General features: G+C 66.6%; 56 protein-coding genes and 1 pseudogene (2 of these 57 only partly in view). 36 read left to right on the top strand and 21 right to left on the bottom strand.

What is annotated here, in order from left to right; translation table 11 throughout:
- Positions 1-53: the beginning of a DUF1697 domain-containing protein gene (locus VAR608DRAFT_RS28440; RefSeq protein WP_088957122.1), read on the bottom strand. 463 nt of this gene lie to the left of the window's left edge; the window shows 53 of its 516 coding nt (coding positions 1-53); it begins with the start codon at positions 51-53; its stop codon lies off the left edge, out of view.
- Positions 54-977 (bottom strand): CAF17-like 4Fe-4S cluster assembly/insertion protein YgfZ, encoded by a 924-nt coding sequence (gene ygfZ, locus VAR608DRAFT_RS28435; RefSeq protein ID WP_088957121.1) that lies wholly within the window; start codon positions 975-977, stop codon positions 54-56.
- 85 nt (positions 978-1,062) lie between these two features.
- Here ygfZ and mltG point away from each other — a divergent pair, with 85 nt between their 5' ends.
- The 18 genes from mltG (at position 1,063) to VAR608DRAFT_RS28345 (ending at position 16,460) form a co-directional block, all read left to right on the top strand.
- A complete protein-coding gene (gene mltG / locus VAR608DRAFT_RS28430) occupies positions 1,063-2,088 on the top strand; it encodes an endolytic transglycosylase MltG (protein WP_088959021.1) in 1,026 nt (341 codons plus the stop codon).
- A complete protein-coding gene (tmk, locus tag VAR608DRAFT_RS28425) occupies positions 2,085-2,735 on the top strand; it encodes a dTMP kinase (RefSeq protein ID WP_088957120.1) in 651 nt (216 codons plus the stop codon). The genes mltG and tmk overlap by 4 nt, the downstream gene beginning before the upstream one ends.
- Complete coding sequence (locus VAR608DRAFT_RS28420; RefSeq protein ID WP_088957119.1) at positions 2,732-3,751, top strand: DNA polymerase III subunit delta'; 1,020 nt, start codon at positions 2,732-2,734, stop codon at positions 3,749-3,751. Before tmk ends, VAR608DRAFT_RS28420 begins: the two co-directional genes overlap by 4 nt.
- The gene (locus tag VAR608DRAFT_RS28415; protein ID WP_088957118.1) at positions 3,748-4,122 is read left to right on the top strand and encodes a PilZ domain-containing protein; all 375 of its coding nucleotides are present in this window, start codon (positions 3,748-3,750) and stop codon (positions 4,120-4,122) included. Before VAR608DRAFT_RS28420 ends, VAR608DRAFT_RS28415 begins: the two co-directional genes overlap by 4 nt.
- 69 nt (positions 4,123-4,191) lie before the next feature.
- Positions 4,192-4,998, top strand: a complete 807-nt coding sequence (locus tag VAR608DRAFT_RS28410) for a TatD family hydrolase (RefSeq protein ID WP_088957117.1) — start codon at positions 4,192-4,194, stop codon at positions 4,996-4,998.
- Positions 4,995-5,663 carry an ankyrin repeat domain-containing protein gene (locus VAR608DRAFT_RS28405; RefSeq protein WP_088957116.1) on the top strand — a complete coding sequence of 223 codons (669 nt, stop codon included), beginning with the start codon at positions 4,995-4,997 and terminating at the stop codon, positions 5,661-5,663. The genes VAR608DRAFT_RS28410 and VAR608DRAFT_RS28405 overlap by 4 nt, the downstream gene beginning before the upstream one ends.
- Before the next feature lie 76 nt (positions 5,664-5,739).
- Complete coding sequence (locus tag VAR608DRAFT_RS28400) at positions 5,740-7,197, top strand: NCS1 family nucleobase:cation symporter-1 (RefSeq protein ID WP_088957115.1); 1,458 nt, start codon at positions 5,740-5,742, stop codon at positions 7,195-7,197.
- An 11-nt stretch (positions 7,198-7,208) separates the two neighbouring features.
- Entirely contained in the window at positions 7,209-8,438 is a 1,230-nt protein-coding gene (gene sorA / locus VAR608DRAFT_RS28395; protein WP_088957114.1) for a SorA family sulfite dehydrogenase catalytic subunit, read from the top strand.
- A 13-nt stretch (positions 8,439-8,451) separates the two neighbouring features.
- A complete protein-coding gene (sorB, locus tag VAR608DRAFT_RS28390; RefSeq protein WP_088957113.1) occupies positions 8,452-8,787 on the top strand; it encodes a SorB family sulfite dehydrogenase c-type cytochrome subunit in 336 nt (111 codons plus the stop codon).
- Between the two features lie 77 nt (positions 8,788-8,864).
- Positions 8,865-9,221, top strand: a complete 357-nt coding sequence (locus tag VAR608DRAFT_RS28385) for a hypothetical protein (protein WP_157731145.1) — start codon at positions 8,865-8,867, stop codon at positions 9,219-9,221.
- Between the two features lie 121 nt (positions 9,222-9,342).
- Positions 9,343-10,827, top strand: coding sequence for a hypothetical protein (locus VAR608DRAFT_RS28380; RefSeq protein ID WP_231972993.1), 1,485 nt, complete (start codon positions 9,343-9,345; stop codon positions 10,825-10,827).
- 67 nt (positions 10,828-10,894) lie between these two features.
- Positions 10,895-11,503, top strand: a complete 609-nt coding sequence (locus tag VAR608DRAFT_RS28375; RefSeq protein WP_088957111.1) for an RNA polymerase sigma factor — start codon at positions 10,895-10,897, stop codon at positions 11,501-11,503.
- Positions 11,500-12,168 carry a zf-HC2 domain-containing protein gene (locus tag VAR608DRAFT_RS28370; protein WP_157731144.1) on the top strand — a complete coding sequence of 223 codons (669 nt, stop codon included), beginning with the start codon at positions 11,500-11,502 and terminating at the stop codon, positions 12,166-12,168. The genes VAR608DRAFT_RS28375 and VAR608DRAFT_RS28370 overlap by 4 nt, the downstream gene beginning before the upstream one ends.
- Positions 12,165-13,406: a S8 family serine peptidase gene (locus tag VAR608DRAFT_RS37285; RefSeq protein WP_157731143.1), complete on the top strand. Its 1,242-nt coding sequence runs from the start codon at positions 12,165-12,167 to the stop codon at positions 13,404-13,406. Before VAR608DRAFT_RS28370 ends, VAR608DRAFT_RS37285 begins: the two co-directional genes overlap by 4 nt.
- 1 nt (position 13,407) lies before the next feature.
- The gene (locus VAR608DRAFT_RS28360) at positions 13,408-14,106 is read left to right on the top strand and encodes a TorF family putative porin (protein WP_088957108.1); all 699 of its coding nucleotides are present in this window, start codon (positions 13,408-13,410) and stop codon (positions 14,104-14,106) included.
- Positions 14,107-14,175: 69 nt separating this feature from the next.
- Complete coding sequence (locus tag VAR608DRAFT_RS28355; RefSeq protein WP_088957107.1) at positions 14,176-15,336, top strand: TIGR03118 family protein; 1,161 nt, start codon at positions 14,176-14,178, stop codon at positions 15,334-15,336.
- Between the two features lie 64 nt (positions 15,337-15,400).
- Positions 15,401-15,898: a tetratricopeptide repeat protein gene (locus tag VAR608DRAFT_RS37700; protein ID WP_197700425.1), complete on the top strand. Its 498-nt coding sequence runs from the start codon at positions 15,401-15,403 to the stop codon at positions 15,896-15,898.
- A 4-nt stretch (positions 15,899-15,902) separates the two neighbouring features.
- Entirely contained in the window at positions 15,903-16,460 is a 558-nt protein-coding gene (locus VAR608DRAFT_RS28345) for an SRPBCC family protein (RefSeq protein ID WP_157731142.1), read from the top strand.
- 33 nt (positions 16,461-16,493) lie between these two features.
- Here the strand turns inward: VAR608DRAFT_RS28345 and rbsD are convergent, their stop codons facing one another.
- From rbsD to VAR608DRAFT_RS28315, 6 genes are read right to left on the bottom strand one after another with little or no spacing between them, the layout of a single operon-like run.
- Positions 16,494-16,886 carry a D-ribose pyranase gene (gene rbsD / locus VAR608DRAFT_RS28340; protein ID WP_088957104.1) on the bottom strand — a complete coding sequence of 131 codons (393 nt, stop codon included), beginning with the start codon at positions 16,884-16,886 and terminating at the stop codon, positions 16,494-16,496.
- Positions 16,883-17,845, bottom strand: a complete 963-nt coding sequence (rbsK, locus tag VAR608DRAFT_RS28335) for a ribokinase (RefSeq protein ID WP_269458502.1) — start codon at positions 17,843-17,845, stop codon at positions 16,883-16,885. Before rbsK ends, rbsD begins: the two co-directional genes overlap by 4 nt.
- Positions 17,842-18,942, bottom strand: a complete 1,101-nt coding sequence (locus tag VAR608DRAFT_RS28330) for a LacI family DNA-binding transcriptional regulator (protein ID WP_088957103.1) — start codon at positions 18,940-18,942, stop codon at positions 17,842-17,844. Before VAR608DRAFT_RS28330 ends, rbsK begins: the two co-directional genes overlap by 4 nt.
- Before the next feature lie 9 nt (positions 18,943-18,951).
- Positions 18,952-19,947, bottom strand: coding sequence for an ABC transporter permease (locus tag VAR608DRAFT_RS28325; RefSeq protein ID WP_088957102.1), 996 nt, complete (start codon positions 19,945-19,947; stop codon positions 18,952-18,954).
- Positions 19,944-21,518 carry a sugar ABC transporter ATP-binding protein gene (locus VAR608DRAFT_RS28320; RefSeq protein WP_088957101.1) on the bottom strand — a complete coding sequence of 525 codons (1,575 nt, stop codon included), beginning with the start codon at positions 21,516-21,518 and terminating at the stop codon, positions 19,944-19,946. Before VAR608DRAFT_RS28320 ends, VAR608DRAFT_RS28325 begins: the two co-directional genes overlap by 4 nt.
- 19 nt (positions 21,519-21,537) lie before the next feature.
- A complete protein-coding gene (locus VAR608DRAFT_RS28315; RefSeq protein WP_088957100.1) occupies positions 21,538-22,497 on the bottom strand; it encodes a sugar ABC transporter substrate-binding protein in 960 nt (319 codons plus the stop codon).
- Positions 22,498-23,114: 617 nt separating this feature from the next.
- On the opposite strand from VAR608DRAFT_RS28315, the gene VAR608DRAFT_RS28310 reads away from it, so the two are divergent.
- The 12 genes from VAR608DRAFT_RS28310 to VAR608DRAFT_RS37275 all read left to right on the top strand — a co-directional run bounded on the left by VAR608DRAFT_RS28310 (position 23,115) and on the right by VAR608DRAFT_RS37275 (position 35,017).
- Positions 23,115-24,035, top strand: a complete 921-nt coding sequence (locus VAR608DRAFT_RS28310; RefSeq protein ID WP_088957099.1) for a ParA family protein — start codon at positions 23,115-23,117, stop codon at positions 24,033-24,035.
- Positions 24,036-24,050: 15 nt separating this feature from the next.
- The gene (locus VAR608DRAFT_RS28305; RefSeq protein ID WP_088957098.1) at positions 24,051-25,904 is read left to right on the top strand and encodes a ParB family protein; all 1,854 of its coding nucleotides are present in this window, start codon (positions 24,051-24,053) and stop codon (positions 25,902-25,904) included.
- On the top strand, positions 25,870-26,631 hold the full coding sequence (locus VAR608DRAFT_RS28300) for an STY4526/YPO1902 family pathogenicity island replication protein (RefSeq protein ID WP_157731141.1): 762 nt from the start codon (positions 25,870-25,872) through the stop codon (positions 26,629-26,631). Before VAR608DRAFT_RS28305 ends, VAR608DRAFT_RS28300 begins: the two co-directional genes overlap by 35 nt.
- Positions 26,606-27,160, top strand: a complete 555-nt coding sequence (locus VAR608DRAFT_RS28295) for a hypothetical protein (RefSeq protein ID WP_157731140.1) — start codon at positions 26,606-26,608, stop codon at positions 27,158-27,160. Before VAR608DRAFT_RS28300 ends, VAR608DRAFT_RS28295 begins: the two co-directional genes overlap by 26 nt.
- Positions 27,144-28,910 (top strand): hypothetical protein, encoded by a 1,767-nt coding sequence (locus VAR608DRAFT_RS28290; protein WP_157731139.1) that lies wholly within the window; start codon positions 27,144-27,146, stop codon positions 28,908-28,910. The genes VAR608DRAFT_RS28295 and VAR608DRAFT_RS28290 overlap by 17 nt, the downstream gene beginning before the upstream one ends.
- A gap of 231 nt (positions 28,911-29,141) precedes the next feature.
- Positions 29,142-29,609: a hypothetical protein gene (locus tag VAR608DRAFT_RS28285; RefSeq protein WP_088957094.1), complete on the top strand. Its 468-nt coding sequence runs from the start codon at positions 29,142-29,144 to the stop codon at positions 29,607-29,609.
- A 37-nt stretch (positions 29,610-29,646) separates the two neighbouring features.
- Positions 29,647-30,810, top strand: a complete 1,164-nt coding sequence (locus VAR608DRAFT_RS28280; RefSeq protein ID WP_088957093.1) for a PFL_4669 family integrating conjugative element protein — start codon at positions 29,647-29,649, stop codon at positions 30,808-30,810.
- 41 nt (positions 30,811-30,851) lie between these two features.
- Positions 30,852-31,415 carry a hypothetical protein gene (locus tag VAR608DRAFT_RS28275; RefSeq protein WP_088957092.1) on the top strand — a complete coding sequence of 188 codons (564 nt, stop codon included), beginning with the start codon at positions 30,852-30,854 and terminating at the stop codon, positions 31,413-31,415.
- A gap of 140 nt (positions 31,416-31,555) precedes the next feature.
- Complete coding sequence (locus VAR608DRAFT_RS28270; protein WP_088957091.1) at positions 31,556-31,963, top strand: single-stranded DNA-binding protein; 408 nt, start codon at positions 31,556-31,558, stop codon at positions 31,961-31,963.
- Between the two features lie 71 nt (positions 31,964-32,034).
- Positions 32,035-32,286, top strand: coding sequence for a hypothetical protein (locus VAR608DRAFT_RS28265; RefSeq protein WP_088957090.1), 252 nt, complete (start codon positions 32,035-32,037; stop codon positions 32,284-32,286).
- Between the two features lie 183 nt (positions 32,287-32,469).
- Complete coding sequence (locus VAR608DRAFT_RS28260; protein WP_231972992.1) at positions 32,470-34,245, top strand: DEAD/DEAH box helicase; 1,776 nt, start codon at positions 32,470-32,472, stop codon at positions 34,243-34,245.
- A 382-nt stretch (positions 34,246-34,627) separates the two neighbouring features.
- Entirely contained in the window at positions 34,628-35,017 is a 390-nt protein-coding gene (locus VAR608DRAFT_RS37275; protein ID WP_157731138.1) for a hypothetical protein, read from the top strand.
- A gap of 183 nt (positions 35,018-35,200) precedes the next feature.
- Here the strand turns inward: VAR608DRAFT_RS37275 and VAR608DRAFT_RS28250 are convergent, their stop codons facing one another.
- The 12 genes and pseudogenes from VAR608DRAFT_RS28250 to VAR608DRAFT_RS28200 form a co-directional block, all read right to left on the bottom strand.
- A complete protein-coding gene (locus tag VAR608DRAFT_RS28250; protein WP_088957087.1) occupies positions 35,201-35,503 on the bottom strand; it encodes a hypothetical protein in 303 nt (100 codons plus the stop codon).
- A 7-nt stretch (positions 35,504-35,510) separates the two neighbouring features.
- Entirely contained in the window at positions 35,511-35,831 is a 321-nt protein-coding gene (locus VAR608DRAFT_RS28245) for a hypothetical protein (protein ID WP_088957086.1), read from the bottom strand.
- Position 35,832: 1 nt separating this feature from the next.
- A complete protein-coding gene (locus VAR608DRAFT_RS28240; RefSeq protein ID WP_088957085.1) occupies positions 35,833-37,473 on the bottom strand; it encodes a methyl-accepting chemotaxis protein in 1,641 nt (546 codons plus the stop codon).
- A 201-nt stretch (positions 37,474-37,674) separates the two neighbouring features.
- Positions 37,675-38,388, bottom strand: a complete 714-nt coding sequence (locus VAR608DRAFT_RS28235) for a Crp/Fnr family transcriptional regulator (RefSeq protein WP_172843910.1) — start codon at positions 38,386-38,388, stop codon at positions 37,675-37,677.
- A gap of 10 nt (positions 38,389-38,398) precedes the next feature.
- Positions 38,399-38,983 (bottom strand): acyloxyacyl hydrolase, encoded by a 585-nt coding sequence (locus VAR608DRAFT_RS28230; protein WP_157731137.1) that lies wholly within the window; start codon positions 38,981-38,983, stop codon positions 38,399-38,401.
- 508 nt (positions 38,984-39,491) lie between these two features.
- Positions 39,492-39,848, bottom strand: coding sequence for an MlaA family lipoprotein (locus VAR608DRAFT_RS38315; protein ID WP_269458501.1), 357 nt, complete (start codon positions 39,846-39,848; stop codon positions 39,492-39,494).
- 97 nt (positions 39,849-39,945) lie between these two features.
- Positions 39,946-40,302, bottom strand: a pseudogene (locus tag VAR608DRAFT_RS38310) (MlaA family lipoprotein); the annotation flags it as partial.
- Positions 40,299-42,179, bottom strand: a complete 1,881-nt coding sequence (locus tag VAR608DRAFT_RS28220) for an AI-2E family transporter (RefSeq protein ID WP_088957082.1) — start codon at positions 42,177-42,179, stop codon at positions 40,299-40,301. The pseudogene VAR608DRAFT_RS38310 and the gene VAR608DRAFT_RS28220, both read right to left, overlap by 4 nt.
- 3 nt (positions 42,180-42,182) lie before the next feature.
- Positions 42,183-43,586 (bottom strand): patatin-like phospholipase family protein, encoded by a 1,404-nt coding sequence (locus VAR608DRAFT_RS28215; RefSeq protein WP_088957081.1) that lies wholly within the window; start codon positions 43,584-43,586, stop codon positions 42,183-42,185.
- An 18-nt stretch (positions 43,587-43,604) separates the two neighbouring features.
- Positions 43,605-46,700: an efflux RND transporter permease subunit gene (locus VAR608DRAFT_RS28210; RefSeq protein ID WP_088957080.1), complete on the bottom strand. Its 3,096-nt coding sequence runs from the start codon at positions 46,698-46,700 to the stop codon at positions 43,605-43,607.
- Positions 46,697-47,815: an efflux RND transporter periplasmic adaptor subunit gene (locus tag VAR608DRAFT_RS28205; protein WP_088957079.1), complete on the bottom strand. Its 1,119-nt coding sequence runs from the start codon at positions 47,813-47,815 to the stop codon at positions 46,697-46,699. The genes VAR608DRAFT_RS28210 and VAR608DRAFT_RS28205 overlap by 4 nt, the downstream gene beginning before the upstream one ends.
- 29 nt (positions 47,816-47,844) lie before the next feature.
- Positions 47,845-49,359 carry an efflux transporter outer membrane subunit gene (locus tag VAR608DRAFT_RS28200; protein ID WP_088957078.1) on the bottom strand — a complete coding sequence of 505 codons (1,515 nt, stop codon included), beginning with the start codon at positions 49,357-49,359 and terminating at the stop codon, positions 47,845-47,847.
- 329 nt (positions 49,360-49,688) lie between these two features.
- On the opposite strand from VAR608DRAFT_RS28200, the gene VAR608DRAFT_RS28195 reads away from it, so the two are divergent.
- From VAR608DRAFT_RS28195 to fabI, 6 genes are all read left to right on the top strand, one after another.
- Complete coding sequence (locus VAR608DRAFT_RS28195; RefSeq protein ID WP_443082897.1) at positions 49,689-52,028, top strand: DUF3141 domain-containing protein; 2,340 nt, start codon at positions 49,689-49,691, stop codon at positions 52,026-52,028.
- Positions 52,029-52,093: 65 nt separating this feature from the next.
- Positions 52,094-53,035, top strand: coding sequence for a phosphate acetyltransferase (locus VAR608DRAFT_RS28190; RefSeq protein ID WP_088957076.1), 942 nt, complete (start codon positions 52,094-52,096; stop codon positions 53,033-53,035).
- Position 53,036: 1 nt separating this feature from the next.
- Positions 53,037-54,260 (top strand): acetate/propionate family kinase, encoded by a 1,224-nt coding sequence (locus tag VAR608DRAFT_RS28185; RefSeq protein WP_088957075.1) that lies wholly within the window; start codon positions 53,037-53,039, stop codon positions 54,258-54,260.
- Positions 54,261-54,268: 8 nt separating this feature from the next.
- Complete coding sequence (locus tag VAR608DRAFT_RS28180; protein WP_088957074.1) at positions 54,269-54,916, top strand: CoA transferase subunit A; 648 nt, start codon at positions 54,269-54,271, stop codon at positions 54,914-54,916.
- A gap of 5 nt (positions 54,917-54,921) precedes the next feature.
- Entirely contained in the window at positions 54,922-55,581 is a 660-nt protein-coding gene (locus tag VAR608DRAFT_RS28175; RefSeq protein ID WP_088959019.1) for a 3-oxoacid CoA-transferase subunit B, read from the top strand.
- Positions 55,582-55,584: 3 nt separating this feature from the next.
- Positions 55,585-56,367, top strand: coding sequence for an enoyl-ACP reductase FabI (gene fabI / locus VAR608DRAFT_RS28170; RefSeq protein ID WP_088957073.1), 783 nt, complete (start codon positions 55,585-55,587; stop codon positions 56,365-56,367).
- Here the strand turns inward: fabI and VAR608DRAFT_RS37270 are convergent.
- A protein-coding gene (locus VAR608DRAFT_RS37270) for a hypothetical protein (protein WP_157731136.1) crosses the window boundary here: on the bottom strand, positions 56,334-56,658 show its end. Its footprint extends 392 nt past the window's final position; the window shows 325 of its 717 coding nt (coding positions 393-717); the start codon falls outside the window, past its right edge; the stop codon is at positions 56,334-56,336. The two genes, fabI and VAR608DRAFT_RS37270, sit on opposite strands and share 34 nt — an antisense overlap.

Here is a 56,658-nt window from a genome sequence, read left to right as displayed (position 1 = left end):
ATCTTCGCGTTCATCGGACTCACGCCGCGAAGCAATGCGACGTAGCGCGGCATTCAGATGTCTTCCAGCAGCGCGTAGGGCAGGGGTTCGACCGTGAGCGAAGGCCCGTCCGCAGCACGGGCATGCAGGCCGCCCGCTTCGATCGCCGCGATCTGGATCGAGATCAATCCGGCCCAGCCGCCGCCGGGCGCGGGAGCGGCCTGCGCGACCAGCCCGACCGGCTGTTCCGGATCGCCCGCGGCGAACACTTCCTGCCCGGCCGCGATCTCGTCGCTCGCCTGGACGAGGTAGGTGCGCCGCTTCAGCGTGCCTCGGAACTGGCTGCGCGCCACCACTTCCTGGCCCGGATAGCAGCCCTTCTTGAAGTTCACGCCGCCGACCGATTCGTAGTTGATCATCTGCGGCACGAAAGCCTCGACCACCCGCGAGCTCAGCGTCACGATGCCGCTGCGCACCTCGCTCCACTGCCAGAGCGCAGGATCGAGCGCGGGGCCTTCAGGGGTGCTGCTGCCGGCCGGCGCAATCCAGAGCGCACGCGGCACGCCGTCGGACGGGTAGAGCGTCACGGCATGCGCGTCGCCCACCGCGATGGACCGCCTGGGCAGCGAAGCCGGGTCGACGTCGTTGGCCGCCAGCGCCGTGCCCGCCAGGCCATAGAGCACGAACTCATCGCTCGCATCGCCGAGCTTGGCCTTGGCGCGCAGCACGTACATCGACAGCCGCTTGAGCGTCGCGGCCAGGATGTCACGGCTGCAGACGAGCAGGATCCGGTCCGGCTGCGGCCTGATGCCGATGAAGCTCGCGATCGCCCGCCCCTTGGCGGTGCACAGGGCCGCGAGCCGGGCCTCGGCGGCATCGAGCAACGCGAAATCCTGGGTCAGCTGGCCGTGCAGGAAACTGGCGGCGTCCGGGCCTTCGGCCCGGATGACACCGAGGTGGGAGAGGGCGGTCACGCCATTCAGAACGACTGAGGTCATCGCTGAATTATCATGGCCGGACCCGATCCGTTCGATCGGCGGGGCTTCCGCCGCTTCTCACCCTTTGCTCCCTTCGCCGGATTCCGTGCGCCGCTTCTTCCTCACGATCTTTCTGCTGGCCGCCCTGGCCGTTCTCGGCCTCGGCGCTGCGGGTCTCTGGTGGGTCAACCAGCCGCTGCGGCTCCCGGCGCCCAGCGTCGACCTGTCGATCGAGCCGGGCACCACGCCGCGCGGCATCGCCCAGGCCGTTGCCGACACCGGCGTGGACGTGCCGCCGCAATTGCTCTACTGGTGGTTCCGCTTCTCGGGCCAGGACCGGCAGATGCGCGCCGGCAGCTACGAAATGGAACGCGGGATCACGCCGCGCACGCTGCTCGCCGTGCTGGTGCGCGGCGAGGAGGCCACGCGCAGTGTGGTTCTGGTGGAAGGCTGGAACTTCCGGCAGATGCGTGCCGCGCTCGCGAAGGCCGATCAGCTCAAGCCCGACACCATCGGCCTGAGCGATGAGGAGCTGATGGCCAGGCTCGGCCGGCCGGGCCAGCATCCGGAAGGCCGCTTCTTCCCGGACACCTACACCTACTCGAAAGGCTCGACCGACTTCAAGCTGTTCCAGCGCGCCATGCGGGCGATGGACAAGAAGCTCGAAGCCGCCTGGGCCGCCCGGTCGTCCGACATCGCGCTCAAGACGCCCGACGAGGCGCTGATCCTTGCCAGCATTGTCGAAAAGGAGACAGGCAAGGCCCAGGATCGCGCGGAGATCTCCGCCGTCTTCCACAACCGCCTGCGCATCGGCATGCCCTTGCAGACCGACCCGACCGTGATCTACGGCCTGGGCCAGCGTTACGAGGGCAACCTGCGCAAGAAGGACCTGCAGACCGACACCCCCTGGAACACCTACACGCGCAACGGCCTGCCGCCCACGCCGATCGCGATGCCCGGCAAGGCGGCGCTGCTGGCCGCCGTGCAGCCGGCGCAGAGCAAGTCGCTGTATTTCGTTTCGCGCGGCGACGGCACGAGTCAATTCAGCAGCTCGCTCGACGAGCACAACCGGGCGGTGAACCGCTACCAGCGCGGCGGCACCACCGATCCGAACCAGCGGAGCGGTCAATGAAGGGGCTTTTTCTCACGCTCGAAGGCATCGACGGTGCCGGCAAGTCGAGCCACATCGATGCGCTCGAAGCGCTGTTCAAGGCGCAGGGCCGCCAGGTCACGCGCACGCGCGAACCCGGCGGAACGCCGCTGGCCGAAACCCTGCGCGGCCTGATCCTCGAGCAGCCGATGGATGCGCTGACGGAATCGCTGCTGGTCTTCGCGGCCCGGCGCGACCATGTGGTGCGCGTCATCGAACCGGCGCTGGCGCGCGGCGACATCGTGCTGTGCGACCGCTTCACCGATGCGACCTTCGCCTATCAGGGGGCAGGGCGCGGCTTCGATCCGGCCGTGCTCCGGACGCTCGAAACCTGGGTGCAGGCGAATCCCTCCGGTGGGCTCCTGCAGCCGGACATCACGATCTGGTTCGACCTCGCGCCGGAGATTGCCGCCGAACGGCTCGCCGGTGCGCGCGTGCCGGACAAGTTCGAATCGCAGCCGGTCGAGTTCTTCAGACGCGTCGCCGCGGGTTATGCCGCCCGCGCCAAGGACGCGCCACGCTTTGTCCGAATCGACGCCGACCAGTCGCGCGAAGCCGTGTGGCAGCAGATCGAAGCGGCTCTGGCCGAGCGCGGCCTCGTGGCATCGCAGAGCGGAGGTGCGCCGTGAATGCCGACACGCGCTCGCCGTGGCTGCGCAAGCCGCTCGCCGAGCTGCTGCGCCAGCGTGGCCACGCATGGCTGCTGCAAGGTCCTTCCGGACTGGGCCAGTACGAGCTGGGCCTGGCGCTGGCCGCCGCCTGGCTCTGCGAGCAGCCCGAAGAGGCCAAGAAGGAGGGCGCTTGCGGGCACTGCCCCAGTTGCCACGCCATCCAGGTCCGCACGCATGCGGACCTTTGCGTGCTCATGCCCGAAGTCGCGATGCAGGAACTCGGATGGCCGCTCGACGAGAAAGCACAGGCCGACATCGACGACAAGAAGCGCAAGCCGAGCCGCGAAATCCGCGTCGAGGCGATGCGCGATGCCGTCGGGTTCGCCCAACGCACCAGTGCGCGCGGCTTAGGCAAGGTGGTGCTTGTCTATCCGGCCGAGCGCATGAACACCATCACCGCGAACGCGCTGCTCAAGACGCTGGAAGAACCCGTTGGCGACGTGCGTTTCGTGCTCGCCAGCGAAGCCGCATGGCAGCTGCCGCCCACGATCCGCAGCCGCTGCCTCGGCTTCACCTTGCCATGGCCAGAGCCCGATGAAGCCCGTGACTGGCTGGTCGGGCAGGGCGTTCCGGCCGCCGATGCCGCCGCCCTGCTGCGCGCCGCCGGCGGTCGCCCCAGCGATGCGCTGCGCCTGGCGGCCCAGGGCCAGTCGCCCAAGGCCTGGGGACTGCTGCCCAAGGCGATGGTGCGCGGCGATGTCGGCGCGCTGGCCGATCACGCGCCGGCGCAGGCCATCGATGCGCTGCAGAAGCTTTGCCATGACCTGATGGCCGCCGACAGCGGCGCAAAGCCGCGCTTCTTCGACATCGCCGACCTGCCACCGGCGCCTTCCAGAGGCGCGCTGGCGCGCTGGTCGAGGTCGCTCGCGAATGCGGCAAAAACCGCAGAACATCCGTTCAATGCGGGCCTCATGCTCGAAGCGCTTGTGAGCGAAGCGCGAACCACCCTAAACTCGGCACGCCGCCGCCCATGAACACACCTGCAGCCTCCACCCCGTCCGCCCCCGTCCGGCCCAGCGTGATCCAGCTGGCCATCAAGGAAAAAGGGGCGCTCTATGCAGCCTACATTCCGTTGTTCGCCGAGGGTGGCATCTTCATCCCGACCTCGCGCGAGTACCGTCTCGGCGACGACGTCTACGTGCTGCTGACGCTGCCGGACGATCCGCAGCGCTACCCGATCGCCGGCAAGGTCGCCTGGATCACGCCGTCGCGTGCCGCCGGCAACCGGGCGCCCGGCGTCGGCATCCGCTTTCCGTCCGATGAGAAGTCGCGCCAGCTCAAGGCGCGCATCGAGGAGGCGCTCGGCGGCACCATGGCTTCCGACCGGCCGACCCAGACCATCTGATCCGAATCCCGTCCTCCAGGGACGCGGACCGCAAGCGGCGCCACTGCGCCCAGCTCACTCCATTCCGCGATGTTCACCGACTCCCACTGCCACCTGACCTTTCCCGAGTTCGCGGACCAGATGCGCGAGGTCCGGGCCGCGATGGCCGCTGCCCAGGTCGACCGGGCGCTCTGCATCTGCACGACGCTGGAGGAATTCGACGACGTGCAGGCGCTCGCGGCCGGTTATGACAACTTCTGGGCCTCGGTAGGCGTCCATCCGGACAGTGAAGACGTGCTGGAGCCGACGGTGGAAGACCTGGTGCGCCGTTCGGCCCGGCCGAAGGTCATCGCCATCGGCGAAACCGGGCTCGACTACTACCAGATGGAAGAGCGCAAGGGCGGCCGGAGCGTCGCCGACCTCGAATGGCAGCGCGAGCGCTTTCGCGTGCACATCCGCGCTGCGCAGCAGACGCGCAAGCCGCTCGTCATCCACACCCGCGAAGCCTCGGCCGACACGCTGGCCATTCTCAAGGAGGAGGGCGAAGACGGCGGCCCGATGGCGGCGGGCGGCGTCTTCCACTGCTTCACGGAGACGGCGCAAGTGGCCCGCGCGGCGCTCGATCTGGGCTTCTACATTTCCTTCTCGGGCATCCTGACCTTCAAGAAGGCGCAGGACCTGCGCGATGTGGCGGCCTTCGTGCCGCTCGACCGGATGCTGATCGAGACCGACAGCCCTTATCTCGCCCCGGTGCCGTACCGCGGGAAGACCAACAACCCCTCGTACGTTCCTTTCGTGGCGCAGCAGATCGCGCAGCTTCGAAACCTGCCGGTCGAAGCGATCGGCAAGGCGACCAGCGACAACTTCGATCGACTGTTCAGGCAGGCGAAATCATGAAAAACTACTTTAAAAAACTCGTATATCTCATTGTTTTTGCAGCAAATTTTGCGGCACATGCAGATTCGTTCGACGACTTCTTCCGGGCCGTGCGCGCGGACAATGCCAGCGGCGTCAAGAACCTGCTGAATCGCGGTTTCGACCCCAACACGCGGGACGCGCAGGGTCAGACCGGCCTCTTGATCGCGTTGCGGGAGCCATCGCCGAAGGTGATCCAGGTCCTGCTCGACTCGCCCAAGACCGATGTCGAGGCCCGCAACCCGAAGGATGAAAGCCCGCTGATGCTGGCCGCCATCAAGGGCCAGCAGGACATCGTGACCAAGCTGATCGAACGCGACGCCGACATCAACAAGCCAGGCTGGACGCCGCTGCACTACGCCGCGACCAACGGCCATGTGGCGATCATGAAGCAACTGCTCGACAAGGATGCGTTCATCGACGCGCAGTCGCCCAACGGCACCACGCCGCTGATGATGGCGGCGATGTACGGCTCGGCAGCGGCGGTGAAGCTGCTGCTCGACGAAGGCGCGGATCCGCTGATGAAGAACCAGCTCGGCATGACCGCGGCCGATTTCGCGCAGAAGGCCAACCGGACGGACGCGCTCCAGATGATCGGCGAGGCCGTGCGGCTCAAGGCCAGGAGGCCTGCGGACGGCAAGTGGTGAACCGAGGGAACTAACGGTCTCCCCAAGATGGTGCGGGCGTGCTACTGTGCGCCGAGATAGCCATGAGGAGACCGCCATGGAAATCCGTAATCCTTCCCCTGGCCTCTACAACGAAGATCTGGCGCCGGCGCGGGAGCGCCGATGGGGCCCCTTCAGCATCTTCAACGTCTGGACTTCGGACGTGCACAGCCTCTGGGGCTACTACCTCGCGGCCAGCCTGTTCCTGCTGTGCGGCAGCTTCGTCAATTTCCTGCTGGCCATCGGGCTCGGCTCGCTGGTGATCTTTGCGCTGATGAACCTGATCGGCTATGCCGGCGAGAAGACCGGCGTGCCCTATCCGGTGCTGGCGCGCGCCTCCTTCGGCGTCTGGGGCGCCAACCTCGCTGCCATGGTGCGCGCGATCGTGGCCTGCTTCTGGTACGGCGCACAGACCGCCGCAGCGGCGAGCGCGGTGGTCGCGCTCTTGATCCGCAACGACGGCATGCTGCAGTTCCACCAGGGCGTGCACGTCCTCGGCCACTCGGCGCTGGAGGTGATCTGCTACGTGGTGGTCTGGGCGCTCCAGCTGCTGATCATCCAGAAGGGCATGGAGACGGTCCGCCGGTTCCAGGACTGGGCGGGCCCGGCGGTCTGGATCGCGATGCTGATCCTGGCGGTCGGCCTGTGCGTCAAGGCCGGCGGCTTCTCCTTCGAGCACGGCATCCCGATGGACCAGCTGCTCGAAAAGACCAAGGATGCCGGCGTTTCCGGCGAGCCCGGCTCCTTCTGGGCCTTGATGGCCGTCGGCGCCACCTGGATCACCTACTTCGCGGCGCTCTACCTCAACTTCTGCGACTTCTCGCGCTTTGCGAAGAACAAGCAGGCCGTGCGCACGGGCAACCTGTGGGGCCTGCCGATCAACCTGATCGCCTTTTCGCTGGTCGCCGGCGTCACCACCATCGCGGCCTTCAAGGTGTACGGCGAGGTGCTCCTGCATCCCGAGCAGATCTCGGCCAAGTTCGACAGCTGGGCGCTCGCCCTCATCGCCGCGATCACTTTCGCGGTCGCCACGCTGGGCATCAACGTCGTGGCCAACTTCGTGTCTGCCGCGTTCGACATCTCGAACACCTTTCCGAAGATGATCAGCTTCAAGCGCGGTGGCGTGATCGCCGCGTTGATCGCGCTCGTGCTCTATCCCTTCGCGCCTTGGGAGGGCAATGCGGCCCATTTCGTGAACGCGATCGGCGCCACGATGGGCCCGTTGCTGGGCGTGATCCTGGTGGACTACTACATCGTGGCCAAGAGCAACATCAACGTGGCGGCGCTCTACCAGGAGCATGGCGAGTACCGCTATGAAGGCGGCTGGAATGTCAATGCGCTGGTGGCGACCGGGGTCGGCAGCCTGTTCTCCACCATCCTGCCGAACTTCACGAACCTGCTGCCGGCCTGGTGGAACATCTATGGCTGGTTCATCGGCGTGGCGGTGGGCGGCAGCGTGTACCTCGTGATGGCCACGCTGCGCCCACGCGCGACGGCGACGCCTGCGCACGCTTGAAGGAGGGAAGCATGACCACCCCCATCAGCCGGCTTCGCCGCCGGCTCGTCGCAGGCGGCACGGGCGCCGTCGCCACCCTCGGGCTGGGTCCGCTCGGCCGGGCCGCGCTCGCGCAGGCCGCGACCGTCGAGATGCCGTTCGTCAACGGCAGGCGCACCCTGGTGGCCTACCCCGAAAAGCGGCCGCTGATCGTGCTGACCTCGCGTCCGCCGCAACTGGAAACGCCGTTCGAGGTTTTCAACGACGGGCTCCTGACGCCGAATGACGCGTTCTTCGTGCGCTACCACAACGCCGGCATTCCGACCTCGATCGATGGCGACAGGCACGTGATCAAGATCGGCGGCAATGCGGTCGGCAAGCCCTTCGAGCTCACGGTGGCCGAGTTGCGCGCACAGTTCAAGCCGATCGAGTACGTGGCCGTCAACCAGTGTTCCGGCAACGGCCGCGGGCTGTTCGACCCACGGGTCACCGGCGGTCAGCTGGGCAACGGCGCGATGGGCAATGCGCGCTGGGTCGGCGTCGCCCTCAAGGACGTCCTGGCGCGCGCTGAACCGAAGAACAGCGCCCGGCAGGTCACCTTCGACGGCCTGGACATGGCGCTCTTCGGCGGCGGCGACTTCGTCAAGGCCCTCGACGTCAACCATGCGATGGATGGCGAAGTGATGCTCGCCTGGCAGATGAACGGTGCCGACATCCCGATGCTCAACGGCTACCCGGTGAAGCTCATCGTGCCGGGCTACTACGGCACCTACTGGGTCAAGCACCTGTCCGAGATCCAGGTCATCGACAGCGTCTTCGACGGCTTCTGGATGAAGCCGGCCTACCGCGTGCCCGACAACGACTGCGCCTGCGTGGAGCCCGGCACCACGCCGGCGGCGACCCGGCCGATCGGCCGCTTCAATGTGCGCTCGTTCATCACTTCGCTGGCCGACGGTGCGCGCGTGCGGGCCGGCCAGCCCCTCGTCGTGCGCGGCATCGCGTTCGACGGCGGGCAGGGCATCCGCGAAGTCGCCTGCTCGAACGACGACGGACAAAGCTGGCGCAATGCCAGGCTCGGCAACGACATGGGGCGCTATTCGTTCCGGGAATTCACCTTCGGCTTCACGCCAAGGAAGGGGACCCATGTGCTGCGCGTGAGGGCCTGGAACCGATCCGGCCAAAGCCAGCCCATGGAAGCGCTCTGGCAGCCGGCGGGCTACATGCGCAATGTGGTCGAAAGCGTCAGGGTGCTGGCCGTCTGAGGAGGGGCCCGACATGAATTGCAGACCTTCCATTGCCGCGATCGCTTCCGCGCTGGCCCTGGGCATCGGGGCGGGTGCCTCTGCCGCCGAGAGAACGATCACCTTGCCGCCGGACGGCGTGCAGCTCAAGGCGAGCACGCTGCCCGGCTACGAGAAGGCACAGGCCAACTGCGTGACCTGCCATTCGGCGGAATACATGCTCTACCAGCCCCCCACCGCGCCGCGCCCCTATTGGGAGGCCATGGTCAAGCGCATGAAGCAGGTCTTCAACGCCCCGATCAACGAGGAGGACATGCCGCTGATCGTCGACTACCTCGTGAAGACCTACGGCAACGAGCAGCCGAAGTAGCGAAGCCGCGGCATTGAACCGTTCGCCCGCGTCCGGGAATGAACCGTCATGGGCGGCAAGCGCAAGAGGACGAGACCATGACCCGCGGCGCGGTCGTCGCCGCGGTGCTCGTCGTGCTTGCGACGACGATGCCCGCCCAGGCCCGCACCGAGCCGATGGGCGGCGGTCCGTCCCATCGGGGAGTGACGCGCCAGGCGGTCGGCAGCACCGCGCCGACCGGTGAAGGGGCGCAAGGGGCTGCGACGCAGGCTGCGGCAGCCCCCGGGGCCATCTACTCCCCCTTTTCGGATGCACCCGGGTTCACCAACCCGAGAGCCACCACAGCCCCGCCTCCGGACGCCGGCCGCACGGGCCCGGGCCTCATGGTCGCGGTGGCGCTCGCCGGTGTCACCCTCTGCGGGTGGGTTCTTCTTCGCGCCTTGCGTGGCCGCTGAGTCGGGTCGGCTTCCGCCCGGCCGATGCCATGGGTATTGAACCGATCGCCCGATTCCGGGGATGAACCGTTCCGGCCGGCAAGCGCCGTCCGGGCCAACGTCCGTCTCCCTGGAGGTCACCATGGATGTCTCACCGCGATCGCCCGTTCATGCGCATCGGCGCACCCGCCTTGCCAGCGCCTGCCTCGTCGTCGCCTGCAGCTGCGGCCTGTGGAGTGTCGCGGCGAGGGCGGCGCCCCACGAGCCGTCGAACCAGCCGCCGCCGCCTTGCCATCCGAATCCGCACGCCAGGGCCGACGGCGAAGCCGTCCTGCAGCGCGGCGACGTCCGGCATCTGCCGGGGCCCCTGAAGGAGCGCCTGGAGGTGCTGGCCGAGCGCCCGCATTCGACGCTGCCCACGCAGGCCTACGCCGAGGCCGACCAGCCGAGCCAGCTGTTCCAGTACTACCTGGTGGACAGCACCGGCTTCGAACCGAATCCGTTCACGAAGCGCTTTCCGGGCGTGAACGACCAGGTGATGCTGACCGCCACGGGCTTCGACTGCGGCCTGTCCACGGTCGGCGCGGTGCGGCTGGTGCTCGAGCCCAAGCCGGAGCTGCCGACCGATCCGAACGATGTTCGCGCCTTCATCGACATCTTCACCGACTTGTCCGGGCTGTTCGTCATCAACAACGAAAGCGGCTGGTACGAGGGCTGGATGATCCACGACCTGCGCGTCGCCCCGGTGGCTCCGGCGGCTTCCGGCAGGCCGGTGTTCGGAACGATCACGCCGGAGGACGCCGCGGCGCTGCAGGCGATGGGCAGCGGCCACAACCTGCCGGGCCAGTTCTTCACGATGGATGGCCGCGATGCGCACTTCCCGGGCGCCGACGACCAGTTTCCGTCGCGGCAGACCAACGTCGTGCCGATCCAGCTGAGCATGGGGGCCTACAACTGCCTGCAGCAGTCGGACTGCCATTCCTACTGGGAATTCAACTACACGACGAACTGGATCCATCCGCTGTACGAGCTGCCGTTCACCGGCGGCATTCCGGGCACCTTCGAGGCCGGGCAGATCGGCGCGCTGTCGTCCCTCATTCCGGGGTCCGGGCCCGCCGGCGTGAAGAACGGCCCGGTGACCCACGGCGACAACCCGAACACGATCGGTGCGTTGGCGGGCAGCGGGCCTCGCGACCCCGACAAGTTCGATGGCGACGTCGATGCGCAACGCGAATACCGGATGCGTTTCATTCCGAGCGGCCTGGCGCACGAGATCTATCTGGATGTCTACGAGCGGGTCCGGTCTTTCGAGCCCGGGGTGCCGTTCCCGCAGCGCCTCTTCGACGCTTACGCGATCGAGGTGAAGCGCGTCGACGCCAACGGCGACGGCGTGATTTCGGCCGTGGAAGGCGATGTCGACACCCCCTCCGATGGCTTTGCGGACAACACGCGGCTCTTCCTTCCGGCGACATCCTTCAACCGCTTCGCGGTCACGCGCGAGATCAACGACGGGATGCTGGCGCCACGCTTCGCTCCGAGCCAGCGGGCATGGGTGCTCAGCGGAAGCCTGAAGTCCGTGCAACCCGCAGTGCCCGCGTCCGAAGGCCGCGATGGCGATGACCGGTAGTGAAGCCGCGGTGCCACCCGAACGATGGGAAAAGAGTAATCTCAACGCCCAGTACCCGGAGCCCTCCATGACGAGCTTGCCGCGCGATGCCCTTCGGCCTCCGGCCGAAGGGGCGGCGCTGGCCGAAATCGCCGAGGCACGCCTGGTCGGGCGGACCGCGAACGGCGAGCTGCAGGCATTCGAGCAGCTCTACCGCGCCTACCATCCGCGGCTCACGCGTTTCCTGGACCGGGTGACCAGGCGGCCCGGCCTCGTCGGCGAGTTGCTCAACGACACGATGCTGGTCGTCTGGAACCGGGCCGCCACCTACGACGGCCGAAGCAAGGTCTCGACCTGGATCTTCGCGATCGCCTATCGCAAGGCGCTCAAGGCGCTCAGCCAGCTGGACGAGCCCATGGCCGAGGACGAAGGCCGCGAGGATCAGCCCGCCGCGCCGGAGTCGGGCCCCGAATACCACGCGGCGCAGTCGCAATTGCGCGCGATCCTGGCGCAGGCGATGGACCACCTCTCGTTCGAGCAGCGGGCGGTCGTCCACCTCACCTACTTCCACGGCATCGGCTGCCGCGAGATCAGCGAAATCGTCGGCTGTCCGGTCGACACCGTGAAAACGCGCATGTTCCATGCGCGGCGCAGGCTGAGGACCCTGCTGGAAGGCAAATTGGAGGGATGGCTATGAGCGGGCGTGTGGTCCCCTTCGATACCGGCATCCATCGGAAGGTGCAGTCGATGCTCGCCTGGTATGTCAGCGAGAGTCTCGATGCAGAGGAACGTGCCCGCGTCGAGAACCACCTGGCTGAATGCCCGCGCTGTCGCGCGGAGCTGGCACTCGAGCGCGAGCTGCAGTCGGCGTATTCGGCCGACATCGATACCCCGGGCGATGTCGACCAGGGATTCGCTGCCTTGCGCGCACGCATCGCGGGCAGCGCGCCGCCGCGGCCGAGCGAAGGCTTGCTGGCGCGTCTGCGCGATCGCTGGCTCGAAGGTCCGCGGTGGACGCGCTGGGCCTTGCTGGCCCAGTGCGTCCTGGTCGCGACCCTGGGTGGCCTGCTGATCGCGCAGCAGTCGCCCGAACCGCCGTACCGGGCGCTTGGCGGGCCTGCGGGGCCGCCCGCTTCCGCCAGCGTCGGGCGCCTGATCGTGAGGTTCCGGCCCGAGGCCACCGAGCAGGAGATGCGGCGCGTGCTGCGCACCGCCCAGGCGCGGCTGGTCTATGGACCGACCACCACCGGTGCCTACGTGCTGGCGGTGCCGGTCGACCTCGAGACTGCCGCGGTGGAGCAGCTGCGGCAGGAACAAGCCGTGACGCTCGTCGAAGCGCTCGACGGCCGGATGACGCCATGAAGTGGCTCCGGGTCGCATGCCTGCTCGCGCTGCTCGCGGTGCAGCCGCCGGCGAGCGCCGAGCCGGCCGAACCGACAGGCCCATCGGCAACCGGCGGCCAGCAGGTCCTGCTGTTCCTGCTCCTGCCGCAGGAGCACTACCGGCCCGAGAGCGCCTATTCGGGCGGCTACGGCGACGGCCCCGCGCATGGGGCACGGCGCCGCGTGGCCGCCGCGCTGGCGCGCGAGCATGGGCTGGTGCTGGTCACGGACTGGGCGCTGCCGCTGTTGGGCGTGGACTGCTTCGTCATGAACGTGCCGGGCGACCAGGAACTCGAACGCGTGGCCGAGGCGCTTTCCCGCGACCCGCGCGTCGCCTGGGCCCAGCCCATGAACGTCTTTCGGGCACGCGGCCATGACGATCCGATGTTCACGCTGCAGCCGGCGGCGCAGGCCTGGCACCTGGAGGACCTGCACGAGATCTCGACCGGCCGCAACGTGCGGGTCGCAGTGATCGACAGCCGCGTCGACGTCCACCATCCCGATCTCGAAGGCCAGGTGGCGTTGAACGAGAACTTCGTCAACGGCCGCGGCGAATTGCCCGAAGACCACGGCACGGCGGTCGCGGGTGTCATCGCTGCGCGCGCCGACAACCGGGTCGGCATCGTCGGCGTGGCGCCCGATGCGCGCTTGCTCGCACTGCGCGCCTGCTGGCAGGAAAGCAGCCAGTCCACCTTGTGCACGAGCCTGAGCCTGGCCATGGCCTTGCACTTCGCTATCACGCACGACGCCGACGTCATCAACCTGAGCCTGAGCGGGCCGCGCGATCGTCTGCTCGACAGGCTGCTGGACGCAGCGCTTTCGCGCAACATCAGCGTGATCGGTGCCTTCGATCGACGCGCCCCGGACGGAGGCTTCCCGGCCTCGCATGCCGGTGTCGTGGCAGTCACCGACGAGTCCCGCGAATCGGCGCTGCCCGGCGTCCTGGTCGCGCCGGGACGCGATGTGCTGGCCAGCCTGCCCGGCGGCCGCTGGAACCTCGTCTCGGGCTCGTCGTTCGCCACCGCCCATGTGGCGGGGCTGTTCGCCCTGATGCGCGAGCGGGCGCCGGCGCACGGAGCGCCGCCCGCGCTCGCCAGCGTCGTCTCTTTTCCCGGCGGAAGTGTCGACGCGTGTGCCACACTCGCACGCGTCGCAGGCAGTGAGACCTGCGTCCGCACCATGACGCGTTCCTCGACATCACCCAACGTTCGTCAGTGACATGCCGACCGCCGGCCTGCGGGTCGTCGCGCTCGGCCCAGTGCTGTGCCTCGCCTGCGGCGTTGCGTTCGCGCAGGCCGGTGGGAGCATCGCGTTCCTGTCGGACTACCGTTACCGCGGCGTGTCGCTGAGCGACGATCGGCCGACCCTTCGCCTGGGCCTCGGCTATGACCACCCAAGCGGCTGGTTCGCCGGTGCATCGCTGGCGGGCGTGTCGCTGGGCCCGTACGCACGAGGCCAGGTGCAGGTGCTCGGCTATGCGGGTTACGCAGGGCGGCTGTCGGATCGCATCGGCTGGGAAGCGGGCGCCACCGGCGTCCACTTCGGCGCCGATTCGTACTACGACTACGGCGAAGTGTTCACGGGGCTGAACGGCGAGCGGTGGAGCATGCGGCTGCACTATTCACCCGACTATTTCGGCAGCGGCGCCCGCACGCTCTACGGCGAATTCAACGTCGGGCTGCCCCTGTCGCCGCTCATTCGCGTGACGGCCCATGCGGGTGCCCTGCAGCGGATCGGCGGCGTCCGCACGGAAGGCAATGAGCCGAGCCTCGACGGCAGCCTGGGGCTGGCCATCGCGCGCGACGCGTGGGAAGTGCGGCTCGAGTGGGTCGGCGGCGACCGCAGCGCCGTCTACCCGACGTTGTACGGGCACGGGTCGCGCGGGGGACTCGTCCTCACTGCCGCCATCAGCTTCTGAAGCCCGCGCCAATGAACCTTGCGGACTCGGCCCGGAATACACCGGGTCCGAGTCCGAAAGGAAACGCAAATGAGCGCCTCTTGCCTGAAGTTGTACGGCCTCGCCTGTGCGAGCGCGATTGTCCTGGCCGCCTGCGGCGGCGGTGGTGGCTATGGAGGCGGCGGGGTCGCCGCCACCGGCTACGGCGGCGCCATCATGCCCATGGGTGGCGGCACTCCGACCGGCAGGAGCTACGTCGCCACCAACCTCGTATCCGACCTCGCAGCCGGGAACAGTCTTTACGCCAACTCGAAGACCGATCCGAATCTCGTCAATGCCTGGGGCGTGGCCTTCAACCCGCAGGCCTTCGTCTGGGTGGCGAACGCCGGGACCTCGAGCTCGACGCTTTACGACGGCAGCGGCACGCCGCAATCGCTCGTGGTCGCGATTCCGCCCGGCAATGCCGGCGCCGCCATGCCGACCGGCATCGTCTTCAATGGCCACCAGGACTTCATGGTGACAAAGGCCGGCGTGTCGGGCGCGAGCGCCTTCATCTTCGCGGGGCGGGCGGGAACCTTGTCCGGCTGGTCGCCCGCTGTCGACGCGACCCACGCGGTCACGGTCTTCGACGGTGGTGGCACCGGCAGGCTCTACACGGGCCTGGCCATTGCGAGCCAGGGCGCGTCGGACATGCTCTACGCGGCAGATTTCCACAACGGGAAGGTCGACATGTTCGATTCCAGCTTCACGCAACGCGCGGCCGCGGTCGGCTTCGCGGATCAGGCATTGCCGGCCGGCTACGCCCCTTACGGCATCCAGACGATCGGCGGCCGGATCTACGTCAGCTACGCCAGGCAGGACTCTTCGGGCCAGAACGCGCAGGCGGGGGCCGGGCAGGGCGCCGTCGACGTCTTCGACACGTCCGGCAACCTTGTCAGCCGGCTCATTCCGCCCGGCAGCGCATTGAACGCCCCGTGGGGCATGGCCATGGCGCCGGCCGACTTCGGGCCCTTCAGCGGCGCATTGCTGGTGGCCAATGCCGGCGACGGTAAGGTCAATGCGTTCAATCCCACGAATGGTGCAATGATGGGGACGCTGTCGATGTCGGATGGAAACCCCGTCGCGATCGACGGACTGCACGGGATTGCGTTCGGAAACGGGCTCAACAACCAGCCCGCCAACACGCTGTTCTTCGCCGCGGGGCCCGGCGGAGGCGCGCATGGCGTCTACGGGCGCATCGACAACCGCTAGGGTCCCATCATCCATGCAGGAGCAACTCACCATGAAACGCTCGCTTGTTGTTTGCATTTCTGCCATGTCGCTCGCCTTCAGCCTGTCCGCCCTGGCCGCCGGCGGTGGGGGAGGAGGAGGAGGAGGAGGTGGTGGTGGCGGAGGAGGGGGAGGGGGCGGAGACGGGGGGAGCCAGGCCTACAACCCGGATCCCGATTTCCAGGCCGGCATGACCGCCGTCAAGAAGCAGGACTGGCAGCAGGTCGTCGCGCACATGACCGTCTACCTGCAGCGCAGCCCTGGCGACGCCGATGCCTGGAACGAACTCGGCCACGCGCACAGGAAGGTGGGGCAGGTCGAGGTCGCGCTGACCGATTACGACAAGGCGCTGAAGATCAATCCGAAGCACAAGGGCGCGCACGAATACCTTGGCGAGGCCTACCTGCAGATGGGGGATCTCGCCCGGGCCGAGCAGGAATTGAAGGTGCTGGAGTCGCTCTGCTTCTTCCCCTGCGAAGAAAAAAGCGACCTGAAATCGGCGATCGCGAAGTACCGCAGCCAGCACGCGAAGGCAGGATCCTGACGCCTTGAAACCGCGTGTCCGCACCGTCCTCATGATGCTCTGCGGGGCGTTGTGCGTCCATGCATCGCCGAGCACGCAGCAGATCGAGGCCGACGGCCACGGCGAATCCATCAGCGTGACGGCGAGCGCCGAGATGCTGGTGGACCCGCACACCGCGTGGAAGGTCATCACCGACTACGACCATCTCGCGGAGTTCATTCCTTCCATGCGCAGCTCGCGCGTGGTGCGGCGCGACGCCGACCGCCTCCTCGTCGAGCAGACCGGCGAGTTCAGCTTCCTGTTCTTCAGGCAGCCGGTGGAGGCGAAGCTTGCGGTCGTCGAGTCCCCCGAACGGTGGGTTGCGGCACGCGCTGTCGGCGGCAACCTGCGGGAGATGGACGGCCGCTACACGCTCGAGAGCCTTCCGTCGGGCGCCGTGCGGCTGAGCTACTCGGGCCGGCTGGTGCCCGACTTCGCGATCCCGCCGGTGATCGGCAAGATGGTCGTGCGCAACCTCGTTGCGAATCAATTCGACGCGATGGTCAGGGAGATCGAGCGCCGCGATGCCCAGAAAGGACCCTGAGCGCCGATCGGCTTGCGCTCGGGCGGCCCGGGCCTAGAAGCGCACGCCGGCCACCAGGATGATGTTGGCGTAGGGCGTGCATTCACCGGTGCGCACGATCGCGCGGGCGGCGGCGCTGCGCTGCTTGAACGCCTCGTGCGTCAGCGTCTGCGGCGTGATCCCCAGGCTGCGCGGAAACCAGAAGGGCAGGCCATCGCCCGGGTCGAGCGCCTCCTGCGCGATGACGAGGTGCTCGACCTCCATCTCCGAGAGGACGGCGTCCAGCACGTCGGTGAGCCGGGGGATGCCGCGTGCCACGGCCAGGTCGATGCGCCGCGGCCCCTCCGGGATGGGCAAGCCCGCGTCGCCGAGCACCAGCATGTCGCCATGCCCGAGCGAGGCGATCACGTGCGAGAGGTCCGAATGCAACAGATGCGTGCGTTTCACAAGGGCCTCCAGTCGGGCGGGCGAGGGCCGCGCAGCACCTCATCGCGATGCGGGATGGACGGCTGTGCGCCGGCACGCTGCACGCACAGTGCCGCGGCGCGGATTCCCGTGCTCAGCGCCGCGTCGAGGTCCGCGCCTTCGGCCAGCGCAGCCGCGAGGGCGCCCAGCAGCGTGTCGCCCGCGGCGGTGCTGTCCACCGGCTGGACGGCCGGCGCAGGGTGATGCCGCGCGCCGGCCTCGTCCACCGCCACTGCGCCCAGCGCGCCCATCGTCACCACGACGCGCCGTGCCCCGCGGGCGCGCAACGCGCGGCCCGCCTGCGCGGCCTCTTGCGGTGCGTCGGCGCGCAGGCCGGACAGGGCCTGGGCCTCAAGCTCGTTGACGACCAGGGTGTCGATGCAGGGCCACCAGCTCTGGGCAAAGTCCTGCACCGGCGATGGATTGAGCATGACCTTGCATCCGGCCTCGCGCGCAGCGGCGATCGCGTGGCCGATCTGTTCCAGCGGCGTTTCGAACTGCAGCACCAGGAACGCGGCATCGCGCAACTGCGCGCCCAGCGCGCCCGGGTCGACCTCCAGACGGGCATTGGCGCCCGGGACCATCACGATGCGGTTCTGGCCGCTGTCCTCGACGAGGATCAGCGCGACGCCGGTCGAGGCGTCCGCCACCGTGCGCACCTGGGCCGTGTCGACGCCTTCACGCGCCAGCGCCTCGCGCAGGGCGGCGCCGTTGGCGTCCTCGCCCACGCAGCCGATCATCTGCACGCGGGCGCCCTGGCGCGCGCAGCTCACGGCCTGGTTGGCGCCCTTGCCGCCGGCGATGGTGCCGATCGAATGGCCCAGCAGCGTCTCGCCCGCGGCGGGCGCGTGCGGCACGCGCATGACCAGGTCCATGTTGATGCTTCCCAGCACCACGATGCGTGGCGGCGCGTCGTGCGCCGCGTCCTGGACGGCAGTCACCGGACACCATCCTTTCTCGGCCTGGCCGTGGCTGCCGCGGCCGCCGCCGCAGGGGCGACCGTGCCCCGCCGGGCCTGGCCGGGGTGCCGCGCGGTCGATGCGCGCACCCGCAGCTCCGGTTGCAGCACGACCTTGCGTGCCTCGTGGCGCCGGTCGCCGATGCGCTCGAGCAGCATGTCGACCGCCAGCGCGCCGATGCGCTCCTTGGGCTGCGCCACCGTGGTCAGCGCGGGGCTGGTGTAGGCGGAAAGCTCGATGTCGTCGAAGCCGACGATCGAGATGTCGTCGGGCACGTGCAGCCCGCTCTCGTGCACGGCGCGCAATGCGCCGATGGCCATCAGGTCGTTGCAGACGAACACCGCCGTGGGCTTGTGCTCGGCGCGGAGGAGGGCGTGCATCGCCTCGTAGCCGCCCTGGCTGGTGAAGCCGCCGCGCCACAGCAGCGCACCGGGATTTCCCGCCGCGACGCTGGCGCCGCCTTCGGCCAGGGCCAGGCGCCAGCCCTCGATCCGCTGCTCGCTGGGCAGCACGCCGGCCGGTCCGCCGATGCAGGCGATCTGGCGGTGGCCCAGCGAAAGAAGATGGCGCACCGCCAGCAGGCCGCCTTGCATGTGCGCGGTCTCCACCAGGTCGCAGGCGGGATCGGCGACTTCGCGGTCCACCAGCACCGCCGGCACGCGCAGGCCGTGCAGCTGGCGCGCCAGCGTGGCGTCGTCCCCGGCGCCGGTGGACACCACGATCAGCCCGTCGATGCGGCGCTCGGCCAGCACCTGGAGATAGACGCGCTGGCGCTGCGGCTCGTCGTCGGTGTTGCACAGCACCAGGGTGTAGCCGGCGGCGAAGCAGCGGTCCTCCACGATGCGCACGATCTCGGCGAAGTAGGGGTTGGAGCTGTTGGGTATCAGCATGCCCAGCGTGGAGCTGGTGTTGCTCTTGAGGCTGCGCGCCATGGCGTTCGGCACGTAGCGCAGGTCGCGGATGGCCTGCTCCACCCGCTCGCGCACCTGGGGGCTGACGTGGCGGGTGGCGTTCAGCACATGCGACACGGTGGTCACGGAGACTCCGGCGTGGAGGGCGACGTCCTTGATGTTGGCCATGGAAGCGAATCAGTCCAGGCGGCGTTCGTCGCGGCGCTGGCGCAGCGTGTCGATGATGACGGCGACCACGATGACCGCGCCGGTGATGATGCGCTTGCTCGGCTCGCTCGCGCCCACCTGGGCCAGGCCCGCTTCGAGCACCGCGATGATGAGCACGCCGAAGAAGGTGTTGATGACCGAGCCGCGCCCGCCCATGAGGCTGGTGCCGCCGATGACCACCGCCGCGATCACCTGCAGCTCGATGCCGACGCCCGCGTTGGGGTCGGCCGCCTCCAGCCGCGCCGACTGCATCAGTCCCGCCAGCCCGGCCAGCAGGCCGGTGGCGGCGAACACGATGATCCGGATCGGCCGGGGATCGACGCCCGCCAGGCGCATGGCTTCCTCGTTGGTGCCGACGCCGACCACCTGGCGGCCGAACACGGTGCGGGTGAGCACCAGTTGCCCCGCGGCTACCACCAAGACGGCCAGCACGAAGGCGGCCGAGACGCCGCCGATCCAGGGCGCCGCCAGGCCCGAAATGGCGTCGCCCACGTACTGGGTGCGCGAGTCGGTAGCCAGGTAGGCCCCGCCGCGCACCGCTTCGAGCATGCCCAGCGAGACGATGAAGCTGGGCAGGCGCCAGGCCACCGACACGGCGCCGGTGACCGTTCCGCAGAGCAGCCCGGTGATGAGGCCCATGAAGGCCGCGACCGGCACCGGCAGCTTCCATTGCAGGATGGCGGCCGCCGTGATCGCACCGCTCAGCGCCAGCACGGAGCCGACCGAGAGGTCGATGCCGGCGATGATCAGCACGAAGGTCATGCCCACCGCCATCACCGCCAGCGCGGGGATCTCGTTGGCGATCGAGATGAAGGTCTCGGCCGAGAGGAAGTAGTCGCTCAGCGCCGAGAACAGCGCGATCATGGCCAGCAGCACGACCGTCAGGCCGACGTAGGTGCCCAGCTGGCGCCGGATGGTCCTGGGTGGCGGCGGCGCTGCCGCGCTCGTGGCGGGGGTACTGTTCATGATGTGGAGGCGTTGCTGGGATTCGGGGTGAAGGCGGCGGCCAGCAGGGATTGCTCGCTCCACCGCCCGCGCTCGAAGACGGCCACGAGCCGGCCGGCGCTCATCACGCCGATGCGGTCGCACATCGCCATCAGCTCGCGCAGGTCGCTGGAAACCATCAGCAAGGCCTTGCCGGCATCGGTCATGCGGTCGAGCTCGGCGTACAGGTCGGCGCGCGCCCCGACGTCCACGCCGCGCGTGGGCTCGTCGAGCAGCAATACCTTGCACTCGCGGTGCAGCCAGCGCGCGAACACCACCTTCTGCTGGTTCCCGCCGCTGAGCGTGGCCGCCGGCTGCTCGATGTCGCGCGAGCGGATGCGCAGCAGCTCCACCAGCCGGCGCGCGATGCCGCGCTCGCTGGCGCGCTGCAGCCAGCCGCCGCGCGAGACGGCCTTCAGGTCGCTCAGCGTGGTATTGACGCGGATCGACTGCGGCAGCAGCAGGCCCTGCGACTTGCGGTCTTCCGTCACCAGGCCGACGCCGGCCCGGATCGCCTGCATGGGAGAGTGCCAGCCGCGGCCCCGGTACAGCACCGCCTGCTCCTGCGCCGGCGGGTGCAGCGTGATCTCGCCACGATCGGCCTGGTCGGCGCCGAACAACAGGCGCACCAGCTCCGTGCGGCCGGAGCCCACCAGGCCGGCCAGGCCCATCACTTCGCCGGCACGCAGCTCGAGATCGACGCCATGCACTGCGTTCGCCCGGCCGATGCCATGCGCGCGCATCAGCACCGGGCCCCCGGCGCGCCGCGGCCGTCCTTCATGCTCGTGCACCGCGCGGCCGACCATGCGTTCCACCAGCTCGGACTCGCGCACCCCGGCCATGGGCCTCAGGTCGACCAGGCGGCCGTCGCGCAGCACCGCCACCCGGTCGGCGATGCGCTGCAGTTCCTCCAGCCGGTGCGACACGTAGACGATGGCCACGCCACGCGCCTTCAGCAGCTCGATCTGCTCGAACAGGTGCGCCGTCTCGCGTGGCGTGAGCATCGCGGTGGGCTCGTCGAACAGCAGCACACGCGTGTCGTCCTGCAGGTTGCGCGCGATCTCGACCATCTGCTGCTGGCCGATACCGAGCCGCGCGGTGGGCGTGGCTGGGTCGATGTGCTCGAGGCCGATGCGCTCCAGTTGCCGCTCGGCCAGCGCGTGCAGCTGCCCGCGCCGGATCCAGCCCGCGCGGCTCGGCAGGCGGTCGAGCAGCAGGTTTTCCGCGACCGACAGCGTGCCCACCAGTCCCAGCTCCTGCATCACCATGCGCACGCCCTGGCGCTCGGCCGCACGGCGCGAGAGCGGCCGGAAAGGCTGGCCTTGCAACAGCATCGTGCCGCGTGTGGGCTGCACGAGCCCGCCGATGATCTTGGACAGCGTGCTCTTGCCGGCGCCGTTCTCGCCCGTGAGGGCCAGCACTTCGCCGGCGTGCAGCGCGAGCGAGACGCCGTCCAGCACCGGTCCTGCATAGTCCTTGCCGATGGCGTGCACTTCCAGCACGGCCCGCGCGGGCGCCGGGTCGGCCGGGCTCTGGACGCCGTGCGTGCTCACGATGCTGCGCCGGCCTTCCTCACTTCGACGCCGAGGACTTGGTGACCAGCACCACGTCGGTCTTCACTTCCGCGGGCATCTGGGCCTGCGTCTGCTTCTGCGACAGGGCCTTGAGGGCGGTCTCGATGCCGAACACCGCCTGCTTGGCCGCGAACTGGTCGGCCGTGGCGAGCACGCGCCCGTCGGCCAGCATGGGCCTGATGGCGCTGATGTTGTCGTAGCCCACCACCAGCACCTGGCCGGTCTTGCCCGCGGCCTTGACCGCGGCCACCGCGCCCAGGGCCATGCTGTCGTTGCCGGCGAGCAGCGCCTTGAGGTCGGGGTGCTCGCGCAGCATGCCGGCCGCCACGGTGTTGCCCTTGTCGATTTCCCACTGGCCCGACTGCACGCCCACCACCGTCATGCCGCCGGCCTTCATCGCGTCCTGGAAGCCCAGCGTGCGCTGCTGGGCGTTGAAAGTGGTCGACACGCCCTCGATGATGCCGATCTTGTCGCCCGCCTTGAGCTGCTTGGCCAGCGCATCGCCCACCAGCTTGGCGCCGGCGCGGTTGTCGGGGCCCACGAAGGGGACCTGGATGCCCTTTTCCTTCAGCGCGTCGGCGTCGAGCCGGTTGTCGATGTTGACCACCAGGATGCCCTTGTCGATGGCCGCCTTCACCACCGGCACAAGCGCCTTGGAATCGGCCGGCGCGATGACCAGCGCGTTGATCTTCTGCGCGGCCATCTGCTCCACCATCTTGATCTGGGCGGCGGTGTCGGTTTCGTCCTTGATGCCGCTGGCTACCAGCGTGTACTCGGACGAATGCGCCTTCTGGTGCGCCTTGGCGCCGTCTTCCATGGTGCGGAAGAACTCGTTGGCGAGCGACTTCATGACCAGCGCGACCTTGGGCTTGTCCTGCGCAAGGGCAGGCGAGCCGGCAAGGGCGCCCAGCAGCGTCAGCGCGGCGGCGCTCTGGAAGGTGCGGCGGGTGAGTTTCATCAGCTTGTCTCCTGGATGGTTGGATTCGGACTAAGAGGCAGACGCCCGGGCCCATGGGGCGAGGGAAAGCGCATGCTACGCCACGAAAACGTTTGCGCAAACGTTTTCGTCTCAGGTTTTTCCCTGAGTTGGCAGCGTGGAACTTGCCCGCTGGCGCCCGGTCCTCGAACCACATGTGGTCGCTGCCATCGACTCAAGACCATTCAGGCGCTGGCAAGTACACCGTCCGTGAGCTCATGACGGCCGCGGACCAGCGGAGGCCGCGCAAACAGCGCGCGGCAAAGACCCGCCAACCGCGCAGCCGCCGTGCGCGCCTGGGCGAGTTGATCCAGATCGCGATTCAACTCGCGCATTCGTCAGAGAAAGATCGTCGACGCAGATGTCGCCATGCCTGCGCCTCGCTATGGGGTGCAGACTCTGCGACATTTCTGCTTGGCCAAGACCCGACATTACTAATCAAGACCCAATTTAGACAATGTATATTGCCAGACTCGCTGAATTGGCCTTGGCCGACGCACAATTATACGCACCCGAAATTTAGCTGAAGCTAGTTGGGAGCGGAACAGTTTTGGCGGTAATCCCGTTGAATTGGAATAATCCATTTCAACGGGGTTTTAATGCTTACACTGACAGTTGTTGCCACAAAAGGTGGTGTTGGTAAAACAACCTTGTCCGCCAATCTCGGCGGATTGCTTCGGGATCTCGGGCTTCGCGTGCTTTTGGTCGACGCGGACGTCCAGCCCTCCCTCTCCAAATATTTCGTTCTGAGCCATCTCGCCCCCGCGGGATTGACAAAGCTCGTCACGGATGGGTTTCTGTCCGACGATTGCATTTCATCGGTGCAATTGCCGGCAGACGGGTCTCCCTTCAAGGACGTCGAAAAATATCCATTCGCTCCCGCGCTGCACCTGATCCGCTCCGACACCCGCGAGGGCAATCTGCAGGACTGGCTGTCGCAGCGCCTCGATCGCCTGGTGCGCATCTCGATGGCGCTCAACGACCCAGGCGTCGATGCCTCCTACGACGTCGTCATCATCGATACCCAGGGCGCCCTCGGTCATCTGCAGGACGCTGCCGTCAACGCGGCCGACATCCTCATCACGCCGGCCACGCCCGACGTCGTGTCGGCGCGCGAGTTCATCGAAGGCACGGTCAAGCTGATCGACCGGCACGAAGCTGCCGCGAACATGGGATTCAAGATCCCATCGATGAAGGCGGTGATCAACCGCACCGAAAACACCCGCGATAGCCGGTCGATGTCCGAACTGATTCGCGAGGCATTCCTCACGATGCGTGGACGCGTCTCCGTGATGCAGACCGCGATTCACAGCGCAGTGGCGTTTCGCAAAGCGGCTACGGCCCAGGTGCCAGTTCATTGGATCGATCCGGGTCGTGCCAGTGACGCAATGCACCAGTTGCTGTGGGAACTCATTCCCTCCCTTGAAGGGAGGTACGCCCCCAACCACCGAGACTTCGGCGTCCCTTTGGGGACGTCGGCCACCAGCGCCGAGGACGCGCCGTCGACAAGCCATCAATGACGGAGGTGCGGAGCAATGCGTACCCCTGAAACATTGACGGCAACACAACGCGCGGAACGGCTCAGGTCCGAAGCCGGTGGCATGGGTCAGTCGACACCCCCGCTGGAAGACATGAGCAAAAAGACCCCCCTGGATCGCGAGCGTGCCTCATTGATGTCCGGATTGAATCTGGACAAAAAAAGCGCGAGCGCCAATCTCGATCCTCGTACAGAAGTGGACGGATCATTTTCGATCCTCTCCATTCACGACATTGTTCCGTACAAATACAACCCCAGAAAATCGAGGAATCCGAAGTATTCCGAGATCAAGGAGAGTATTCGTGCGGACGAAATCACCAATGCGCTGACCGTCACCCGTCGACCGGGCGAGGTCAAATATTTTCCCTACGGCGGTGGAAATACCCGCCTCGAGATCGCCAAGGAACTGCATAACGAAGGCGACAGCCGCTTTGCAAGGCTGCGCGTCATCATCAAAGCCTGGAAAAGCGAGGCGGACGTCATTGCCGCCCACCTGGCGGAAAACGAAAACCGCGGCGATACCACTTTTTGGGAAAAAGCGCTGGGCGTGGAGAATTTCAAGCGCGAGTGGGAAAGCGCGCATCCGGGACACGTCGTTATCGGCGCGGAATTGAATCGACATCTGAAAGACGCCGGCATCAATTACGGCGTCAGAATGATTCAGAACTTTGCTTTCGCAGTGGAGCATCTTGGTCCGGTCGGCCCGTGGCTTCGGACGGAGGATCTGAACACGATCCTCAGGCCATCGATAGGCAGCTATCTCGACCTCGCCGAAAAACTGGACAAGCGCGAGCATGCCGCATCGCAACTGCACGCGGTGCTTGTTGAGCATGGCAGTGAGTTGCTGTCGCTCAACGAAAAGAACAAGCAGCGCGACGAGTCCGAACGGGTGCCTGTCGAGCTCGATGCGCGGCAGCTCGTCAGCGACGGGGCTGCCGCGATCGCGCAAGCCATTGCCGTCCCGACGGAGCGCATGGAGGCGATGGCTGCGGCACTTTCAGAGCGACCGCGCATGTCCGTCAAGGATCTGATGAACCTGGAGCAGGAATCGGTGTCTGCGCGGTCCGCGCGAAGCACGCCAGGGCGGCAGGACCAAGGCGGGGAACGGCCGAACGGCGCCGATGACAGCGCGAATTCGTCGCCCCCTGACAACGACGGTGAATCCTCCGCGGGCCGTCGCCCTGACTTCGAGCAACGCCCGCTCGGTGCAATGCCCGGCGTGATCGGCGGGACGGCAATGCCGGGGCACGGTGCTGCGCATCCCGGCCTGGGATCGTTGCCGCACACCACCACCGAAGAGTCTCGTTCACAGCGGCGCACTAGGCTGCATGGCGAGATCCGTCATCTGTTCGAGGAGATCAACAAGATCGCGCCGATCTTCGACGCGGTGCTCGAAGTCGACGAAATGCCCTTCGGCTTCATGGTCGAGATCCCCGACTCGATGGCTCGCATCGGGGACATCGAACTCGACGAGAGAACGACCAGGCTCCGCACGTCGATCTGGTGGCTGCTCACCACGCTGTCGGGGCAAGTGCAGGACAGCGTGTGGGCTCGCGTGAGGGCGCTGCCGCCGGTGCAGGCTACCCGTTGGGCACAGCAGCAGCTCCAAGGCTCGGCGGCGTTTCAGGAGAGCCTGATTGCGCAAGTGGGCGCTGAGCTGGCGATCTATGGCCCGCTCGCACCCGGAGGTACGGACTTCGAGGTTTTCCTGTCCGGTCACGCCATCTGGACGGTCCTTGCAGAGCCTCAACTCGGCCCGCTTGTCACGCGCCTCATCGGCGTCTTCTCGGCGCTTCGGCAGTTGGAGCCCGATCGGCATGAAACGGAAGCCCGCTGTCTCGAATTGGGATAGCCCACGGGTTGGCCCACTGGCTTCATCAGGGAGAAAAAGAATGATTTCAGTCAACGTTAACGACTCTGCCCTCATCGCCGCGATGCTCAGCGAGGTCGTCAAGATCATCGACACGGCCAGTGGGCTCGATCTGCTGCTGGAGCAGGGCTGCGATCCGGTGCTGCTGGACACCCTGCGCAATGCCAAGGCACGTGACATTCGAGAGACAGCCTCGAGGCTCAAGTCCATCCGCCTCACGTTTTCGTCCCGCGAACTCGCCGCCGAGCTCCACAAGCTCCAACTGGTGCGTGAAGACCAGGAGATGTGCGAGTACTTCATACGCCATGGCGCGAATCGCACGATGGTGACCGAGCTGTGGAAGATGTCGATCGAGTCCGTAGCGCAAATGCGCCGGGTGCTTCTTCCGGGCGGAGGCAACGTCGGACGGCCTCCGCTTCCACGCGATCACGCAGTCCGCGAAGCCGTCCATCGCGCCTGGACGGAGATCCTCAAGGCCCACCCCGACGAATCGAGGGAATCCCGTCGACGACGGATCTTCCTGCTCCACAAGCAATATCCGGACATGACGATCGACACGCTGTACAGCGTCGTCACCGAGTTCGATCCGGTGAGAGAACGAGTCGATCGACGCGCCCGGCGCAACAGCACAGCAGCTTGCGTGAGCGTCTTTCCGATGACCGCATTCCACCAGGCCGGCCTGGTTGGAGGAAATCATGCAGCCCAATAGCGCCAGCAGACCTGCTCGCGACGCAAGAGCGCCGCGCGACGGCAACTCGATGTCCGGCGCAAGTGCCGAATTGCCGCCTTCGGATGAAGCACTCTGGGACGAGGCGCGGCTGCTTCACTGGTTCGGTCAGGAGACGATCGCCTTCAACCGCGGCTATGTGGACCTGACCGGCAACGTCCTGAGCGCGCTTTGGCTCTCCTATGTCCTCGACAGGTTGCCAGCGCTGGTTCGTGCAGGCCGGGCTACTGCCGATGCGGATGCATATCGCTTTTGCATGTCTGGCCTGGAGTGCGAGCATGCGACCGGCATCACCCGTGCGCAGCAGGCCACTTGCCGCCGCCAGCTCGTCGACGCCGGTCTTCTGAGCGAGGACGGCACACGCGGGAGGACGGTCAGCTACACGATCCACATGGGCCGGCTTCGCGAAAGGATGACCGCGCAAGCAGCGCCGCTGCACCGAGCTCTCGTGCAGGCGCGTGCCGCCGAGTCCGCGCACCGCGCACCGAGAACGCATGGCCGGGCCCGTTGACGTGGGGCACGCTGCTTCCCTCTCTTCGCACTCGGCGCCAGAGCGATCGGGCCCAGGCGATTCGCCGGGTCCCTCTGATGCCAATGTCTCTCGCGCCAGCGAGCTGGCGCTGCAGCATCTCAACGAACGCGGCTACGTGCCGTTCCATCCAGCGCTCGCGCATCGGTTCGGCCATCGCGCTGCACTGTTCATCGGCATCTGCCTCTACTGGACTCGACACAGTGTGCGGAACAATCCGCAGCGGCAGGGCTGGTTCCATCTGTCCGCTCGTGAGATCACGCAAGCCACGACGCTCAGTCGTCGCGAACAGGAGACCGTTCGCGAGCTGCTGGGGAGGCGCGGCCTGTTGCAGGAGAGGCTCGCCGGACGACCGGCGGTCATCCACTACCTGCTGAACCTCAACGTGCTCGGCCAAGCCCTTGAGGTCGTCGACGCACGGACTTTGACGGTGGACGCCGCGTGGTCCTGGTTCGAACGGAGCGTGAGCTTCTATCGACCATTGGCCGATCTCGCGGGCAACGCAGCCAGCGGGCTCTACCTGTCATTCATCCTGCGCCAGCAACGACTTGCCATCCTGAAAAGGCAACTGCGCGGGGACTGCATTCATGTCCCTCAGGAAGCGGTCAGTGAGGCATTGCGCCTGACGCCGAAGGTTCAGCGGGCAGCACGCGACCGGCTCCGCAAGTCTGGACTGATCATCGAGGCCGGTCCATCGCTGATCCGGCTCAACGTCGATGCGATCCTGGCCTGCATCCGGGGGCAGGCCATCCAGCCGCTGCCGCGAGCCAAAGGAGCGTCGACAGTCAGTCTGTCGAAACCCAGCGACGTATCCCTCGAGCGCAGATTGGCGCACCCCGGGGCGAAGCGCGGCCCGCTGCTCCCCATGATCAACCAACCGCAGTTGCCGATGGGTGCAGCGTTGCCGTCCAACGGCGGAGCAGGTGTGCTGGCGGCGTGCAGCCCGATGCATCTCATCGCCTCGCTGATCGCGCCGCGCGCCGTCGCAGCGAGCGTCCCAGTTGCAGGATTCCAGCAACTTGCGGGGGGCGCCGTGGAATCCAGTGTCGACGTCGCTGCCATCGCGAACGCCTCGCAAACCCGCGCCAGCATTGCCCAAAGCGCCAATCTCGAAGCGCCTCACGTTGCCCAAAGCGCCAAACTGGAAGCGGCTATTTCTGCCCAAAGCGCCAAACTTGGATTGCCCAAAGCGCCAAACTATATAAAGCAAACAAGTATTCCAAACACGACGACAAACACGCACGCGAGCCGGACTGTGGGTGGGTCCGGCGATGCACAGGTCGGATGTCGTCGTCGTTCAGCAGCTTTCTCTGCAGATTCACTCGGCGCCAGCGACCTCGACGATCTGAATCTCCCTCAATGCCTCACGGCGCAGATGCTTCCCGGCGTTCGCCACGTCCTCCAGCAGGTCGAACCGCAATGGCGGCAGCCGATGCTCGATGAACTGGAGGGGCAGGCGAGGATCGCGGGCAAGACGATTCACAACCCTGCCGGTTGGCTACGCGGCCTGGCTCGCGGCGTCAAGGCGGGCACGGTGCTCGCGCTGGCCGAGCAGGTGGCGGCGGAGCGCCGGCAGCGGCAAGCGATCCAGGCGCAGATCCAGGCATCAATCGATGGAAGGTCGCAGCCTCGGGCCACGCGCGAGGCAATCGCGCCTGCCGATCCCGAGGTCGTCCAGCGCCATCTCGCGCAGCTTCAAGGCCTGCGCAAGCACTTCGTGGGGAAGCGGTGATGGCCAGACAACTACTCGAACTCGCCCTTGGACAAATCGGGCTACGTGGCACGTGGGACAAAACGGGGCACACGGCACGGCGTGCCATGTGGGCCAAAACGGGTTACGTGACATTGGAGCGTGTCATGTAACTCGCTTTGAGTCACACGGCACGCCGTGCCACGTAACTCATGTTGAGCCACCTGGACCGATATCCCAGGTCACACAAATCAATTCTCAGGGAGAAACGACATGAAGGGCAATGAACTGTTCATCGAACTCGTGCTTCGACTGAAGCACTTCGCAGACGCCGCCGTGCTCTGGATCTTGATCAAAGAGCGGGCCGATGTAAAGGAGTTCAAGACCTCTGCGGTTCGTATGGCGTACGACCAACTGCCCGGCACCATCGATCGTAATGCGGCGCAGCGCGCTTTCAAGAGCCTACAGGATCGCGGCCTCATTCGCGTGCGCATCCACCGCAAGACCGCCACGATGGTCACAGTCAACCGCGAGGCCGTGTTCGATCTTCTCGACAGCGAGCTCGAAGAGCGCCTGCCGGGCCTCAGCAAGCACGAGTTTCCATTCCTCGAAGCATGGGACACCGAACGCGCTCTTCCGCAGCAGAAGCGCCAAGCAGCTTCGAATCCGCCTTCCAACGCCCAGATCAACGAGGTGATCCTGTCGAACCTGGAGCAATCCAGCGACTACGACGATCACTGACCACGCCCCCACTGTCACATCACAAACAGGAGATGTAATGGCAACAACCAAGGCCAAGGCGGCGACGGCCGCAAAGAAGACTTCGGTGAAGCCGGTCATTCAGACGCCGGATGCAGCGGCGCCATGGCTGGCCACACGGAAGCCCGAGTTCCTCACCGATCCGAACTCCCCGTTCGCGGACAAATACTCGGTCGATAAAGAGCGCGAGTTGCTCGCCGACTTCATCGCGACGAACCCGAACGACGAACGGCATCCGCTCTATGACCGCTACATCGAGCTGGTGGATCGCGAAGACCAGCTCGAGAAGCTCCGCAGCGAGTACGAGTCGACCCTCGGCGCCGACGCGGTTGCAGACAACGCCGAGACCTTCGGGATGCGCTCGCTTGGCCGGCTCGTGGACGACGAAGCAGACCAGTTGGAGATCCATACGCTGGAGGCCTATCGAATGTTCCTCGGCCGCCGGCGCGAACCTGGGACCGAGCACGCGCCCATCATCGGCGGCAAACGCATCGGCTCGGTGCTTCGCAATCTCTGGCTCATGACCGGCAAGGACAACCCGTTCGCCGATTGGGCACTGGTCCGGCATGAGCATTCGATGAAGGAGGTCCAGGCGCGACTGAAGCGCGAGATCGAAGCCGCGCAGTCCGCGCTGCTCGATCAGCAGAAGCGTGGACTGCATCTCTCGATCGTGCGATCTGCCGAGCCGCAGAAGCTGACGCTTGGCTTCAGGTCGCCCTATGGCTACGCGGTGTGCCAGGCCATCAACGACTTCGACTTCTTCATCCGGCTCATGAAGACGCTGGAACGCAAGGACCTGCGGAGCGATGACCAGGTGCGCAAGAGCATCCACGAACTCACGCGCCTGATACGTCGCGTGTGGACGGACACGGCACGGTTCGAGCGCTGGCTCAGCCAGGACGAGGTGAAGGATCTGGCGCGCAGCGATTTCATCGAAGGAGCGGCTGAAGCTGCGGCAAACCGGGTTCGGTTCGCGACGGAAGTCTTCGGCCCGGTGCCGAGCCAGATCTACACCTGCGCCATTCAACCGACGCACTCGCGCCGACACCGTCGCGTGTCGGCGGAAGACCGGTTGCTGCTGACGCGCATCGGTGCGCAATTGGCCCAGGCCGAAGCGGCGGCTGATGCAGAGGGCCAGCAGGAGGCTGCTCGGTGCAGTACGCAAGAGGGTGCCGCAGCGTGAGCGCGGAACTGGTGGCCGCAATCGGGACGGAGCCAATTGGAATGAAGCTGCAGCAGGGCGGTGATGAGAAAGGCCTGGTGATGAAAGGGCTTGTGGTTGAGAAAAGGCACACCGGCGTAGCCAGAGCGTCGAAAGCCGGTTCGAACGCGAAGGCCTGGGCGGTCGACGCTGTGTCGAAGCATGGGTGTCAAGAAGCGGTTGACGCAAAGGCCTTTACGGGTAGGGGCACCCTGCGTGAACTGCGACACCTGCTTGCCACGCTCGATTCCGTAGAGAGCCGCATGGCTGCGCTGAGCGAAGCCTCGAAGCAAGCCGGGTTCGGGATCTACCTCATGGTTCATCGGCGCGCCGCGACGGGCTATACGCACCTGCGATGGCGCGAGCATGGCGGAGCGAAGCGTCATTTGAAATGGGAGGACGCCGCAGAGCACGTGGGCGTGCTGACGCCCGAGGTCAGGAACTGGGTGCGCGATGCATCTGGATCAGCGATCCGCCTGAACGGCGAGCATCTCCGCAGCAGGGAACAGATCAAGCAGATACGCGCCCATGTCCGGACGAAGGAGTCGCACATCTATCCGAGATCGGCATTTGGGCCGTCGGCATGAAAGCGCGGATCGGTTCGCGCCAGTGGCGGACCCCGAAGCGTTCGACAAGATCGGAGTGGAGGAGTCCTTCCACATCGCGCAGGCACGGAACTGGTGCAGCCGTGCATGCAACCTCAAAGCGCACCCAATGGGAGAAGTGAATGCAGAACCTTTTCATCGGCAAGGGCAACCTGGCCAAGTCGCCCGAAGGGCAGTACATCCAGCGCAAGGATGGCCATGGCGACTTCTTCGTTGCCAGCATGCGCGTGATGTTCGGACGCTATGGCCGCAAGGACGATGGCAGCGTCGAACAGGTGGGTGGCTTCTGGCGCGAGGTCGAGATCTACGGTCAGAAGGCCCAGGACGTCTGCAAGCATCTGCGCAAGGGCGCTCGCGTCTTGGTCATCGGTGAGGAACGAGAGTTCACTGGCACCGATGACAGTGGTGCCGAAGTCCAGGTGCTCAAGGTAGTGGCTGAGGACGTGGCCTTGCAGCTCACCCGGATCGAGGAAATCAAGTTCGCACCTGCGCGGCAACGCGAGGAAGAGCTGGAAGACGCGGCGCCCTGACTCATCAGGCCGAGCCGGACTGCCTTGTGACGCAGAAGTGTCGCCAGTGAACCAGATCACAAGGGGTCGAGATGAACCAACTGAACACGGATGCCGCGGCGATCGACGCGGCCGGATCGGATAAACCGGCCGTGCTAGCCAAGCTGCTGCAGCACGGCGCCGAAGGAGAGGAGTCATTGACTCGGATCACTGGATGGCCCGTGGAGGTGACCCGGCATGCGCTGCTGCAGTTGATCGTGGCGGGCAAGGTGAGGTGCCTTCGTAGCGGGGGGGGACTCAGGTACGGACTGCGCGATGCGCCGCTCGGAGAGCGCCGCCGATGACAAGGGGCGACGGAGATCTTTCCGGCAGTCCCGGCGCCGATCCGGCTGAAGCCACCGGAACTCGTCGTTCAAGCGGTTTCCGATCGCTTGCGTATCGGCCTGCAGGTGCTCTCGGTTCCTGGCCTCAGGCGGCCATTGGCCGAGGAGGGTGGATGGTGGTGCGGTCCCCGGCGCATGTGGGTCATGCGGGCCGCGGCCGCCAACCTGGTTGTCGCAGCGCTGCAGCGCGCCTATTTGGGGCAGTACGTGGATCTGGAGGACGCTGGGCGGCTGATCTGTGCCGCGCTCAGGGAACCACAGGCCGATTTCTTCACGCAGCTGCTCGATGTGCAGGTATTCCCGCTGCGTGGCAGCGAACTCCAGCGTGGGCGATTTGCGGTCAGTGGCCTGTACGACGAACCCTTCCTCGGTGCCATGCGGGCCATGGGCGGGTATTTCCACAAACATGCCAGTGCCTGGCAGGTTCGCGCGGATCCTTCGGAAATTGTCCAACGGTTGGGGCAGCAGGCAGGCATCGCACCCGAGTTCATCTTCATCCACGAGCAGCCGGTCGTCATCGAGACGCTGAGCGCACCCAGTCAGAGCCAGATCACGATCAAGGTGCCGGCGCTGGCGCCGGATCGATCCGATGGAGCAGGCAAAGAAGAGGAGGGTGCCGGCTACTTCTCGACGGAGCTGGAGCGCGAAGAGCAACTGTCCTTTGATCGACGAGCGCTCGAGGGACTCGTTGGCCGCGGCGTGCTGCGTGATTACCAGGCCGTTGGTGTGACGCATTTGCTGGGCCAATCGGGCGCCTGCCTCGGCGACGACATGGGTCTGGGCAAGAGCCGTCAGGTCGTGGTGGGTCTGAGGCTGATGGCTGGCGAGGGCCGAATCCTGATCGTCTGTCCGGCGTCGCTACGCATCAACTGGGAGCGCGAGATCCACATGATTCATTCCGATGACCAGGTGGGGATTGTGGGAGAGGACCGGATGGCCACGCTGCGTAGTAGTCGCTGGGTCGTGGCGAACTACGAGCGGCTGGGCGGCTTGGTAAAAGAACTGGACCTGACCTTCGCGGCCATGGCCGTGGACGAGGCGCACTACCTGAAAGAGTACGACTCGGGGCGGACACGCAACATGTTCTTGCTTGCGGCCAGAATTCCGCGGCGCTATGTGGTCACCGGCACGCCGCTCCTGAGCCGCGAGGTCGAGATGCACACCCTCCTGCGGATGACTGGCCACCGGCTCGGCAAGCTCTCGCTGAAGGACTTCACGAAGGAATTCGCGGGCAGCAGTGAGAAGCGAGCGCGGCTTGCCGATGCGCTCAAGGGCTGGATGCTCAGGCGCAGCAAGGACGTACTGAAAGACCTTGGCGAGAAGACTCGTCAAGTTCGCTACCTGTCGCCGGCCGAGGGATTGGGCGCCTACCAGGATGTCTGGAACGACATGAGCCTGATGGTGATGCCCAAGATCGTCAAGCTGCGCCAGGCCCTCGAAGCGCTGAAGCTGCAGTTCCTGATCGAGACGGTGGAAGGCTTGGGGGAGGGCGACAAGATCATCATCTTCTGCGAGTACATGAGCACGGTCGCGGCGCTGCAGGAGGCCCTGCAGGCGATTGGCGTGCGCGCGGTGGCCCTCGTCGGCAGCGACAGCCTCGCGAAGCGCCAGAAGGCCGTGGATGCGTTCCAAGGGGATGCAGGCGTCACGGTGTTCATCGGCACCACCTCGGCGGCCGGCGTAGGCATCACGCTGACGGCTGCGAACTACGTTGTCTTCGCTTCGCTGCCCTGGACGCCGGCGTTGATGCGCCAGGCCGAGGACCGGGCCTACCGGCTGGGTCAGAAGCGCAATGTGCTGGTCATCGTGCCCCTGATCCCCAAGACAATCGATGCGCGAGTTTGGGAGTTGTTGCAGAGCAAGCGGGAGACGGAGGTGGAAGTGGTTGAGGCGGTGAAGGTGGTGCTGCCAACGCTATGAAGCGGGTGTGGATGGACGCCGCATCGAGGCAGGTGCGGTTGGCTCAACTCGGCTGCTGTTCCACACGGCGCAGATCGGGTTGACTAGACCTCGTTCGATCGACAGATTGGTGGCGTGTTTGTTGGGCATGGCATAGCGGTCCTTGCGCCGCTTGCCTTGCTTCACATGGGTGACGAGGAAATCTTTGCAGGCGGCGTTGATGAGCGCGGATCTGCGCGGTCATCGTAGGGACGATCCCCGATCAGACCGTTCGTTTGCGACTTCATCGGAGATACCACCTACGCTCTCTGCATCGGTCAAGCGACCCAGACAAACCGCGGTAAGCGGGGGCCGGGCGACTCGGGCGACCCGCCCACAAAGTGCAAATTCCAATCCCACCCACTTGAATCAGGAGAAGAGACATGGGAAAACCCACAGGGCGGCGCTGGGGGTACTTGTCCTCATAGTCGCCGCAGCAACGGCTCACGCACAGGTCGCCGGCTCTACGCTGGTCAGCAGGGGCGTCCTGGAGGTACGCGAAATCGCCAACGGAGTGAGCGTCAAGAATCAGATCTTCGGCCAAATCGTCCTCAACGAGAACGGCGAGACCGTGGGCCGGGTCGATGACGTCATCGTCGCGCCGAACGCATCCATCTCCCCTACGCCATTCTGGGCGCCGGTGGCTTTCTGGGCGTGCGCAGGCACGACCTGCGTTTCCAGTCCCTGTCCCACAGCGGTCGGGCATTCGCGTTCGACTGCGACCGGCAAGGATTCGTCGACATGGATCGCATGAGCGATCGGACGCGCGACAACTACCTGTATGCACGGGCGATGATTGGCCGAGAACTGGCAATCCCTGGCGTGCACAGGCAAATCGTGCGGGAATCCGATCGCTTGGCATAGGCGCCACTGTGCTGCGACGGCCCCCTTTTCGTGGCCTGCCCACCAAGAGGGAGGCGAAGCCGGGCTCATGGCCTCAGGTATTCTCAGCAGAAATCGGCGGTACGACCTTATAGCCATTGCGCTCGAGCGTCAGGATTGCTCGCGCGATGGTGTTGGTGTTCGTGAGATGCGAACCCAGCATGGGCTCCCTCGGCATACCGAGCCACTGGCGGATCTTGGCCCTTCGCGCGTGGCTGATGCCAGGGATGTTCACATTGTTCTGGATCGCGTCTCTTACTGCATCCATTGATGTAGCGCCATAGGCTTCCAACGCCATCACCGTCAGAGAGTCGAGTCCGACCGCCCATGCAATCGCCTGCTCATCATGTACTTTCATGTGTGTCCTAGTTCGGGGCGTAGTCGCACAAGCTGAGTACCGACTGATAGGCCTCACGGCCTGCGGCCTTCGCGTCGTCCACCAACTTATTGCGTAGGGCCAGCCGATCGGCGGGCGAGTGCAGATCCTCCAGCCGAAGCAGCGAGAGGCTGATGTTGAGCGAGTGGATCGACGAGGACAGGCTCAGGCGAAGCGCGCTCCATTCCGGACGGGAGCGTTCCTGCGTCCTTGCTGGCCGCTCTGCGACTTCATCGACCAGATGCAGTGCAATCGCTCGCTCGATGGCCTCCACCGCCTCGCGAATCAGGTCCTTCTTGGCGGCCGTCATGTCAACGCGCGAACGAGCCGACCAACTCGATCTCGCCTGCAGGCCGGGCCGTCGCCTGTACCGTCTCCGGTCTCTCGCCGGCCTCGGCGGGCGGCGCCTGCTCGAAGGCAGCGACCGCGTCCAGCAGGCGTTGCGCCTGCTGCTGCAGGCTCTCGGAAGCGGCGGCACTCTGCTGCACGAGCGCCGCGTTCTTCTGCGTGGCCTGCTCCAGCTGGCTGACCGCCTCGCCGACCTGCGCCACGCCGGCGCTCTGTTCGACGCTGGCCGTGCTGATTTCGCCCACGATGTCCGTGACCCGCCTGATCGAGGCGACCATCTCGCCCATCGTGGTTCCCGCCCGGTCGACGAGCTCCGTGCCTTGCGCCACGCGTTCGACGCTGGCACCGATCAGTTTCTTGATCTCCTTCGCCGCCTCGGCCGAGCGGCCGGCGAGGCTGCGCACCTCGGCGGCGACCACCGCGAAGCCGCGTCCTTGTTCGCCAGCCCGTGCCGCTTCCACGGCCGCGTTGAGCGCCAGGATATTGGTCTGGAACGCGATGCCGTCGATGACACCGATGATGTCGGCGATCCGGGTCGAACTCTCGTGGATACGGTTCATTGTCTCGACGACTTCGCTGACCACCTGCCCGGCCCGGATGGCGATGGTGGAAGCGCCGAGCGCCAGCTGATTGGCCTGCCGGGCACTCTCGGTGTTCTGCATGACGGTCGCTCCCAACTGCTCCATGGAGGCCGCGGTCTCTTCCAGGCTGCCCGCGCTCTGCTCGGTGCGGGAACGCAGGTCGTTGTTGCCCGAGGCGATCTCCACCGCGCCCGCATGCACGCCCCTGGCCTGCTCGCTCACGTCGTCGAGCAGCGAGCGAAGGTTCAGCGCGCATTGGTTGACCGCTCGCAGCAGCAGGCCGATGTCGTCCACCCGGTCGAGGCTCACGTTGCGCTCGGGGTTCCCTTCGGCGGCCTTTTGCGCCACCCGCAGGACCGTCGCGAGCGGTGCCGCGATCTGCGACTCGAGCCACAGGGCCGAGACGAGGGAAGCCAGCACCGCGGCCGCAGCCACGACGCCGAGGGATGCGGCGTCCAGCCCTGCCGCGGCACACGCGACGAGCAGGATGGCCGCGCTGGCGAGCGAGCCCCACCGGATTCGCCACCGCAGCGACAGGGTCTGCAGCGACAGGAGCCGTGACACGAGGCCTGTTTTCACGAGCAGGCCCTTGTGGAATCCTCGTCCGCCCGCCTTGCCCTCGCGAAAGTCACGATGCAGTGCCTCGGCGCTCTCGACCTCGGCACGCGTGGGCTTGGTCCGGACCGACATGTACCCGACGACCTGGCCATCGCGACGCACCGGTGTCGCGTTGGCGCGCACCCAGTAGTGGTCGCCGTTCTTGCGCCGGTTCTTCACCAGCGCAGACCACGATTGCCCGCCCTTCAGGGTCTTCCACATGTCCGAGAAGGCTTCACGGGGCATGTCGGGGTGACGCACGAGGTTGTGCGGCTGCCCCAGGATCTCATTGCGCTCGAATCCGCTGACGGCGATGAACGCCGCGTTGGCGTAGCCGATATGGCTCTGCGTATCGGTGACGGACATCAGGGTCGCGTCATCGGGATAATCGAACTCTTTTTGTGTCACTGGCTGGTTGTCGCGCATTCGACCCTTTCCTGGGTGCTCGTCAAAAGCCACGGCGGCAGTCTTGCCGACGTGGGGCGTAGTCGATCGCCTAGATCAATTCCACGTCTTTATGCAAGCACGCTCGTCAACCATCAACAGGGTGACCTCCTGTTTTGAAGACTATCCACATCGAAAGTGACGGATCGCGCAGCGGGCCCTCGGGGCACGTGCCTGAAAACATCACTTGGGTTCGTCGTCGCGCCCTTGCGCGAGGCGCGCGAGCAGCCGGCCGCGATGGACCTCGCAGCGCTTTCGCTCCAGCCGGCGGATGCTGCCTTCGTCGTCGAGCGTGGCCAGGGCACGTGCGATCGTTTCGCGCCGGGTGCCCAGCATCTCGGCCAGGTCCGAATGGCTCGGGAGTTCCACCACCGGGGACTTGCTCGCATCCGCCAGCAGCAGGACGACGTAGGCGAGCTGGTTCGTCACGCCCGACAGCCTCATGGCTTCCGACCAGGCGGCCATGGCGGCGAAGTTCCCGATGAGCGCTCGCACCAGATGGACGAGCAGCGCCGTCCTGGACGCGCTCATCTCGCGCAAGGCATCGATCGGAACCTCGCAGACGAGGACAGTGGTCAGGGCGACACCCGAGGCCTGGTTCGGGTTGTCGAACATGCCGAAGATCCCGAGCGCATTGCCACGGTGGAGCATCCCGATCGGCCGTGAACGGCCGTCCAGGCCGCGGCGGTAGGCAAAGGCCATCCCCAGCTTGAGGATGCGCACGACGCGCGTGACCTTGCCCTCCTCGACGAGCACATCGCCGCGGTGGAGGATGCACTGGCGAATCTGCGGCTGGATCAGGGCGCGCTCTGCCTCTCCGAGCTGGCCCAGCACGCATGCATGGCGGATGGCGCAGGAATGGCAATGACTTGCGGGGGTCGCGGTCTTCGTGGGCACTGTGCGGCAGTCACTGGAAGCGATACGCGTACCGGACTTCGCAGAAGTTCTCGCCCGGATTGGGATGCTTGATCGCGCCGTTCGAGAAGTGCTGCAGCCGCAGCGAGACCTCATGCCGGCCCTCGTCGCCGAAGCGGCGCCCCACGGCGATCTGGTCGCCGAAATTGAAAGCGGTCGAGAACCGCTTGCCTACGGGCTGATAGAGCTTCGAGGTCAGGGTCAGGCCGATGCCGCCTTCGACGAACCATGGCGACGCGCCATGCGAAGGCGTCCAGCGGAACACCGGCGTCAAGCCCACCTGGGCGAGCTGCGTGTGACCCGGGGCGGTCCCATCGGGATACGACCACACGGAAAGGAAGCCTTCGTAGTAGCCGCTGAGCTGCCCCGATCCGAGGTCCCACTTTCGGTCCCAGTCCCAGTCGAGGCCACCCGTGACACTGTTGGTGCTGTTGGCGTTGCCCAGCTGGACGAAGAAGGATGTGGGCCGCGCCAATTCCTGCGCATCGGCGCCGCCGGCGCCGACGACGAGGCCCGCGATCGTGCCGATGCCCGCCAGGAACGCGCGAATCGCGGCGCGGGTCGTGAAGTTGCTCAAGGATCTGACTCCAGTGAATGAAAGGGATTGGACCAAGCAAAGACTGCACCTGCCGCGCGCGGCAGATGGGTGCCAGCTCGCTCGCGCGCGAGCCGATCAGCGCCCGTCGGCCTGTGACGAGGTTCTTCGAGCCGTCCTGCGAGAGTCCGGGTTTGGATCAGCCCGCAGCTTAGTTCCGCGAGGGCGGGAAGTCCTCAGAGAACGGTCACCGTTCGGTCGCCGTTTCGTGCGGCCAGTCAACGAGAGGACGCCCCCAGGACTTGGGGGCGCGCGAGGCTTTGACGCGGTGCCAGGGGGGAACGCCCTAGCGCGATGACTCATCGGACTCGATGCGCCCGCTGTCAGGAATGCGCTTCTTGATCTTCGAGACCGCGTGAAGCTTGCGCATGCCGATCTTCCAGCGTCAAAACGACTAATGATGGAATTGTGGCTCTTTGCGCGAGGCCAGCTTGCGCCCGAACTTGCAGCCGCCGTGGCCCGCTGCAGGCACCTTCTCCCGGTCGCGCGTCTATTGCGACAGGACCGCTTCCCGCTGCGCGGCTGCGGAGATGCTTGCGGCCGGTTCGCTCGAAGGTGGCTCTTCCGCATCCGCCTGCCCCTCCTGCAGTGGCCCGCCGCCGGCCGCGTCATGCACGAGCGCGTTCCGGTGCTGCAGGAAGCCGTCACGCACCATCGTGTACCGGTCGAGCGCGCCATCGAGGACCGGATCCACCGGCAGCAGGCGGGCGCGGGCGTCCACGGCCGTTCCCGCGAGCAACGCATCGCGACCGACGACGGGCGTCATGTAGGTGAGCGGATCGCCGACCCAGTCCACCGGCAGCGCCAGCGTGTCGCGCAGGGTCGAGGGTCCGAGCAGCGGCAGCACGATGTACGGACCGGCGGGAACGCCCCAGACGGCTGTCTAGGGTCGTGCCGAAGTCCTGCTTGTGCCGCTCGATCCCCGCATCGGTCGCGATGTCCAGCACGCCGCCGAGCCCGAACACCGTGTTCACGGCGAACCGCATGGTGTCCTGGGCCGCGTAGCCGGGCTTGAGCTGCGCCAGGTTGTTCGCGGCGGACCACGGGTCGTGCAGGTTGGCGAAGAAATTCGCGACCCCTAGACGCACCAGCCGGGGCACGGTGCGCTCGTAGGCTTTTGCCGCCGGCTTGAGCGCGGCGCTGTCGAAGGCCTCGTTCGCCTTGCCTACTTCGCGGTTGGTTTGCTCCAGGGGATCGCATTCTGCGTCGGGCGGTGCGCTGGCGCAGCCGGCGAGTAGCGCCGCGCAGCCGACCAGGACGGGAAGGCTGGACAGCGCCTTGGTGAAGATGTTCCTGTTCATGGGGATATGTGGCTGCCGTGGGCCGTGGTGCCCGCCTGCACGAAGGCGATCGCCTCGGCAAAGGAGCGCAGCACGAGGTCCACCTCGCCCTGGATGGCTTTTTCATCGGGCCCGCCAAGGTCCAGCGGCAGCCGTACGGTGGCCAGCACGGCCCGCGGCAGATGGCTGCGCAACTCGCGGCAGGCGCTGCGCCATTGCTCGAGCGTGGCGTCTTCCGGATACGAGGCGAACACCGTCGTGATGCGCCCGGCCACGCCCGATTCCGCCTCCTGCGGGTCGGGCTGGTGCGGCAGCGTCACGCTCCTGGCATCGACGCCCGCCTCGGTGAGCGCACGTACCAGCAGCTCGGCCTCGAATTCATCGCGCTCGGACGCCAGGCTGGCGCACAGGACGATCGGCGCCGAAGGGCCTTCCAAGGGGCCTTGCCAGCGGCCGAGGCGGGCTTCCCGCATCAGGCGGAGGTGGGCGCCGAGGTTGGCTTCCACGATGGTCGCCGCGCGCGGCCGGCGGGCGCCGCGGCGGCTTGCCTTGGCGACTGTCAGCGATTCGACCAGGCCGACGAGGGTGAGGCGCAGCGCCTGCAACTGCTGCTCGCCGATGCGCTTGGCGCGATAGTCGTCTGCCGCCAGGGCGGCGGCCGGCAGCAGGAGGTGGTCGCAATAGGACGCGAAGCTGCGCCGGCGCAGATAGTTGCGGCCGTCTTCCTCGAGTTCGCGCAGGTCGCCGGAGAACACGCCGTGATAGAGGCGCTGCGCCCGCGTGATCCCGGGGCTCTCGGCAAAGAAGATGGTGATCGGTTCCAGCGCGCGCATGTGCCGCCCCGCGACCACGAGGCAGAGCGTGAGCGGCGTCGAGAGGACCAGGCCGACGGGGCCCCAGACGGCGCTCCAGAACAGCGCCGACACGATGATGCCCACGGGCGCGAGCCCGCTGCTGTGGCCGTACACATGCGGTTCGACCACGTAGGCGACGCCGAGCTCCAGCAGGACCAGGAGCGCCAGCGCCGCGAGCATGAGCGACCAGCCCGGGTCCACCGCGGCCGCGAAGCCGGCGATCACCCCGCCCGCCGCGAGGATGCCCACGTAGGGCACGAAGCGCAGGCTGGCGGCGAGCGCCCCGAACAACGCCGCGTGCGGAAGGCCGAGCGCCCAGAGTGTGATGCCCACGACGATGCCGAAGCACAGGTTCACGGTGCACTGGCTCACGAAGAAACGGGAGACGCCGTTCGCGGCGTCCACCAGCGCCTGCAGCGTGGTGGCCAGCTCCGAACGACCCGCAAGGCGCAGCAGGCGGTCGCGCAGCCCGTCCTGGTCCAGCAGGCTGAACACGAGCAGGACGAGGACGAGGCCGCCGGCAGCGGCCGCGTGCCAGGCGGACCCGAGCAGGCGGCTGACGGGCTGGCCCGGCGAGGGCGGCGCCGGCACCACCTCCACGCTCTTCGGCTCATGCACGGACGCGTGGCCCGCCGCCCCTCGCCTGCCGTTCGCCTGGTCGCCCAGCGGCACCAGCGCAGCCAGTTCGGCGCTCAGCTTCTCCGCCGGGCGGACCGTGTGTTCGCGCGCCTGTTCGATCTTGTCCACGATGGCTGCGCGATACTGCGGCAGATCGGCAGCCACCTGGGCCAGCTGGTAAGCGAGCACCAAGAGCGCCGCGACGGCGGTGCATGCCACCAGCACGACGCCCGCCAGCGTGGCGGCCGTGCGCCCGAGGCCCAGGTGCCGCAGGCGTCGCACGAGCGGCGCAATCGCCAGCGTCAGCATGCCGGCCACGGTCATGGGCTGCAGCACGTCGCGCCCGAAATGCAGCAGCGCGATGGCACAGGTGGCGGGCACCAGCCAGCGGATCGAGAGGTGCCGGCGAATGAGGTTCGGCTCCATGGGTCAGTTGCGCTCCGGTTCGGCATGGGCGGCCGCGGCGAAGCCGGCGTCCAGTCCCAGGCTGCGCCGCAAGCGCTGGAACTCGGGGGAAGCGCGCAGCACTTCGCGTCCCGCAGCCTGGAGCTGGCGTGAATCGGACGGCAGGATCTCGAAGGCAGTCGGCACCTGGAGCAGCCGCTGGCGCGTCCGCGCATCCTGCAGGTCCCGCAGCCGCAGATTGATGACAAAGACCTCGGCGTCTGGCGCGAACGCGCTGCCGTCGCGGCCGCGTGCCGCCCGCACTTCCTCCGCCGCTCGGCGCGCGGTCTCCTTGACGATCTCGGTGGTCTCCGCCGTCCAGCGCGATCCCGCGCCGAAGATCATGGCGTCGAGCACCTGCGCCGTGCTCGGCACCCGCTCGCTCTCGTCGATGCGGTCGGCCAGGTCGCGTTCCGAATCCACGACGACGAGGACGATCTTGTGCACCGATCCGGTCGGCAGTTGGTGAAAGCTCTCGTGCAGGGAGCCGCTGGCGGTCACGTGATCCACCAGGCCGCGCACGCCCAGGTTGTCGGCGAGCCCGCCGTCCACGAGGTGGATGTACGGTCGCTGCTGCGCGTTGCTGTAGCTGTCCGCGATCATCCGCAGGAATCGTGCGGACAGGTTGCGATGCGATTCGTCCGCATCGGGATGGCGGGCCGGCGGCGCGCAGGTGCCGCCGTAATTGCGCAGTGTCATGGGGCTGAGCAGCAGCGGGACCGAGGAAGATGCGGCCACGGCGACCGACAGCGGCACCGAATCGAGGTCAGAGCAGATCAGCGAGAACTGCTCTGGCGTGAACTCGAACGGCGCGCCCGTCGTGAGGTCGGTGGCCGTCACCAGCAGGCGGGGCCAGGGGCGCCGCTTGCGCACGTCCCCGAAGGTCTCTCCGCGGAACACGCCCTCGAGGCGCTGTGCCAGCACATTGCTGCGTCCGTACCAGGGCGACGACAGGCGGTACAGCGTCCCGGGCGACGTGGCCTGCCGGATCAGGCCGGTTTGGAAGTTCACCAGGAGGAAGTCGCGTTCGAAGCGCTCGAACGTTTCGTCGCCGAAGGCGGCGTAGTAGCTTGCAAGGACGCTGCCGCCCGACACGCCGCTGATCAGTCCGACCTCGTCGAGCAGCGTGGTCTCGCGGCCGTCCATCTCGTAGCGCGTAGCCTTCAGCTCCTGCAGGACGCCGAGCCCGAAGGCCGCGGCGCGCGCGCCGCCGCCCGAGAGGGTGACGGCGCCGACGATGGGCCGCGGCGCCGGCGCGAGAGTGCCTTCCTGCACCACCTCCGCGCCGACTGCGGCCGGGTGGTTGATCCACGGGCGTGTCGACGCGCAGGCCGTCAACAGCAGCAGCGCGAGGCCGGCCGCTGCTGCGCGGGGAATACGGGCGATCATGGTCGGCCTCGTGCCGGGTCAGTGGGCAGGGGCCGCTTGTGGCAGCCCGGCGGCCTGCGGCTGCGGGCTGTCGCGGCGGACCTTGAACCAGGCCGCGTACAGCGCCGGCACGAAGAAGATCGTCAACAAGGTCGCAACCGTCAGGCCGCCCATGATCGCGATCGCCATCGGACCCCAGAACACGCTGCGCGTCAGCGGCACCATCGCGAGCACGGTGGCCAGCGCCGTGAGCACCACCGGGCGCGTCCGGTGGATGGCCGCGTCCAGCACAGCGTTCCACGGGTCGCGGCCTTCGGCAATCTCGGTCTGCACCTGGTCGATCAGGATCACCGAGTTGCGCATGATCATGCCGCCCAGCGCGATATTGCCGAGGATCGCCACGAAGCCCAGCGGCGCCTGGAACGCCAGCAGCGCCGGCACCACGCCGATCAGGCCCAGCGGCGCCGTCAGCATCACCATCCACATGCGGGAGAAGTCCTGCAATTGAAGCATCAGGAGGACCAGGATGGTCAGCAGCATCATCGGGGCGACCGCCATCAGCGCCTCGTTGGCCTTGTCGCTTTCCTCGACGGCGCCACCGACATCGATTCGGTAGCCGGACGGCAGCTTCGCCTCGATGTCCTTCAGCAGCGGACGGATCTCCTGCGTCACGGACACGGGCTGCTCGCCGTCGATCGCATCGGCGCGCACGGTGATCGCCATGTCGCGGTTGCGGCGCCACAGCACCGGCTCTTCCATCTCGGAGCGCACAGTGGCGACCTGCGACAGCGGAACCACCGTGCCCTGGCGCGTGTGAAGGTTGATGTCCTTCAGCGTGTCGACGTTCAGGCGGTCGCCCGGCACGGCGCGGGCCACGATGTCGACGAGGTCCTCGTGCTCGCGCAGCTGCGATAGCGTCGCGCCGTTCATCACGCTCTGGGTCACCAGCGAGACATCGGCCGGCGTGAGCCCGAGCGCACGCGCCTTGTCCTGGTCGAGATCCACCTTCAGCGCGCGCACCGGGTCGTTCCAGTCAAGCTGCACGTCGCGCAGCTTCGGGCTTGCGCGCATCAAGTGCTCGACCTCGCGAGCGATGTTGCGCACCACCTGCTTATCGGGGCCGACGACGCGGAACTGCACGGGGTAGCCCACCGAAGGCCCCATCTCCAGCCGGGTAACCCGGATCCACGCCTGCGGAAACTCCGTACCGACGCCGGCCATCAGCTTGGAGCGCACGCGCTCGCGGGCCGCCATGTCCTTGGTCATCACGACGAACTGCGCGAAGCCGGGGTTCGGCAGTTCCGGGTTGAGCGCCAGGTAGAAGCGGGGAGCGCCGGCGCCGGTGTAGGCGGTGAAGAACCTGACGTCCTCTTCCTTGGCCAGCACCGCTTCCATGTGCTTGACCTGCTCGGTCGTGGCCTGGAACGACGCGCCTTCCTTCAGTCGCAGGTCGATCAGCAGCTCGGGGCGCGAGCTGTTGGGGAAGAACTGCTGCGGCACCAGCTTCATGCCGGCCAGGGCGAGCACGAGCGCACCCACGGTCGCGGCGATCACGAGCCAGCGGTGGTCGATCGCCATTTCGATCAGCCCCCGCAGCTTGCGATAGAACTTGCTGTCGTACGGATCGCCGCCGTGATGGTGCTTGCCGAAATCGGCCGGCAGCATCTTCGCCGCGAGATAGGGCGTGAAGATGCCCGAGCAGAGCCATGAGAAAAGGACCGCGGCGCCGACGATCCAGAAGATGCCGCCCGCGTACTCGCCGGTGGTCGACTTCGAGAATCCGATCGGCATGAAGCCCGCGGCGGTGATCAGTGCGCCGGTCAGGCGCGGCATCGCGGTGGCCGAGTAGGAGAAGGCGGCCGCCTTCTCGCGGTCCCAGCCCACTTCCATCTTCGAGACCATCATCTCGATCGCGATGATCGCGTCGTCCACCAGCAGGCCCAGCGCGATGATCAGCGAGCCCAGCGAGATGCGCTCGAGATTCCAGCCCATCGCCAGCATCACCACCGCCACGCCGCCCAGCACCAGCGGCACCGAGGTCGCCACCACCAGGCCGGCGCGCCAGCCGAGGCTCGCCAGGCTGACTGCGATCACGATGACCAACGCCTCCATGAGCGAGCGCTCGAAGTCCCAGACCGCATCCTTCACGGTGGTGGGCTGGTCGGCCACGCGTTCGAGCTCCACGCCGTGCGGCAGCTCGGACTGGATCTTCGCGACGGCGGTCTCCATCGCCTTGCCGAGCTCGACGACGTTGCCGTCGCTCGTCATCGAGATGGCCAGCATCAGCACCGGCTGGCCGTTGTGGCGCACGGTGTAGGTCGGCGGGTCCTCGTAGCCGCGCGTGACGGTCGCGATGTCGCCGAGCTTGATCGTGCGGCCGCCGGCCGCGACCGGCACGTTGCGGATGTCGTCCAGGCTCGCGAACTGGCCGCTCACGCGCACCATCACACGGTCACCCTGGGTGTCGAACTGGCCGGAGGGCTGCATCGCGTTCTGGCTCTTCAGGCTTTCGGCGATGGCCAGCGGCGTGATGCCTAGCGTGGCCAGGCGTTCGTTGGAGAACTCGATGTAGATGCGCTTGGCCTGCTTGCCGACCACGTCGACCTTTTTGACCATCGGCACCTTCAACATGCTGCGCTTGATGTCCTCGGCGATGTCGGACAGGTCGGCATGGCTGAATCCGTCGCCCTTGACGGCATACATGAGGCTGTAGACGTCGCCGTATTCGTCGTTGACGATCGGCCCGATCACGCCGTCGGGCATCTCCAGGCGCAGGTCGTTGAGCTTCTTGCGCGCCTGGTACCAGGCTTCACGCTGGGCGGCGCTGGAGGTGCCACCCTTCACGGTGAGCGTCATGCCTCCGAAGCCCTGCCGCGCGAAAGTGACGACCTTCTCGAAGTGGTCGATCTGCTCGAACTTCTTCTCCATGCGGTTGAGCACCTCGTCCTGCATCTGCTGGGCGGTGGCGCCGGGCCAGACGACCATGGCGGTCATCGAGGGAACGGAGAAGTTGGGGTCTTCGAGCTGGCCCAGCTTCTTGAAGCTGAAGACGCCGGCGACCGCGACGACGAGCAGCATGAACAGGACGAAGGCGCGGTGCTTGAGCGCCCATTCCGTGAGGTTGAAGTCGTTCATCGGGCGGCCTGCTGTGCGTTGTCGGCTTCAGCCATGACCGAACCGGGCAGCGCCACCTTCAATCCGGGGGCCATCTTCTGCACCCCCGCGGTGACGACCTGGTCGCCCGCCTTCGGCCCGGAGACCAGCATGTCCTCGTTGCGATAGCCGTGCACCTTCACGGACACGAGCTCCACGGTTCCCACCGCCTCCTTGCCGGCGGGCTTGACCACCCATACCGCGGGCTGGCCGTTGGATTGCGTGAGCGCGCTGGCCGGGAGGGATGCCACCGGCGTCTCCGACATCGTGCGGTCGCTCACCAGCGTGGCCGTCGCGCCCAGCGGTAGCGGCCTCGCGCCGTCGGGCTTCAGCCGCGCGCGGTAGGTGCGCGTCTGCGCCGCGGCCTGGGGCGCGAGCTCACGCAGCGTCACATCGAAGCTCTCGTTCGGCGCACTCGCCAGCATGGCCTTGAATTTCGCCTGCCTGAAGGTCGCCAACTGGTCCTCGGGCACGTCCACCACGATCTCCGGCACGCCGGGGTCGGCGATCGCGACCACCGGCTGGCCCTCGGGGACCACCTGGCCCACCTCGAAGCGCACCGCCGTGACCACGCCGCTGCGCGATGCGCGCAGGGTCGTGTACTTCAAGCGGTTGCGGGCGAGCTCGAGCTGGCGCGCCTGCGCCTCCTCGGCGGCCTGCGCGGTCTGGGCGCCGCTCGTCGCGCGCTCGTCGTCCGACACGCTCACCGAGCCGTCGGCCTTCAGGTTGCCCAGGCGCTTGCGGTCCGATTCCGCCTGTCGCGCCTGGGTCGCGGCGGATTGCCATTGCTGCCGTGCGGCTTCCTCGGCGAGCCGGTAGTCGGCGTCGTCGAGCACGGCGATCACGTCGCCTTCGTGCACGGACTGGCCCACCTCGACCTTGCGCTGCACGACCTTGCCGCCCACGCGAAAGGCCTGGTCGACCTCGTAGCGGGACTGCACCGTGGCGGCGTAGCGGTTGGATTCACGGGCGGTGTCGTAGCGGATCTCGGTCATGCGGACCGGCCGCGGCGCCTCGACGGGCGGCGTATGGGAGCTGCATGCAGAGAGCATGGCGGCGACGGCCAGGGCGCCGGCCGCGGAAAGAGAGTGTTTCAAGACAGTTCCTCGAGGAAGGCGACGGGTTTTCAGGATTGCGACGCCCGAGCGGCGTCGGCGGCAGAGGGTTGTGCGGACTCGGCGGGCTCGAACACTTGCCAGCCGCCGCCCAGCGCCTTGTAGAGCTGCACGCTGTCGAGCAGCAGCTGGGTGTTGCTGTCGTTGGCAGCCAGGCGCACCTGCAGGCGCGTGCGTTGGGAATCGAGCAGCGGCAGCAGGTCGATCTGCCCGCGGTCGTAGAGCGACTGGGCGCGCCCCAGGGCCGAGTCGGCCGACGTGGCGGCCGCCTGCAGCGACTGCGAGCGCTGGCGCTGGGAGGAGAGCGTGACGAGCGCGTTCTCCACGTCCTCCAGCGCGCGCACCATCCCGTCCTCGGCGCGCAGCAGCGCCTCGCGCTGGCCGCTTTCTGCGATGTCGTTGATGGCGCGTGTGCGGCCCGCGTTGAAGAGCGGCATCGCGAGCAGGCCCGCCACGTTGGTGTAGCGGGCCGATCCGATGCCGACACCGTTGAGCTCCAGGTTCTGGCGCCCGAACGATGCATCGAGAAAGAGCCGCGGAAACCATTCGGCCGCGGCCTGCTGGCGGCGCGCATTGGCTGCATCGAGCTGTGCCATCAGGGCAAGCACGTCCGGCCGCCGCTCGAGCAGCGTGGCGGGTTGGCCTGGCCGAGCCTCCGGCACGACCACGTCGCCGCGCCAGGGGTCGATTTGCGCGGCATTGAAGGCCTGATCGCCGACCAGCACCGCGATGCGATGCCGGGAGACGGCAGCGATCGTCTCCAGTGGCGGGATCTGCGCGCGCGCCGATTCGGCCTCGGTCTGCGCGCGCTCCACGTCAAAGGGAGTCGCCAGGCCCGCGCGGTTGCGCGCCCTCACCAACCGGAGCGTCTCGTCGTGGGCGGCGGAGATCGCACGCAGGGTGTCGAGTTGGCGAAGCGCACCGACCAGCGTGAAATAGTTGGTGGCGACATCGGTCATGACCAGCAGGCGAACGCCGCGCAAGCCGTCTTCCACCGCCAGCGCGTCGGCCGAGGCTGCGGCCGCGCCCGCGCGCAGGCGGCCGCTGAGGTCGATCTCCCATGAGACGTCGAGACCCGCGCTCCCGCTCCTGGTGTCGGGCATCTGCTGCTTGATGACGTCGCCGTAGCCGCTCTTGCGATCGCTCGCCGAGGCGGTGGCACTCACACTGGGCGCCAGGAAGGAGCGGCTCACGGTCACGCCCGCACGCGCGGCGGACAGGCGTTCGGCGGCGATCTTTACGTCGCGGTTTTCGCGCTCGGCCCGTCGCACCAGCTCGGCAAGCACCGGATCGTGGAAGCTGTCCCACCAGGCGGCCTCCGGCTCCATGGCGGAGGCCGGCGTCGCGGCGAAGCTGGCGGGCACATCCACCTCCGGCTTGGCCACGGGGGTCGAACACCCGGAGATCAGCAGACCGATCGATGCAGCGAGCGCCGCAACGACGCAGGTGGCGGCTCGATCCGGATGGAGCCAGGTGGTCTGACCCGCGTGGCGGGTCAGCGGAATGAAAGTTGAAAGTCGCGGCATCGGATGGATCTGGCGTGATTTCGAGATGGCGTGAGCGTAGGGCCCGGTGCGGATGAAGTCGTCAGCGAAGAGTCGGCGTTTGGTCGATGTTCGGCGCCCTTATGGGCCCGACCATTCGCGATTTGACGGGCGACCCTTCGTTGAGGACTGGGCGCGGGCGCCGGAACCGGCGAGGGCGCAGGAGCACTCGATATGGCGACCGAATGCCGACGCAACGCTGACGACTTCGTGCGCAATGCGCCCTACGCTCACACCACCCCGAATCCACGCGAAACATCCGATGCCGCGACTTTCAACTCGCCTTTGACTTTGACCATTGGAGAATTCATTTGAACGCCCCTAAGCATCTGGCTATGAGCCAAGACATCCAAGCGAAGGTATCGCTCCTATTTCAGGAACGCACGAAATCGGCGAGCGAAAGACTGATCGAACGTGTGCGGCGAACGCAGGCCGACACCTTCGCCGAGCAGGGTGCCAGGCCCCCCGCGCCCTGGGATGCCTGGGCGCTGGGGAGTGCCTATGCGAGCGACTTCGCCCAACGCTCGATCTTGTTCTGGGACACGCTGCGCCAACGTGGCAACAACTTCATCGAGCACGAGGCAAAGGGCATGCCGCCGGTGTTGCACTTCGATTTCGATATGGTGCTCGATGCGCGACAGTTCGCGCGGCCGGTCAATTACGCGCTGGTCAGGATCGTGCCGCCCGAAGGCGTGACCGTGGATCCCGGACGGCGTCCTTACGTCATCATCGACCCGCGGGCTGGCCATGGCCCGGGAATCGGCGGCTTCAAGGACGACTCGCAGGTCGGTGTGGCGCTGCGCGCGGGCCATCCGGTGTACTTCGTCATCTTCTTTCCACAACCGGAGCCGGGGCAGACGCTGCTCGACGTCTGCGAGGCTGAGCAACAGTTCATCCACAAGGTGCGCGAGCTTCATCCCGACAGCGAGAAGCCGGCCATCATCGGCAACTGCCAGGGCGGGTGGGCCGCGATGATGCTGGCCGCGGCCAAGCCCGAGGATACCGGCCCGATCGTCATCAATGGCGCACCCATGTCCTATTGGGGAGGCGCCTGGCAGGAAGGCGCAGGCAACAACCCGATGCGCTATTCGGGCGGAATGCTCGGCGGCACATGGCTGTCGTCGTTCAGCGCAGACCTGGGCGCCGGCGTCTTCGATGGCGCCTACCTGGTCGAGAACTTCGAAAACCTCAACCCTGCGAACACGCTCTGGAACAAGTACTACCACCTCTTCGCCAACATCGATACCGAGCCGCCGCGATTCCTGGAGTTCGAACGCTATTGGGGAGGCTTCTACTTGATGAACCGCGAGGAGATCGAGTGGATCACGCGCAATCTCTTTGTCGGCAACAAGCTCTGGTCCGGGACGACGAAAGCCAAGGGCGGCAAGGTCTTCGATCTGCGCCAGATCAAGGCTCCGATCGTTCTCTTCGCATCGATGGGCGACAACATCACGCCCCCGCAGCAGGCCTTCAACTGGGTTGCCGACGTTTACGGGTCGACCGACGAAATCAAGGCATGCGGCCAGGTCATCGTCGGGCTCGTGCATGAAAGCATCGGCCATCTCGGCATCTTTGTCGCTGGCAAGGTGGCCCAGAAGGAACACGCGCAGATCGTTTCAGTTCTCCAGTCGATCGAGGCGCTGCCGCCGGGCCTGTACGAGATGGCCATCCGAGAAATCAAGAGCGACGACGGAAAGGTTGAATACGAAGTCGAATTCAATGAGCGCGAACTCGAGGAGATCGCCGTGCGTTTGAACCGGTTCAAGCGCGCCGACGAGAAGCCGTTCGAGGCTGTGGCGCAGATCTCGGAGTTCAACCAACGCGCCTACGAGCTGTTCCTGCAACCGCTGGTCCAGTCGATGTCAAGCGAGTCGAGTGCGAAGCTCATCCGTCAGCTGCACCCCCTGCGCGTACAACGCTGGGCAGTGTCCGACCTGAATCCCTGGCTGATGTGGCTCGGGCCCACCGCGCAAATCGTGAAGGCGCAGCGCAAGGGCGTTGGGTCCGAACCGGGCTCGCGCAAGTGGGAGGAAATGGGCTCTGAAATCATCAGTGCGTCACTCGACTATTACCGGGACATCCGCGACGCGACGAGCGAGGCCGCGTTCTTCCAGACCTATGGCAACGTGTTTTCGCTCTACCTCGCGGACAAGCGCGAGGCCGAACACTCCGAGTCGGTCCTGGAGCCTGCCGATCTGCGGCAATTGCCCGCCGTCAAAGACGCGCTCGCCAGCATCGAGGAAGGTGGTTACGCCGAGGCGTTGACGCGCGTTGGCTCGCTTCTGGCGCCGCGAGGCGAGCGGTTTCCGCTCGCGAAGATCGCGCTCAAGCAGGAACTGGAACACGAATATGCCAACCTGCTTCCCGACCTGACGCCCGAACAATGGCGCCGCATTGGCGGTGAGCAGGACATCATCGTGCACTACGAACGGGAAAGAGCACTCGCCACGCTGCCGCGGCTGCTCGCCAAGCCTGCGGATCGGAAACGGCTCCTAACACTCGCCGATCGCCTGCTTGCCGACGAGCGCGTGCAGCGCAGCGCTGCGTCGGCGGAGCAGCTCGCCATGCTCCAGTCGATCAGCGAAACCTTGCGCACCGACGTGCCGCCCGCACCGCGCGTGGCGCGGGTGCGGAAAACCGCAAAGAGGTGACGGCCATGCAAACGTCCCTGAAACCACCTGCAGCGGCAGCGCAAGACGCTGCGCACGGCCGGACTGTGGCGCCGGCCCACGAAAAATACCGGCGCCTCATCGAGTACTGCAAATCGATGCCGCCAACGCCAACGGCTGTCGCGCACCCTTGCGATCAGCATTCGCTGCAAGGAGCTGTCGACGCAGGCCGGATGGGACTGATCGTGCCGATCCTGGTCGGCCCGCGCCAGCGCATCGAGGCAGTTGCGAAGGAAAGCCGCATCGACATTGCCGGCCTTTGCATCGTCGACGCGCCCCACAGCCATGCCTCGGCCGACAAGGCGGTCGCACTCGTCCGTGAGGGCAAGGCAGAGGCGCTGATGAAGGGCAGCCTTCATACCGACGAACTGATGGGCGCCGTGGTTCAGCGCGACGCGGGGCTGCGTACCGGCAGACGCGTCAGCCACTGTTTCGTGATGGACGTGCCGACCTATCCGGAGCCGCTGATCATCACCGACGCGGCGGTCAATATCGCGCCGACCATGGAGGACAAGGTCGACATCATCCAGAACGCCGTCGACCTCGCCCATGCGTTGCAGTTCGACGAAGTGCGGGTTGCAATCCTGTCGGCGATGGAAACGGTCAATCCCAAGGTGCCGTCGACGGTCGAGGCCGGCGCCTTGTGCAAGATGGCCGATCGCGGGCAGATCACCGGGGCCATTCTCGACGGACCGCTCGCGCTCGACAACGCCATCAACCTGGAGTCGGTCCAGATCAAGAAGATCAACTCGCCGGTTGCGGGCCGCGCCAATGTGCTGGTTGTGCCGGATCTCGAGGCGGGCAACATGCTCGCGAAAAGTCTCTCGTTTCTCGCCGACGCGGACGCCTCGGGCATCGTGCTCGGGGCGCGGGTGCCGATCATTCTCACCAGCCGGGCCGATTCGGTCATGACGCGGCTGGCTTCCTGTGCGGTCGCGGCGCTGGTCGCCCAAGCGCGCCGGCAAGCGGCTGCGAAAGGGGGAACCTGAGATGGCCGACGCCATTGCCGTTCTCAATGCAGGCTCGTCGAGCCTGAAGTTCTCGCTGTTCGGAATCGTCGGCGGTGCGCTCGAGCTGACTGCACGCGGCCAGGCCGAGGGCCTCTACACATCGCCCCGCTTCGTCGCCAGGGATCGGGACGGCAAGATCCTCGATGCGAAAGACTGGGGTGATGGCGTCAAGCTGGGTCACGAGGGTGCGCTCTACTATCTCTTCTCGCACGCGGATCTCGGCGATCAACGCCTGATCGGCGTCGGGCACCGGGTGGTCCACGGGGGGTTGATGTTCGACCGATCGGTTCGCATCGACGCCTCCGTCCTGGCAGCGCTGGAAAAGTATGTCCCGCTGGCGCCGTTACACCAGCCCCACAACCTGGCATCGATCAGGGCGCTGTTGATAAGCGCACCGCAACTGCCACAGGTGGCCTGCTTCGACACGGCATTCCATCGTGATCAGCCGGAGGTGGAGCAAGCCTTCGCGCTACCTCGTGCCATCACGGAAAAGGGCGTGCGCCGTTACGGTTTCCACGGGCTTTCCTACGAGTACATCACCCAGGTACTGTCCGTATGCGACCGTCGCGCCGCCCAGGGAAAGACCGTGATCATGCATCTGGGCAACGGCGCCAGCATGTGCGCCGTTGCCAACGGCCGCAGCGTCGCCAGCACGATGGGCTTTACGGCCGTCGACGGGCTGCCGATGGGAACGCGATGCGGCGCCCTCGACTCTGGTGTGCTGCTGTACCTGATGGACGAACTCGGGATGGACGCGCGAGCCATCGAGGACACGCTCTATCGGCAATCAGGCCTGCTCGGCGTCTCCGGGATTTCCAGCGACATGCGCGTCCTCGAGGCGAGCACCGAACCCGGTGCGAAAGCGGCGATCGATCTTTTCATTCACCGCATCGGCCGCGAACTCGGGGGCCTCGCCGCAGCGCTCGGGGGCCTGGATGCGATGGTGTTCACGGCGGGGATCGGCGAGAACAGCGCAATGCTGCGCGAGCGGGTGTGTCGCGCTGCCGGCTGGCTTGGCGTGGAACTCGACCTCGAGGCAAACCATGCCGGGGGTCCGCGCATCAGCACCGCCGAGAGTCGGGTCGCCGTTTGGGTTATCCCCACCAACGAAGAGCTCATGATCGCGCAGCACACGCGGGCGGTGCTGGCAGGTGATCAGGTCACGATGGCGATGGCGGCCGATGTAAACCCGGGATTGCAGTGAGGAACAAGATGAAGACATTGTCAGTCGAGGATGCGGTTGCCAGGATCCCGGATGGCGCGAGCCTGATGATCGGCGGATTCATGGGCGTCGGCACGCCCGAGCGGATCGTCGATGAGCTCGTGCGCCAGGGCAGGCGAAACCTGACCGTGATCGCCAACGACACTGCCGCCCCGGGTATCGGCATCGGCAAATTGGTCAGCGCCCGGGCCATACGGAAGGCGATCGTCAGCCACATCGGCACGAACCCAGAGACGCAGCAATACATGCTGGCCGGCGAGATGGAGGTCGACCTGGTGCCGCAGGGAACCTTGATCGAACGCATCCGCGCAGCCGGATTCGGACTGGGCGGCGTCCTGACGCCGACGGGGGTGGGAACGCCAGTGGAGACGGGCAAGCAAGTCCTGACCATCGACGGTCGCCAGTTCCTGGTCGAGGTCGCGCTGCGCGCTGACTTCGCGTTGGTGGGTGCGTTTCTCGCCGACTATTTCGGCAATCTCACCTACGCGCTGACGGCGCGCAATTTCAATCCCGTGATCGCGACGGCCGCCGACACGGTCATGGTCGCCGCGGAGCATATCGTTCCGGTCGGCGTCATCCCACCCGATGCAGTGATCACCCCGGCGCCGTTGGTCGACTGCCTGATCGCAAACCTATGACAACCATGGACGCACAGACTCTTATCGCCCGAAGAATCGCGCGCGAGCTTCGAGACGGCATGCTGGTCAACCTCGGCATCGGTATCCCGACGCTGGTGGCGAATTACGTGCCCGAAAGGATGCACGTTTACTTCCAGTCCGAGAACGGCCTCATCGGCACCGGCCCGGCGCCCGAACAGGGCATGCAGGAGCGACTGCTGACCGACGCCGGCGGCCACCCGGTGACGGCGCTGCCCGGCGCCTGCACGTTCGACAGCGCGATGTCATTCGGCCTCATCCGCGGCGGGCACGTGGACATGACCGTTCTCGGCGCCTTGCAGGTCGACGTGCATGGCCGGCTCGCCAACTGGGTGGTTCCCGGCAAGATGGTGCCGGGAATGGGTGGTGCGATGGACCTCGTGACAGGCGCCAAACGCGTCGTGATCGCGATGCAACACACGGCCAAGGGCAAGCCGAAGATCGTCAGGGAGTGCACCTTGCCGCTGACTTCGCTGCGCCCCGTGCATCTCGTCGTGACTGAACTCGCGACCATCGGCTTCCCGGACGGGCGCGCGACGCTTCTCGAAACGGCGCCGGGCGTCTCGGTGCAGCAGGTGCTCGCGGGAACCGAGGCCGAGCTGGTCGTGCCGTCGCAGGTACCACAGATGCAACTCCAGGAAACCTGATTCATGAAGCTCGACATTCCTCATCCACCGCTCAAGGGCGCCAAGGCGCTCGTGGTAGGCGTCGCCAACCAGCAATCGATCGCCTACGGCTGTGCGAAGGCGTTCCGTGAGCTCGGCGCCGAGCTGGCCATCACCTACCTCAACGACAAGGCGCGGCCACATGTCGAGCCTCTTGCGAAGGAGCTCGAAGCTTCCCTGATCCTGCCTCTGGACGTGAGCGTCCCGGGGCAGCTCGAGGCCGTATTCGAGGCCGTTGAGCAGAAGTGGAACGAACTCAACATCCTGGTCCACTCGATCGCGTTCGCGCCGAAGGAAGATCTCCAGGGCGGACTGCTCAACTGTTCGGCGCCGGGATTCGCCAAGGCCATGGATGTGTCATGCCATTCGTTCGTGCGGATGGCTCGGCTTGCGGCACCGCTCATGAAGAACGGCGGAACAATGATGGCCATGAGCTATTACGGCGCCAACAAGGTCGTGCCCACGTACAGCGTCATGGGGCCGGTCAAGGCCGCGCTGGAAGCGTGCTGCCGCTATCTGGCATTCGAACTCGGTGGCAAGGGCATTCGTGTCCACGCCATATCGCCAGGCCCCCTCAAGACCCGCGCCGCATCCGGGATCAAGGACTTCGATTTGCTGCTGACCGAGGCGCAGCGACGTGCGCCGGTTGGTGAGTTGGTCGACATCATGGACGTCGGTTTTGCGTGCGCCTATCTCGCCACACCATATGCGCGCCGCCTTTCGGGCGATACGGTCTATGTCGATGGCGGCGTCAACATCATGGCCTGAACCGATGGCAACGCAGATCCGTAGACAGCGCATGCGCACCAAGTGCAATGGGTTCGGGAGAGAAAAATGAGAATTTGGATCGAGAATATCGCGGCGGGTACCAATGACGAGGAGATCAAGGAGTTGGTACGGAAATACGCGCCCGAGCTCATCTGCGAGAGCATCATGCGCGTGGAAGGCACCGGATCCCACCCGGGGGCGATCCTCCAGTTGATTGGTGGGACGATCGCTTCGCCGGCAAACCTCTGCAGGCGCTTGAATGGGATGTATTGGAAGCAGCGCGGATTGGCC

Origin of the sequence: Variovorax sp. HW608, from assembly GCF_900090195.1 — a bacterium.
Taxonomy (GTDB): Bacteria; Pseudomonadota; Gammaproteobacteria; order Burkholderiales; family Burkholderiaceae_C; genus Variovorax.
The sequence above is the reverse complement of the archived record's forward strand: the minus strand, read 5'-3'. Positions and strand labels throughout refer to the sequence as shown.

Bases quoted from the DNA above. Each gene is read 5' to 3' on its own strand.
- ygfZ (WP_088957121.1), bottom strand. From the start codon at position 977: ATGACCTCAGTCGTTCTGAATGGCGTGACCGCCCTCTCCCACCTCGGT.
- tmk (WP_088957120.1), top strand. From the start codon at position 2,085: ATGAAGGGGCTTTTTCTCACGCTCGAAGGCATCGACGGTGCCGGCAAG.
- VAR608DRAFT_RS28415 (WP_088957118.1), top strand. From the start codon at position 3,748: ATGAACACACCTGCAGCCTCCACCCCGTCCGCCCCCGTCCGGCCCAGC.
- VAR608DRAFT_RS28410 (WP_088957117.1), top strand. From the start codon at position 4,192: ATGTTCACCGACTCCCACTGCCACCTGACCTTTCCCGAGTTCGCGGAC.
- VAR608DRAFT_RS28405 (WP_088957116.1), top strand. From the start codon at position 4,995: ATGAAAAACTACTTTAAAAAACTCGTATATCTCATTGTTTTTGCAGCA.
- VAR608DRAFT_RS28400 (WP_088957115.1), top strand. From the start codon at position 5,740: ATGGAAATCCGTAATCCTTCCCCTGGCCTCTACAACGAAGATCTGGCG.
- sorA (WP_088957114.1), top strand. From the start codon at position 7,209: ATGACCACCCCCATCAGCCGGCTTCGCCGCCGGCTCGTCGCAGGCGGC.
- sorB (WP_088957113.1), top strand. From the start codon at position 8,452: ATGAATTGCAGACCTTCCATTGCCGCGATCGCTTCCGCGCTGGCCCTG.
- VAR608DRAFT_RS28385 (WP_157731145.1), top strand. From the start codon at position 8,865: ATGACCCGCGGCGCGGTCGTCGCCGCGGTGCTCGTCGTGCTTGCGACG.
- VAR608DRAFT_RS28380 (WP_231972993.1), top strand. From the start codon at position 9,343: ATGGATGTCTCACCGCGATCGCCCGTTCATGCGCATCGGCGCACCCGC.
- VAR608DRAFT_RS28375 (WP_088957111.1), top strand. From the start codon at position 10,895: ATGACGAGCTTGCCGCGCGATGCCCTTCGGCCTCCGGCCGAAGGGGCG.
- VAR608DRAFT_RS28370 (WP_157731144.1), top strand. From the start codon at position 11,500: ATGAGCGGGCGTGTGGTCCCCTTCGATACCGGCATCCATCGGAAGGTG.
- VAR608DRAFT_RS37285 (WP_157731143.1), top strand. From the start codon at position 12,165: ATGAAGTGGCTCCGGGTCGCATGCCTGCTCGCGCTGCTCGCGGTGCAG.
- VAR608DRAFT_RS28360 (WP_088957108.1), top strand. From the start codon at position 13,408: ATGCCGACCGCCGGCCTGCGGGTCGTCGCGCTCGGCCCAGTGCTGTGC.
- VAR608DRAFT_RS28355 (WP_088957107.1), top strand. From the start codon at position 14,176: ATGAGCGCCTCTTGCCTGAAGTTGTACGGCCTCGCCTGTGCGAGCGCG.
- VAR608DRAFT_RS37700 (WP_197700425.1), top strand. From the start codon at position 15,401: ATGTCGCTCGCCTTCAGCCTGTCCGCCCTGGCCGCCGGCGGTGGGGGA.
- VAR608DRAFT_RS28330 (WP_088957103.1), bottom strand. From the start codon at position 18,942: ATGGCCAACATCAAGGACGTCGCCCTCCACGCCGGAGTCTCCGTGACC.
- VAR608DRAFT_RS28325 (WP_088957102.1), bottom strand. From the start codon at position 19,947: ATGAACAGTACCCCCGCCACGAGCGCGGCAGCGCCGCCGCCACCCAGG.
- VAR608DRAFT_RS28315 (WP_088957100.1), bottom strand. From the start codon at position 22,497: ATGAAACTCACCCGCCGCACCTTCCAGAGCGCCGCCGCGCTGACGCTG.
- VAR608DRAFT_RS28310 (WP_088957099.1), top strand. From the start codon at position 23,115: ATGCTTACACTGACAGTTGTTGCCACAAAAGGTGGTGTTGGTAAAACA.
- VAR608DRAFT_RS28305 (WP_088957098.1), top strand. From the start codon at position 24,051: ATGCGTACCCCTGAAACATTGACGGCAACACAACGCGCGGAACGGCTC.
- VAR608DRAFT_RS28300 (WP_157731141.1), top strand. From the start codon at position 25,870: ATGAAACGGAAGCCCGCTGTCTCGAATTGGGATAGCCCACGGGTTGGC.
- VAR608DRAFT_RS28290 (WP_157731139.1), top strand. From the start codon at position 27,144: ATGGCCGGGCCCGTTGACGTGGGGCACGCTGCTTCCCTCTCTTCGCAC.
- VAR608DRAFT_RS28285 (WP_088957094.1), top strand. From the start codon at position 29,142: ATGAAGGGCAATGAACTGTTCATCGAACTCGTGCTTCGACTGAAGCAC.
- VAR608DRAFT_RS28280 (WP_088957093.1), top strand. From the start codon at position 29,647: ATGGCAACAACCAAGGCCAAGGCGGCGACGGCCGCAAAGAAGACTTCG.
- VAR608DRAFT_RS28275 (WP_088957092.1), top strand. From the start codon at position 30,852: ATGAAGCTGCAGCAGGGCGGTGATGAGAAAGGCCTGGTGATGAAAGGG.
- VAR608DRAFT_RS28270 (WP_088957091.1), top strand. From the start codon at position 31,556: ATGCAGAACCTTTTCATCGGCAAGGGCAACCTGGCCAAGTCGCCCGAA.
- VAR608DRAFT_RS28265 (WP_088957090.1), top strand. From the start codon at position 32,035: ATGAACCAACTGAACACGGATGCCGCGGCGATCGACGCGGCCGGATCG.
- VAR608DRAFT_RS28260 (WP_231972992.1), top strand. From the start codon at position 32,470: ATGCGGGCCGCGGCCGCCAACCTGGTTGTCGCAGCGCTGCAGCGCGCC.
- VAR608DRAFT_RS28250 (WP_088957087.1), bottom strand. From the start codon at position 35,503: ATGAAAGTACATGATGAGCAGGCGATTGCATGGGCGGTCGGACTCGAC.
- VAR608DRAFT_RS28245 (WP_088957086.1), bottom strand. From the start codon at position 35,831: ATGACGGCCGCCAAGAAGGACCTGATTCGCGAGGCGGTGGAGGCCATC.
- VAR608DRAFT_RS28240 (WP_088957085.1), bottom strand. From the start codon at position 37,473: ATGCGCGACAACCAGCCAGTGACACAAAAAGAGTTCGATTATCCCGAT.
- VAR608DRAFT_RS28220 (WP_088957082.1), bottom strand. From the start codon at position 42,179: ATGGAGCCGAACCTCATTCGCCGGCACCTCTCGATCCGCTGGCTGGTG.
- VAR608DRAFT_RS28215 (WP_088957081.1), bottom strand. From the start codon at position 43,586: ATGATCGCCCGTATTCCCCGCGCAGCAGCGGCCGGCCTCGCGCTGCTG.
- VAR608DRAFT_RS28210 (WP_088957080.1), bottom strand. From the start codon at position 46,700: ATGAACGACTTCAACCTCACGGAATGGGCGCTCAAGCACCGCGCCTTC.
- VAR608DRAFT_RS28200 (WP_088957078.1), bottom strand. From the start codon at position 49,359: ATGCCGCGACTTTCAACTTTCATTCCGCTGACCCGCCACGCGGGTCAG.
- VAR608DRAFT_RS28185 (WP_088957075.1), top strand. From the start codon at position 53,037: ATGGCCGACGCCATTGCCGTTCTCAATGCAGGCTCGTCGAGCCTGAAG.
- VAR608DRAFT_RS28180 (WP_088957074.1), top strand. From the start codon at position 54,269: ATGAAGACATTGTCAGTCGAGGATGCGGTTGCCAGGATCCCGGATGGC.
- VAR608DRAFT_RS28175 (WP_088959019.1), top strand. From the start codon at position 54,922: ATGGACGCACAGACTCTTATCGCCCGAAGAATCGCGCGCGAGCTTCGA.
- fabI (WP_088957073.1), top strand. From the start codon at position 55,585: ATGAAGCTCGACATTCCTCATCCACCGCTCAAGGGCGCCAAGGCGCTC.